This window comes from Xanthomonas hydrangeae (assembly GCF_032697525.1).
GTDB classification, from domain to species: Bacteria; Pseudomonadota; Gammaproteobacteria; order Xanthomonadales; family Xanthomonadaceae; genus Xanthomonas; species Xanthomonas hydrangeae.
On the sequence record NZ_CP103836.1, the window covers coordinates 2177501 to 2235171 of the forward strand.

The following is a 57671-nucleotide window of genomic DNA, read 5'->3' on the forward strand; positions in this document are numbered from 1 at the left end:
CTCAAGATGAGACTTCCCGGGGCACAAGCCCCCTAAAGGAACCATATAGACTATGTGGTTGATAGGTCAGGTGTGTAAGTACAGCAATGTATTGAGCTAACTGATACTAATGATCCGTGCGGCTTGACCATATAACCTCAAGTTGCCTTGGTCCCAACGAACGTTGGTAGATCATCAAATGCAAGCTACGTCACAAGTTAACTATGCGAGACGAGCGCCGTAGGTGCTTCCACACGCAAACGCTTGCACAGCAATGTGCACACGTTTGAGGAAGCTCCAACTGGCGACGCTCCAACCGTCTCCCTGGTGAAATTAGCGCTGTGGAACCACCCGATCCCATCCCGAACTCGGAAGTGAAACGCAGCTGCGCCGATGGTAGTGTGGCTCAAGCCATGCGAGAGTAGGTCATCGCCAGGGTCTTTACCCGAAACCCTCAGTCCAACTGGACTGGGGGTTTCTTTTTGTCCAAAACTTGGCGCGATACTCCGAGGCCGAGGCCGGCAACCGAAAGTTGACAGGAAGGCGACAGAGAAATCTGCAAATGCCGCTCTGATTCCCGCTGCGTTTGAACACCCGCGAAGCGGTGCTGGACGAGACTGCAGCACGCACACACGGACGTCCAAGCGCAGATCTGGCTCAGACGAGATTTGGTTTATGTGGCTCCGCCACCATATCCATCACGTCGGTAACATCGCCGGCCTCGCCTACTGGATATCTGCATGCCTGAGCTTCCCGAAGTCGAAACCACCTTGCGCGGCCTGGCCCCGCATCTGGTTGACCAACGGATTCATGGCGTCATCCTGCGACGACCGGATTTGCGCTGGCCGATTCCCGAGCAGATCGAGCGGCTGCTTCCTGGCGCCACCATTACCAACGTGCGGCGTCGCGCCAAGTATCTGTTGATCGATACCGATGCTGGCGGCAGTGCGCTGCTGCATCTTGGAATGTCCGGAAGTCTGCGCGTGTTGCCTGGCGATACATTGCCGCGTGCGCACGATCATGTGGATATCAGTTTGGAAAATGGGCGCGTGCTGCGCTTCAACGATCCGCGCCGATTCGGCTGCCTGTTGTGGCAATCCGATACGCAGGTTCACGAATTGCTTGCTGCACTTGGTCCCGAACCATTATCGGATGCATTTACTGGCGATTATCTGCATGCACTGGCGCGTGGCCGTCGGGCTGCGGTGAAAACCTTTCTGATGGATCAAGCGGTCGTCGTCGGCGTGGGAAATATTTACGCTGCCGAAAGCCTGCATCGCGCGGGAATCAGCCCCTTGCGAGAGGCTGGAAAAGTATCTTTGGACCGCTACCGGCGCTTGGCTACAGCGGTCAAAGACATTCTGGGATATGCGATCCAGCGCGGAGGTACGACGTTGCGTGATTTCATTAGCCCGGACGGTGCGCCTGGTTACTTCGAGCAGGAACTCACGGTGTATGGGCGTGAGGGTGAGGCCTGCAAGCAATGTGGAGGCGTGTTGAAACACGCCACCATCGGACAACGCGCGACGGTGTGGTGCGGAAGTTGCCAACGTTGACAGCGGGCTAGGGTCACACGCGCTGATCGAAACAACGGTATCCAGTTCTGGATCAGCGACGGCGTCTGGCGCGCAGCCTCGAGGTAAATGCGAAGGGCGTGCTCAGAACCGCAATCACCGATGGCTCGCTGGTGCGTCGCTCTGCATCGCGCCACAATCGTTGCGTCCCGCGATTGGAGTTGCACATGTCTGCCTTATTGCGTCGCTTCGTGCCGCTCATTGCTGTTGGTGCATTTACGCTGCAGCCTGCAGCAAGTGTGTATGCCGAGGAGCTTGCGTCCAGCCCCAAGGCCGCGATCGAGCGCATCCAGTTGCGTAACGAGGTTATCGAGCTCAGCGCCACGCCTGCGCTCGGTGGGCGAGTGCTGTCCTTCAATCTGCGTGGACACCCCAACGTGTTGAAGACGGGCATCGCCGTAGACCAGCAACCTGCGCCGGAGGTCTCTGCCACTGCAGGCGATATCCCATATCTGGGCCACGATGTCTGGGTAGGGCCGCAGAGTCAGTGGTGGCTGCATCAACAGGTCAACCCCGCACGTAAAGCCGCAGCTGCAGTGTGGCCGCCGGATCCGTATCTGTCGTTGGCAACCACACACACGGTTACACGCAGTGGCGATCAGCTGATCCTGGAAGGCATACCCAGTCCGGTCACCGGTGTGCAGCTACGCAAGCGCGTTGGCCTCTCGCCAACCCGGGCCGATACCGTGAAGGTGGAGGCCACTGCACGCAATATCCGCAAACAGCCTATCGCTTGGGATCTGTGGTTCAACACGCGGGTTGCAGCCAGTACGCGCGTCTTCGTCCCTGTGGCCAACGTGGCTGATATCCGCATTCAACCGCCGACGGAGGCTGGCACGACTGCGCCGGCGTATCGCCATCACGAGGGCGTCTTCGTGCTGAGTGCCGATACACGGCAGGACGGGCTGACCCAGCGCGGCAAGCTGTTGCTGCAGCCTTCGGCTGGCTGGATGGCGGGTTTTGCAGGTGGTCAGGTGCTGGTGATCCGCTTTACGCATCAGCCACTGGCGGCGATTCACCCTGAACAAGGGCAGGTGGAGTTGTATCTGGATGCGCCACCACAGCACCCCGAGCAAGGACTGTTGGAAATGGAAGTGCATGCGCCGTATCGGCAGCTTGCCCCCGGCGCTCAGATGCAGGCGCAGGAGCAGTGGACCTTGCTGCGTTATGGCGGCCCTGACGAACGGCAGGCACAGCGACAGTTCCTGTGCAGCAAGGCGAAAGAGCTGGGGCTGAGAAACGCGTGCGCGTCTTCGTCAGCGGCGCCCTGAGCGTCGCATTCACGTGCACGCCGGGCTGTGGCTATGATGTCGCCATTCCCTGATCAGATCGATGCGCATGCAACGACGCCACTTCCTGAAAAATGCCGCTGCCGCTTTGGCCGCGCTCGGTTTGCCGGCGTTGCCGCAATGGGCGTTAGCCGCCAAGGCGGTGGGACTGCGTCGGTTGGGGCAGCCGCAGCCGTTCGACTATGCCTGGCTGAAGGGTCAGGCGCGTGAGCTGGCCAAGGCGCCGTACAAAAGCCACAAGCAGGTGCTGCCGGGGCCGCTGGAGGCGTTGAACTGGGATCAGTATCAATCGATCCGCTATCGGCAGGACCACGCGTTGTGGGCCGATGGCAATGGCAAGTTTCAGGCGAAGTTCTTCCACCTGGGGCTGTACTTCCACACCCCGGTGCACATCTACGACATCGTCGATGGCAAGGCGCAGCAGCTGGCCTATGACCCGGCTGCGTTCGATTACGGCAGCAGCGGGCTGGGCGGCAAGCAGTTGCCTAAAGACCTGGGGTTTGCAGGATTTCGTCTGAACACGCGCAAGGACACCGACCGCGATTTTTCGGCGTTCCTGGGGGCGAGTTATTTCCGTGCGGTGGGCAAGGAAGGTCAGTACGGACAGTCGGCGCGCGGCTTGGCGATCGATACCGGAACGGGCGGGCCGGAGGAGTTTCCGGATTTCATCGCCTATTACCTGGAGCAGCCGGCGGACGATTCGGACACTGTGGTGGTGTACGGGTTGTTGGACTCGCCTAGCGTTGCCGGTGCGTATCGGTTTGCCATCACCAATGGCGAGGTGCTGGTGATGGAGATCGACAGCGCGCTGTATCCGCGCAAGGCCATCGAGCGGCTCGGCATCGGCCCGTGCACCAGCATGTACCAGGTGGGCGAAAACGACAGCCGGATGGATTGGGATTGGCGCCCGGAGATCCACGACACCGACGGGTTGGCGATGTGGACCGGCGGCGGCGAATGGATCTGGCGGCCGTTGTGCAACCCGCCGCAGCTGCGCTTCAACATGTTCGTCGACGAGAACCCGCGCGGGTTCGGGCTGCTGCAGCGCGACCGCAATTTCGACCATTACCAGGACGATGGCGTGTTCTACGAGAAGCGCCCGTGCCTGTGGGTGGAGCCGAAGAGTGGTTGGGGCAAGGGCTCGGTGCAACTGGTCGAGATTCCGACCGTGGACGAGACCTTCGACAACATCGTGGCGTTCTGGAATCCACAGGACAAGCCGCAGCCGGGGCAGGAGTTGCTGATGGGGTACCGGCTGTACTGGGGCGCGCATCCGCCGGCCAGCTCGCCGCTGGCGCATTGCGTGGCCACGCGCACCGGGCTGGGCGGCATCGTCGGGCAGAAGCGCAGCCATTTTTCCTGGCGGTTTGCGGTGGATTTCGCGGGCGGCGACTTGGCTGCATTGGTCAAGGATCCCAAGGCCAAGGTCGAGGCGATCATCCAGGTGTCGCGCGGAACTACCGAGATCGTATCGGCGCGTCCGCTGCATGAACTCAAAGGCTATCGGGCGATGTTCGACCTGGTGCCGCCGGATGACAGCACCCAGCAGATCGATATCCGTCTGTTCCTGCGCGCCAACGGCAAGCCGCTGACCGAAACCTGGCTGTACCAGTGGACGCCGCCACCGGCGAGCGAGCGCAAGATCTACTAGCGCAAAGCCATGCAGTGCCAAGCTTCGTCGCGCGACCGGTCTGGCGCGATGGTCAGGCACGTGTAAACAGCACACTGTGATGATGGTCGGCCGATGTCGAGTATCGATTGCGGCTGCGTGACAGCCGCACAGTCGCTGATGCGTCACCCAATCGCCCCGGCTCAGGCCGGGGTCGAGCTATCGACCAGTTGCATGCGTGCACGCGGACGCACGCAGGCCAGCTCTACACGGAAACAGGTGCCGTTCTTGCCGCTGGTGATGCGCAGTTCGCCTTGATGGGCCTGGGCGATCTGGGCGGCCATATGCAGGCCCAGATCGACCTCGGGCAACGCGCGTCCGCCCGTGTGCACGTGCGTGGAGGCCTGCAGCACGTCGAGCCGGCGCGGATCGATGCCGTCCAGATTGCAGACCTCAATGCGCAGGCGGCCCTGCTCAGTGACCGCGACCGCCTTGATCAGCGAACTCTGTTGTCCCTGCACCACGGCGTTGATCATCAGGCTGCCGAACATCTGCGCCAGGCGCACCGCATCGCCATGCACCGGCTCGTCGATGGCCACATGCGTGGACAGCACCTGGTTCGGGTAGGCGGCGCGGGTTTCGTCGACGACCTGCGACAAGGCATCGAGCAGATCGCTGCCGTTGCCGTAGTCCAGCTGCAGCCAGTCGCGTTCGATGCCGCGTGCGAAATCGGAAGCGAAGTCGATCAGTTCTTCCATGCGCCGCAGGCTGCGCTGCATCGAGCGGATCGCGCCCCCCTGGCGCTGGTTGAGCGGGTCGATCGCCAGCATGTCCACCACCGCATGCATGGACTGCAGCGGGTTGCGCAGGTCGTGGCCGAGAATGCCGATGAACTCTTCGCGTAGGCGCGCCGAGGCGCCGACACGGCCCAGCTCGTTGCGCGCCCGCTGCGACTCCTGCGCGCTTTCTTCGGCACGCTGCTCGGCCTGAATCTGCGCTGCCAGCAGTTGCGCCAGCAGCTCGACCTTTTCCACCATCGGTGCGTCCATGACGCGCGGTAACGGGTCCAGCGCGCACAAGGTGCCGAACACGCTGCCGTCGTCGAACTTGATCGGCACCGAGACATAGCTTTCGAAGCCGTACAGCCGCGGCGTGGGGTGATCGCGGAAGACCGGGTGCTCGGAGGCGTGGCCGAACCACAACGCGTTGCCCTGGGTGCGCACGCTGTCGCAGAAGGTGGTGACCAGCGGCAGCTCGTCGCCGGGCGCCAGGCCGAACGACAGCTCGTCGCGCACCTGGCAGGTGATCCAGCGCGTATCGGTCACGCGCGCTACGGCGGCGAACCCCATGCCGGTCAGGCGGGTGAGAATGGTCAGCACATCGGGGACCGACGATAGCCGGCCAACACGCGCGATATCTGCGCGTAACTCGGGAGGAAGCGGACCCATGAATTGCCTCCCGACAAATGGATGGTCGCCAGTTTACAGGACTGCGGTTGCGCCTGGTTGCATGCGGATCGCTGCAACGACGCGGCAACGATACGCTTGTTGCTGCGTGGCGGAAATACAGCGGCGAGTGAATGCCTGCAGGGGTTTAGCGACGCATCACAAGTGCATACCGGGTAAGCGCGTTAACGGCATTTCGGCTGAATTCTTCAGCCAGTTACTACGGTGGTTTAGCTGCCCGATGGCGGGCAAGTATCCGGCGCGGCAATGCCGCCCCATCCAGGAAATGGCGTATCGCGATCCGCATATCAAGACCATCGGGCGGGATCGGGTAACGGCCGCCGCATATAGATGCATTTTGCGCGTACCCGATGCTTCGTCGGGTGCGCAACGGTTCGGCATGACGATGCCATTCTCATTGCGCGACATGTCGATGGCCGGTCTCGCAGAAGATCTGCATTGTCCGCTGCTGATGACATTCTCGGCATCGCGCTGCACTTCAGTCAGGGCGACGCCGTGGAGCGCTACGAGCCCGCCGGCGGCAGCGGTAACGCGATCTGCAGCGGGTCGATGCGGCCTTCGCCACGCATGATCTTCTTGAACTCGGCGCGGCTGACCGACACGTAGCGCTCGTTGCCGCCGATCTCCACCTGCGGGCCGTCCTGCACCGCATGCCCTTGCGCGTCCACGCGCACGGTCATGGTGGCCTTGCTGCCGCTGTGGCAGATGGTCTTGATCTCCTCCAGCTCGTCGGCCCAGGCCAGCAGGAACTGGCTGCCCTCGAACAGCTCGCCGCGGAAGTCGGTGCGTAACCCGTAACAGAGCACTGGCACGCGCAGCCGGTCGACCACCTCGCTCAACTGCCAGACCTGCGCGCGGCCGAGAAACTGCGCCTCGTCCACCAGAACGCAGTGCAGGGCACCTTGGGCGGCGATGTCGCGCTCGATCAGCTGCTGCAGTTCGGTGTCGCGATCGAACGCGCGCCCGTCTGCACGCAAGCCGATCCGCGATGCGACCACGCCGCTGCCGGCGCGGTGGTCGAGTTTGGGCGTCAGGATCAGCGTGCGCATGCCGCGTTCGCGGTAGTTGTGCGCCGACTGCAGCAAGGTGGTGGTCTTGCCGGCATTCATCGCCGAATAGTAGAAATAGAGCTTGGCCATCGGGCGATTTTACCGGGCCGGGCGGCTGCATGCAGCGCACCACGGGTAAGCGGTGCCGCCGGCTACCGGACCGCGGCGGGTGCTGCTGCCGCGCTATCGAACCCGTCCATCCGGGGCACAATGACAGCGCAGCAGCCGAGCTGAATCCGGCGCGCCGGCCAGCCGCAGGCGGCGCCGGTACAATGGCCTGCTCTGTTGGAAGCCTCTATGCACGGTCTCAATCCCCCGCAAAGCGCCGCAGTGCTGCACTGCGAAGGTCCCTTGTTGGTGCTGGCCGGTGCCGGCAGCGGCAAGACGCGCGTGATCGTGGAAAAGATCGCGCATCTGATCGCCACCGGCCGCTATCCGGCCAAGCGCATCGCCGCGATCACCTTCACCAACAAGTCGGCCAAGGAAATGCGCGAACGTGTGGCCAAGCGTATCCGTGGCGACGGCGCCGATGGGTTGACCATCTGCACCTTCCACGCGCTGGGGCTGAAGTTCCTGCAGATCGAGCATGCCGTTGCCGGTTTGAAGCGCGGCTTTTCGATCTTCGATTCCGACGATGCCGCCGCCCAGATCAAGGACCTGATGCACGGCGCCAAGCCCGATGCGATCGAGGACGCCAAGAACCTGATCTCGCGCGCCAAAAACGCCGGCATGTCGCCCGAACAGGCGATGGCTGCGGCGCGCAGCAATCGCGAAAAGGAAGCCGCCAGCCTGTACGAGCGCTACCAGGCGCGGCTGACCACCTTCAACGCGGTGGACTTCGACGATCTGATCCGCCTGCCGGTGCAGATTCTGGAGGGCAACGAAGAGATCGTGATGGGCTGGCGTGAGCGCATCGGCTATCTGCTGGTGGACGAGTGCCAGGACACCAACGATGCGCAATACCGGCTGCTGAAGATGCTGGCCGGGCCGCGCGGCAACTTCACCTGCGTGGGCGACGACGACCAGAGCATCTATGCCTGGCGCGGCGCCAATCCGGAAAACCTGCAGCAGATGGGGCGCGATTATCCGGCCCTGGAAATCATCAAGCTGGAACAGAATTACCGCTGCTCCAACCGCGTGTTGCGTGCGGCCAATGCCTTGATCGCGCACAACCCGCACGAGCACTTGAAGACCCTGTGGAGCGACCAGGCCGACGGCGAGCGCATCCGCGTGTGGGAATGCCGCGACAGCGAGCACGAGGCGGAAAAGGTCGCCGCCGAGATCTCGTTCCTGGGCACCGCCAAGCAGGTGCCGTGGAGCGATTTCTGCATTCTGTTCCGCGGCAATTTTCAATCGCGGCCGCTGGAAAAGGCGCTGCAGCTGCTGCGCGTGCCGTATCACCTGACCGGTGGCACCGCGTTTTTGGAGCGGCAGGAAGTCAAGGACGTGTTGTCGTGGTTGCGGTTGATCGTCAACCCCGAAGACGACGCCGCGTTCTTGCGCGCGGTGCAGTCGCCCAAGCGCGAAGTCGGTGCGACCTCGCTGGCGCGATTGGCCGAGCTTGCCAGTGCCAAGTCGGTGCCGATGTCGCGCGCAGCCGAGTCGATGGGCGCGCTGCAGCACTTGCCGCCGCGTGCGGCCAACGGCCTGAGCGCGTTTACCGACATCCTGCGCGATATGCGCGAGCATTCGGCCACGATGCCTGCGGGCGAGTTGGTACGCACCTTGGCCGAAAAATCCGGCCTGCTCAACGACCTGCGCAACCAGTCCAAGGACGAAACCGGCTTCCAGCGCCGCAAGCGCAATCTGGACGAATTGGCCGAGTGGTTCGAAGGCGGCCCACGTGGCGCAAGCGCCAGCGATCTGGCCGCGCAGCTGGCGTTGTTGTCGCGCAACGACAAGGACGATGGCGGCAACCAGGTGCGCATGATGACCATGCATGCGTCCAAGGGCCTGGAATTCCGCTATGTCTTCATCGTCGGCTGCGAGGACGGCGTGCTGCCGCACGAAGTGAGCCTGGAAGAAGGCAATCTGCAGGAAGAGCGTCGTCTGCTGTACGTGGGCATCACCCGCGCCAAGGAGCAGCTGTGGATGAGCCACAGCAAATTGACGCGCAAGTTCGGCGAGCATGTGCGGCTCAAGCCGAGCCGGTTCTTCGATGAGATCCCGGCCGAAGAACTGCAGCGCGACGGCGCCGACCCGGTTGCCGATGCCGAGCGCAAGAAAGAGCGCGCCAGCGCGGGCCTGGCGGCGATCCAGGCGTTGTTCGACTAAGAGAGAAAAAACGACGCGACTGCGCTCACCGTCAGGCAGGTGGTGTCGGTGTTCGATGCCACGTGATCGCCCGAGGTGACGGCCCCGCACACACTGCCTGGTCGTGGCGGATGCTCTGGCAACCGTTCCAGATGCGTGCTCTTGCCTGCGTCGCATGTCGGCAGGCTTGCCACTCACGCATCTGCGCGGCAGTCTGGTTTTCCCTGATGCCGGAGTGCGCCGTGACCGTCGTGATCGAAACCCCTCGTTTGCGCCTGCGCACGCTCGAGCCCGAGCGCGATGCCGACGCGATGTTGGTCTTGGTCAACGACCCCGGTTTCATCGCCGGCATCAATGATCGCGGCGTGCGGACGCGCGAGCAGGCGCGCGATCATCTGCGCGAGTGGGCGCAGGCGCACCAGGAACAATACGGCTTTGCGCATTGGGCGGTGGAAACGCGCGCCGAGGGCGCGTTTGCAGGCACGTTGGGCTTGTTGTGCCGCGAGACCTTACCGGTGCCGCATATCGGCTTTGCACTGCTACCCGAGCATCGCGGCAAGGGCTACGTAATCGAAGCCGGGCGTGCGGTGCTGGACCATGCGCGCGATGTGCTGGGGTTGTCGCAGCTGTGCGCGATCGTGTCGCCGGACAATGCCGATTCGATCCGCGCGCTGGAAAAACTCGGATTGCAGCGGCAAGGCCTGCGGGTGCTGAGCCAGGGGGCCGATCCGGTGCTGTATTACACGATCGATCTTGCGCCCGCCGGCATGGACAGCTGAGCGTGCCTCCGGCACCCTGCCGGCTTATCTCACGGCCAAAAGTGGCTAACAAAACCTGGCGAGTGTTCGTCAGCTCGGCGCGGACAGCGCGGAGCAACCGCAGTGTACGAGGGGTACATAAGGGACCGAACACCGATGACACCTGCCTGATGGTGAGCGCGGTAGTTTTGTTCGTCACCCCAACAAGGACACCCGCATGCCGTTGCTGGTCAACGCCTATTCCACCCTGCGCGACCCCGTGTGGCCGGATTTTCTTCCGCGCGCCGCCGTGCAGCACCGCGACCATACCGATCCGGAACTGGCGACGCATCTGCATGGCTTTGTCGGCTACGTGAATCAGGCCGGCGACGGCCAGATGACCCAGCCGCGCTATCACCTGATGCGGCATGTGCAGCGGGTGCGTCAGCACTTCACCTTCGAGGTCGACGACGCGGCTTTCGGGGAATTGGCGCAGTGGGCCGAGCAAGCCAACGCGGTATGTTTTCTGGCCGACGGCAGCGTGCGCGACCCGCACGGGCGGGTGCTGATCAGCCAGGGCGAGCCGGCGATCGACAATGAGGCGCAGGTGCCGTATCCGCCGGATGCGCTGCAGCGACGTGCGCAGCAACTGGCCCGGCTGACCGCGCAAGGCATCCGCGTGCCGCCCAGTCTGCCGCCGGTGCCCGGCGAGGCCGAAGCGCGGGTGCGCGATGCCGCAGCGGTGACGCAGCGCATGCTGGCGTTGTTTGCGGTGGCGTTGCGTGCGGAGATGCTGGCCGCCGGCGATACGCCACCGTCGCTGGAAGACATGGACGCCCGCCTGCCCGGCGTGGCGGCGGCACTGTCGCCACAAGAGCGCGCCTTTTTTGCCCAACCCGCACCGGAGCCGCAGCAACTCGCCAACTTCGGCTGGCGCTACGAGAGCCTGGCCGTGCTGCAGTGGGCCCTGGGGCTGGCCGACGCGCTGCCGGAGCCGACCGACCTGTGCGATGTGCCCCTGGCTGCCCAGCGCGCGCTGGAGCACGCCGAAGCCGCGACGCGGCCGTCGCTGACGCTACGGCCGGTGCCTGAACTGCTGGATGCGCTGGACCGGCACTTGCGCCTGCATTGGGCAGTGCGCCAGGCCGGCCAGGGCCAGCAACCGCCACCGGCCGGCATCGTGCCGGGCGTGGTCTACGAGCGTCACTACACTCTCAACTGGCTGCTGCACTTCGAAGACGCCGACTGGGACGAGGTGGATACGCCGACGTGAGCGGGGCGGGGCGCAACCTGCGCCATCACCGCTCGGCAAGGGCGTCGTCTGGCGATCTGGCCGGTCGTTGCGTGATTTGCGCTCCGCGTGGGCGGCGAAGTGAAGCGGGCATCTCCAGGAGCAGACCGTGGGCCTAGGCGCCAGCCGCCTCCAGGCGCGCCTGCACCGCTGCCAGCGCATCCTGCAATTCGGCGATAGTGGCTTCCAGGGTTTGCACGCGTGCTTCCAGCTCGCTGCTGTCGGCGCTGCTGCGTGGGCTTGGCGCGGCGCGCGCTGCCGCAGCCTGCAATGCCTCCACATCCAGCTCGCCACTGAGCAGATGCGCATAACGCTCTTCGCGCTGGCCGCTGGCGCGCGGCAGTTGCACGGCCAGGCCGCGCTGGATCAGCCGGTCCAGATGGTGGCGCACGTCGTCGGCATCGTTGAAGCGCGTCAGCCGCTCGCTGCGCGCGAACAGCTCGCCCAGCGTCTGCGGGCCGCGCAGCAGCAACAGACCGATCAGGGCGACCTGCTGGCGGGTCAGATCCAGCACGCTGCCCAGCCGGTGCTCGTAGCGCTCGGCGCGCGAGGAGAACTGCTGGCGTACCAGCCCCAGGGTTTCGAGTTGACGCAGGGCGTGATGCACCACGCCGGTCTGCAGGTTCAGTACCGGCTCGCGCGCGGTCTTTTGATTGGCGGCCACCTGCGCGGCGTTGACCGTGAGCGGATACGCATCCGGCGTGGTCGCCTCTTTTTCGATCAGGCAGCCGAGCACGCGGGCCTGGGCGGTATCGAGAACGGGCGGGGAAGGTGCATCTGTCATGGGGGCGACTCCGGGGCAATCAGCGCACAAGGATATGCCGATCCTGCGTTGGCGTTCTTCCGGTGCGGCGATCACGCAGCGTGGCTTACGACATCGACGTCTGCATGGCGCAGGCCTGCGTTGTGCGGCGACCATGAGCCTGAGCAGGGCCGGGCTGGCGCAAGCATGTATCCGCCGCAGTGGTGTTCAAACCCATTCGGCCAGCTGGCCATACGCCCCGTGTCGCAGCGGCAGCCATCCGTGCGCCTCAGCCGTTGCCGACGGCATAGCCATCAGCCAGAGCGGGCGGGGCGGCGCGAACCCGCTAAAATCGCGGTCTTCATTGCCGCTCCTGTCCTGGTGGATGCCATGCGCCCCTCGTTTTACGCACCGTTGTCCTTGCTCGCCTGCGCCGCGCTGGCATTGAGCGCCTGCAAGCCCAGCGACAAGGAGCTTGCCCAACGCGCGCAGGATGCCGCCGTGCCGGCCAATGCCGCCGCCAGCGCCGCCGCAGACAAGACCGCCGCGCAGCCTGCTTCCACCACCGCGCCGGCCGGCGACGACAACCTCAACGCGGTGTTGTGGATGCAGCGCTCGGAGGAATACCGCGCAGTGGCCGAGCAGACCTACCGTGCCGCTGCCGACAAGCTGGACGCTGCGCTGAAGCAGCCCAACTGGGACGCGCTGGTGCCCGAAGAACGCGGCAATGCCGCCACCGGGCTGAAGCCGGCGGTGGTGCTAGACGTGGACGAGACGGTGCTGGACAACTCGCCCTACCAGGCGCGCCTGCTGCGCGACGGCAAGGAATACGACGAGCTGAGCTGGGACCAGTGGGTGGCCGAGAAGAAGGCCACCGCGATCCCGGGCGTGGTGGATTTCGCCAAGGCCGCCAACGCCCGCGGCATCACCCTGATCTACATCTCCAACCGCGCGGTGCACCTCAAGGACGCCACGCTGGCCAACCTGCGCAGCGTCGGGTTGCCGGTGGCCGACGACAGCGTGTTTCTCGGGTTAGGCACGGTGGTGCAGGGCTGCGAGCAGAACGGCAGCGAGAAGAACTGCCGTCGCCAGCTGGCCGGCCAGACCTACCGCGTGCTGATGCAGTTCGGCGACCAGCTGGGCGACTTCGTGCAGGTCACTGCCAATACCGGCCAGGCGCGGGGCGCATTGCTGCAGCAGTACCACGACTGGTTCGGCGAGCGCTGGTGGATGCTGCCCAACCCCAGCTACGGCGGTTGGGAGCCGGCGCAGTTCAACAACGACTTCAGCCAGCCCTGGCAGCAGCGCCACGATGCCAAGCGCGCCGCGCTGGAGGTGGCCCGATGAGCCGCGCACCGCTTCCGCTGGCCGCGCACGAGCGGCTGATCTTCGCGCTGGATGTGCCCGGGCATGACGAGGCGATCGCCTGGGTGGACCGGTTGGGCGAGTCGGTGTCCTTCTACAAGATCGGCATGGAGCTGCTGGCCTCCGGCGAGTATTTCCAGGTGCTCGACGCCCTGGCCAGGCGCGACAAGCGCGTGTTCGTCGACCTGAAGTTCTTCGACATCCCCGCCACCGTCGCCGGCACCATCCGCCGCCTGTCGCAGTGGCCGGTGAGCTATTGCACCGTGCACGGCTGGCACGCCGGCATGCTGCAAGCTGCTGCTGAGGCCAACCAAGGCGACATGCGCCTGCTGGCGGTGACGGTGCTGACCTCGATGGGTCGGCCTGACCTGGCCGCGATGGGCATCGACCGCGAACCGGTGGAGGTGGTGGTGGAACGCGCGCTGGCCGCCCAGGCCGCCGGCATCGACGGGGTGATCGCCTCCGGCCAGGAAGCCGGCCCGATCCGCAGCGCGACCGGTGCCGGGTTTTCGATCGTCTGCCCCGGCATCCGCCCCGGCGGCCCGGTCGGCGACGACCAGCAACGCACCGTGGGCGTGGCGCAGGCATTCAACGATGGCGCCGATGCCATCGTGGTCGGCCGCCCGATTCGCTTGGCCGCCGATCCGGCCGCTGCGGCGGCTGCGATCCAGGCCGAGATTCAAGCGGCGGTGGCGCAGCGCTGACGGAGCCTCCGGCGCGCGCCGGCCATGTCTACGCAAGCAAAATCAACAAGTTAAAGCGATAAAATTAAAGTGTTGCTTTAACGTTAAAGCCTGCGTACGATGCCCCTCGTCCGATGTCAGTCGGAAGCTGTGCCACTCATTGTCCACCGGGCTTGTCCCGGTTTTCGAAGGGATCGGGCCTTGTGCCCGGTCCTTTTTTTTTTGCCTGCCGATCGGTGCGTGCAGCGACTGCGTCGGCGGTGCCGTCGCTCAACGCGGCGCCGCTGCCTTGCAGTAGCGATCGATGAACTGCTGGTGGGTCGGCATGACGTCCACGCAGTGGCCGATGGTCTGCGCCACGCTGGCCAGGAAGCGTTCGGCGTCGTGATCAGGCACCTGGTCCACCAGCGGGTGGTAGCCCCGCGGCAGGATGCCCTGGCCGACCATCACCTGCACCCAGCTGATCTCGGCGAACATCTCCTCGGCATTGCGATAGAAGCGCCCGCTGTCGCGGAACAGGTCCAGCGTGGTCTGCAGCTCCGGGGTGATCGGCATCGTGCGGCAGTGCCGCCAGAACGCGCTGTCGTCGCGCTCGGTGGCGTGGTAGTGCAGTACCAGGAAATCGCGGATGCGGTCGAACTCGAACGCCAGCCGGTCGTTGTAGCGCTGCACCAGCACCGGGCTGATGCCCTCGCGCGGAAACAACTCCAGCAGCCGGGAAATGCCGGCCTGGATCAGATGGATGCTGGTCGATTCCAGCGGTTCCAGGAAGCCGCTGGCCAGGCCTAATGCCACCACGTTGCGGTTCCAGAACTGCTTGCGCCGGCCGGTGGTGAAGCGCAGCGGGCGCGGGTCGGCTAGCGGCTTGCCCTCCAGGTTGGCGAGTAGCGTGGCGGCGGCTTCGTCGTCGCTGATGTGCGCGCTGGAATACACATAGCCGTTGCCGGTGCGGTGCTGCAGCGGGATGCGCCACTGCCAGCCGGCCGCGCGCGCGGTGGAGCGCGTATACGGCGTGGGCGGGCCGACGTTTTCGCTCGGCACCGCCAGGGCGCGGTCGCAGGGCAGCCAATGGGTGAAGTCGTGGTAGCCGGTGTGCAGCGCTTCTTCGATCAACAGCCCGCGGAAGCCGGAGCAGTCGATGAACAGGTCGCCGCTGACCACTTGTCCGGAGGCCAGCTGCAGCGATTGCACGTGGCCGCTGTCCGCATGCAGCTGCACCTGCTCGACCAGGCCTTCGATACGCGTGACACCGCGCTGTTCCGAATAACTGCGCAAGAAGCGCGCGTAGTGCGAGGCATCGAAGTGATACGCGTAGGCGATATTGGCCAGCGGCGAATTGGCCGGCACATCGCCGGCCGAGGTCATGAACTTGCCGCGCACGGCGGCCACGGTATTGAGCGTGTACGCACCTAGCGGTTGCGCCTTGCCGCGCAGATGTTGCTTGATCCAGTACTGATGGAACGGCAGCAGCCCGAGCGGGTGCCCGATCTGCGTGCCGAAGCCGTGGATGTACGAGGTGCCGGGGCGTTGCCAGTCGACGAACTCGATGCCGAGCTTGAAACTGCCCTGGGTCTGTCGCACGAACTCGGCCTCGTCGATGCCGAGCAGATTGTTGAAGGCCTTGATGTGCGGCACGGTGGCCTCGCCGACGCCGACGGTGCCGAGCTGTTCGGATTCGATCAGCTGTACGTTGAAGCCGGGGCCAAGCACGCGCGCGAAGGCGGCGGCCGCCATCCAGCCGGCGGTACCACCGCCGACGATGACGATGTTGCGAAGCGGAGCGGGGATCATGGAGGTCCGGTCCTCAAAAGAAATAAAGCCACTGACAAAACGTCTGCGCGCACTACCTGGTGGTTGCAACCGGTGCGACATGCAGCACCATTTGCATGCGTTGACGCATCCACCTGACGACTGCTCATTACGTTGTGTCAGCCGCTCCAGAAGCTGACAGGCGAACGGGGCCAATCGGCCCCGTTCGAATCACGCGCATCCAAGCGTATGCGCGTGCAGGTTACGTTGGATCAGAACTTTGCGCCCACCTCGAAGATCACGCTGCGTGGCACGTAGCTGATCTCGCCGTTGTTGACGACGGTGATATCCGGGTCAAGCCGTCCGTTGCTGCCGAAGCTGTTGTATTCGTATTGGGTGAAGTTCTTGAAGTCGAACGCGTTGAGCACGTTTACCCGTGCGGTCAGCTTGAAGTCGCCAGCCACGGTGAAGTCCTTGGTGGCCTGCAGATCGACGGTGCGATAACCCCAGATCTTGCCACCCAGCAGGAACTTGCCGTTGCCCGGCGGGACGACGCCGACCTGCTGGCAGGTGCCGCCATCGGGATCGGTGAAGCCGTAGCAGGCAATCGTGTTGATCGGCTCGGGCGTAGCCAGCACCAGTTTGGCGCCGAAGGTGACGCCCCACGGACCATCCAGCGAGCCGGAAGCCACGAAGCGATGCGCAGAGGCAGCATCGGACTTCACGAACGGATAGTCGCGGATGGTGGCCTTGTCGAACGCAAACGGCTCGTCGATGTTGCGGTTCTGGCGCGCGCTGGTGTGGGTATAGGCCAGGTTCAAGCCCCAACCCGATTCCTTGGTGTAGGGCTTTTCGGCCGACAGCAATACCTGGCTGCTGCGCTGCTCCAGACCGTTGTCGCCGATGATCGTATTGCGATAGCCGGGCACCGGCTCGCCCCACGGCACGCCACCGTTGGCATCGAAATACGCGCCGTTCGGATAGCGGTTGACCAGGCTCATCACCAGGCCGTCGTAAGACAGGATGCGCTGGAAGGTGACATCGGTCAGCCAGTCGCCGACCTGGTTGCTGATGCCGATGCTGTACTGGTCGCTGTACGGGGTCTTGAGCTTGTTCTTGAACATGAAAAGCTCGGAGCTGTCGTTGGTGCCATCGATCGTATTGAGCTGATCGATACCGTTGAGAAACGCCGGATTCCATGGGGCGCAGACACGGTCGGTGCGGAAGCAGCCCTGGCCGCTGGCGGCATCGCTGAAGTACACCACCACCGGCGACAGCGCGGCCTTGACCGATTCCAGCGCCAGCTGCTCGAACAGATTGCGGTCGTAGGAACGGCCGGCACCGCCGTGGATCACCGCCGCCTCATCGCCGAACAGGTCGTACGAGAAACCCAGACGCGGCGCCCAGGCGTCCTTGAAGTTCTTGCGGTTGTTGCCGGTGCTGATGTACTCGGCCACGTTGACGCCGCTGGGCAGCAGGCGGTTGGCCCACGGCTGACCGGGGTTGGCCGGGTCGTCGGAATACAGCGCATCCACGAACGGCTGCGAGGTCACGAAGTCGGTATAGGCCGGGGTGTCTTCGTAGTCGTAGCGTACGCCGATGTTGATCATCAGCTTGTCGGTGGCGGCCCAGTCGTCCTGCAGATAGATGCCGTACTGCTTGGATGGCGATTCGACCACCGGCAGCTGGCCGGGATTGTCGAACGCACGGATATAGCGCACCTGGAACGGCACCGGCGCCACGCCGTTCTGGCCGACTTCGTAGCTGAATTGCGGATTGAGCGAGCTGGATTCGCGCGAGGTCAGCTTGATGTCGCGGTAGGTCACGCCGGTCTTGATGGTGTGCTCGCCGTGCCACTCCAGCGCATTGAAGGTCAGGTCGTTCTGGAACGACCAGCCTTTTTGGCTGCGCAGTTTGAAGTCTTCGCCGCTGGCGGCGCCGGTATTGAGAAACACCCACTGGCGCGGGTCGGCCTGGGTGCGATCGATGTAGGTGTAGATCGAACCATTGCCCACGCCGCGCGGCGTCGGCAGATTGCGCGAATCCTCGGTGGTGAGGATGGCTTCGTTGAACCAGCCATCGGCACTGTGCTGCCAACGCAGGCTGGTGCGCTTGTCCTTGTTGACCTTGTCCACTGCGCGGTCGGGCGCGTTCTGGCCGCCCACGTTGCTGACCTGGGTTTCGTCGCGGTACTGCGTGGCCAATTCGATGCGATCGTTGTCGGTCGGTTCGAAGTCGATCTTGCCGAAGTACAGGTCCTCGCTAAACGGCATGTTCGACGCGCCGTATTGATCGCGCAGGTTCGACGGCAACAGCCCGATGAAGGGTGTTGCTTCGGCACTGGGCTGCACGCTCTTGGGCGCGACGTTGTCCTTGCCTTCGTAAGCGAAAAAGAAATGCATGCGGTCCTGGATCAGCGGTCCGCCGATCGCAAACCCGTATTCCTTGGTCTGCGAATCGACCTTGCCGTCGGCTTCGTCCGGGCGCTCCTTACGCAGGTCCTGATTGGTGAAGCGGTAGAACGCCTCGCCGTGGAACTCGTTGGTGCCGGACTTGGTTGCCGCAGTGATGGCCGCGCCGCTGATCTGGCCGTACTCGGCCTTGTAGTTGGAGGTAATGACCTTGTATTCGCCGATCGCCAACTGCGGGAACGGATTGCCCTGGGTCTCGTCCTGGCCGGCAATGCCGCCGCCGGAGACGTAGCTCTTCTGGCTCACGCCATCGATGTACAGATTGCTGGAGCTGGCGTTGGACGCACCGCCGCGCAACTTGGTGTTGCCGTCCTGGTCGATGGTGAACACCATGCCCGGCACGGTGTCGGCAAATTCCAGGAAGTTGCGCGTGGCCTGCGGCAGCTGCTGGATCTGTCGCAACGACACGGTGTTGCCTACTTCCGACGTCTTGACGTCGCGAATCATCGGCGCGCTGACCGTCACCGTGTCCAGCGTGGTCGCATCGCCGGCAGGCGCTGCCGCCGCCTCCGTGCCGAGATCGACGGTGGCGCTGGAGGCCACCGACAGGGTCACCGTGCGGCTGGCACCGTTGGATTCAACCTTGTAGGTGCCCGGCTGCAAACCGACGATGGTGTAGTTGCCGTTCGCATTGACCGGTGCGCGTCGCACCGAGCCGGTGGCGAGGTTGGTGACGACGACCTCGCTGCCGCTTTGCGCGGACGCGACCTGGCCGCGCAACGTGGCGTTGCTGGACTGGGCCATGGCCGGGGTGGTGGCGAACAACGAGGCAGCCAGGGCGCAGCACAACAGGCTACGTGCGGGCAGGGTGGAGACGGTGCGGTGAGTCTTCATGACTTTCCCCCTCCCAGGGGTAAAGCGCGAACCAGTGAAGTGACTGGCGCGTCAGGTTGGTGCTTGGTGTGGACGGAACGGGTACAGCGGCAACAGACAGCAGAGACTGCAAACACAACAAAAAACGATCGCGAAGGAAGCGTGTTGCCTACAGCATCGCTCGCATCAAGCAACGCGCTGCGTGGACACACTGCCGATAAGCAAACTGCATGAAACCTGCAGGCGGCCCCTCCCCAGTGCAATGGGGCCGTGCAGTGATCGACGACGGGTTTGGCAACCAACGGCATCCGGCGCCGAGGCACCGGGCGCCGTCCAGCCAGCCGTTACCAGATGATGCGGGCGCTCATGAACAAGGTACGGGGCGGGGTGGACATCGCCCCGTACTGGTTGATGCTGACGCGCGGGTCGTAAATGCCGGCACTGCCCCAGTCGATGCTGTACTGATCGTAGTTGCGGAAGTTCAGCGCATTGATCAGATCGCCGCGCACCTGCACGGTCACCGCATCGGTGATGTGCATGTCCTTGGACAACGACAGATCCAGCTGGCGGGTGCCGAAGATGTCGCCGCCGGCGATGAACTTGCCACCGGGCGCATCCACCGAGACCACGCGGATATTGTCCGAATTCGGGCCACCGTACTGGTCGTAGGAGATCGCCTCGTTGCGCGGCGGCACCGTGGCCAGGGTCAGCTTGGCCGAGCCGCTGATGCCCCAGAACAGGTCGTAGATGCCGGTGAGCACCAGGCGGTGACGCGGCACCGCATTGAGGTCCAGGAACGGGTAGTCGGCGATGGTGGCCGCATCGAAACCGTAGCGATCGTCGTTGCCGCGATTGCCGCGTGCACGCGAGAAGGTATACGCCGCAGTCAGGCCCCAGCCGCTTTCCTGCGTGTAGGCCTTGTCCGCCGACAGCAGCAGCTGGCCGGTCTTGGTCTCCACCCCGTTGTTGCCGATGATCAGGTTGCCGAAGCCCCTGGGCGTCTGTCCGAATGCCTGGCCGCCGTTCTGGAAGAAATCGCCGTTGGCATAGCGGTTGCCCAGGGTGAAGATGAAACCGTCCTTGCTGTGGATATACGACACCGTCGCCGAGGTGTTCCAGTCGCCCAGCTGGGTACGCAGACCCAGCGAATACTGGTCCGCATACGGGGTTTTCAGATCGTTGTTGAGCAGATTGATCTCGCCGTTGCGCACGCGCGCGTCGACCAGGTTGCCCAGGCTGTCCGGGTTGCTCAAGAAGGCCGGATTGAAGTTGGTGCAGGTGCCGGGCGCAGGCGTGCAACCGGTGGATTCGGCAAAGCGGATCGTGTACTGCGCCAGCGCGGATTTGATCTGCTCCAGGCCCATCACGTCGAACAGGTTGCGGTCGTAGCTGCGGCCGGCACCACCGAACAGCACCAGCGACTCATCGCCACGGAAATCGTAGGAAAAGCCCAGGCGCGGCGCGAAGTTGTTGTTGTCCTGTTTGCGATTGCGGCCGTTGCTGATGTAGTCGTTGATGTTCACTCCGCCCTTGGCGAGCTGCTCGGCGTAGGTGGCACTCACCGCCGGATCGGTGCCGGCGCCGTTCAAGGCCGCCACCACTTCCGGCGGGGTCACGTTGTCCAGGTACGAGGGAATCTTTTCGCCATCCCAGCGCACGCCGAGGTTCAACTGCAGCTTGTCATTGACGTCCCAATCGTCCTGGAGGTACAGGCCCAGCTGCTTGCTGGTGGTGGTCACCGACGGCGCGGCACCGGCGAACGGCAGATTGAAGCGCACCTGGTAGGGCGTGGCCGCAGTGCCGACACCATCGCCCACTGCGTAGTAGAACGACGGGTTGGCCGCAGAGTTTTCGCTCTGGGTCAGCTCCACTTCCTTGTACTTCACGCCCATCTTGATGACGTGGTTGCCGTGCCACTCGAGGTTGTTGAAGGTCAGATCGTTCTGGAAGCTGGGACCTTTCTGGCCCTTGCGCTGGATCGCCAGCCCGCTGGTGGCGCCGTCGTTGAGCAGCACGTCGTCTTCGGCGATGCCGCGCGTGTACACGGTCTGGCTGCCCAGGGTGTAGGCGGTGGGATTGAACAGCACGTCTTCATAGGACACGCGCGCTTCGTTGACGTAGCGCTCGCCGTAATGCTGCCAGCGCAGGTCGAAGCGTTTTTCGGTATTGAGATTGATCTTGGAGGCGATCGCGGTGGTCTGGCCGCCGACGCTGTCGCGGCTTTCTTCGTCGCGATACTTGCCGGTGAGCTCCAAACGATCGTTCTCGCCGATATCCCAGTCGATCTTGCCGAAGTACAGGTCTTCGTTGAACGGACGCGTCACCGAGCCGAGCCGGCTCTGCACGCCGGCCGGCAGGTCATCGGCGAAGGTGCTGAAACGATCCGGTACGGCCACCGGATCGGCCGAGACCTCGAAGCCCTTGCCTTCGTAGCTGAAGAAGAAATGCGCCTTGTCCTGCACGATCGGCCCGCTCAGCGCAAAACCGTATTCGTCCTGGTGGGTCTTGCGCTTGTTGCCGTCGGCATTGGGTGCGCCGGCGCGCTCATCGGCCTGGCGCGCGCGGAAATCGGTATTGCTGGTGCGCCCGAAGATCTCGCCGTGGAATTCGTTGCCGCCGGACTTGGTCGAGGCCACGATCGCCGCCGAACCCACCTGGTCGAACTCGGCCTTGTAGTTGGAGGTGATGACCTTGTACTCGCCGATCGCCAGCTGCGGGAACGGATTGCCCGCGCTCTGCTCCTGGCCGGACACGCCGCCGAACAGGTAGCTCTTCTGGCCAACGCCGTCGATGTAGACGTTCACCGCCGAGCTGCCCTGCGCGCCGCCGCGGATCTGGCTGTTGCCGTTGGAGTTGGTCTCGAACTGCATGCCCGGCACGGTGTCGGCGAACTCCAGGAAGTTGCGCGTCAGCTGCGGCACGGTGCTGATCTGCTTCAGCGACACGTTGGTGCCCACTTCGGAGGTCTTGACCTCCTGCAGCGTGGTGGCGGTGACCTGCACCGCGTCCAGCGTCGTCGCATCGCCGGCAGGTGCGGCTGCGGCCGCGCCGCCCAGGTTCAAGGTGACCGACGAGGCCACCGACAAGGTCACGGTCTGCTCGCTGCCGGGGCCGGCGTCCACCTTGTAGGTGCCCGGAGGCAGGCCGACCAGCGCGTAGCTACCGTCGGCGCCGGTGGGCACGCGTCGGACGGCGCCGTTGGCGACATTGGTCGCGGTCACGGTGGTGCCGGCCTGTGCCGCGGCGACCTGGCCGCGCAACGTCGCGTTGCTGGACTGGGCCATGGCTGGCGTGCTGGCCAGCAACGAGGCGGCCAGGGCGCAGCACAACAGGCTGCGCGCCGGCAGGGTGGAGACAGTGCGGTAATGCTTCATGACTTTCCCCCTCCCAGGGGTAAAGCGCGAACCAGCGGAGTGGCTGGCGCGTCGGTATTACGTAAGGCGGGACAGCTGGCAACAACTGCGGGACTGCAAGCAACACAAGCTCAGCAAAGCGCGGTGGCGCGTCTCAGGTAGGAGGCGCAGCACGCGGCGCGCTGGAAGCGCGCACGATCAATTCGGGAACCATCTCGGAAAACGCCGGCGGGGCGGCATCGGCGGGCGGGGCGGGCGCATCGACCAGCTGCTGACCCAGCAACAGTTGCAATGCACGCGCGCCCAGCCCGGCGATATCCACCCGCATGGTGGTCAGCGCCGGCAGCACGTAGCGCGCCATCGGCACGTCGTCGAAGCCGGCCAGCGCGATGTCCTGCGGCACCTTCAGCCCGGCATGGCCGAGCGCGAACAGGCAGCCCAGCGCCATCATGTCGTTGGCCGCGAATACCGCATCCGGGCGCGTGTCCTGCGCCAGCGTCTGGCCGGCGCGGTAGCCGGACTCTTCATCGAAGTTGCCCGGCAGCACCCACGGCTGCGCCTGCGCATCCAGCGCCAGCTCGTCGCGGTAGCCGCGCAGACGCTCATGCGCGTCGAAGTTGTCGGCCGGCCCGGCGATGAAGGCGATGCGGCGATGGCCGCTGTCGCGCAGATGCCGCGTCATCAACCGCGCACCGCCGTAGTTGTCCACGTTGAGCACCGGGCGCTGGCTGGCCGTGCCGGCGCAGTTGAGCAGCACTGCCGGCAGGCCGCCGGGCAGGGCGTCTTCGTGCACGCCGGAGTCGCCCAGTGAGGGCGACATCACCACCACCCCGTCCACGCGCCCGGGCAGGCGTTCCAGCGCCTTGCGCTGCGCCTGCGGGTCGCCGTGCGAGCTGGACACCAGCAGGTGATAGCCCTGCTCGCGCGCTACCTGGTCGATGCCGCGGATCAATTCGGAAAAGAATTCGCCATGCAGGTCCGGCAACACCACCCCGATGGTGTGGGTGCGACGGCTGCTCAAGCTGCGCGCGGCGTGATGCGGGATGTAGTGCAGCGCACGGGCGACCTGCAACACGCGTTCGCGCACCGACTCGGCCACGTGCTGATGCCCGTTCATGGTGCGCGAGACCGTGGCCACCGACACCTGCGCTTCGCGCGCGACATCCTTGATGGTGACGCTACCGCCTTCGGACCTTGGTCGACTCATGCTCTCGCACTCCCCAAAACAACGCGCCTGGCGCCGCGCGCCGGGTCAGGGCGCATGGTCCGCTGGCGCAGAACATTCGTGCCACACATGCACATGGATGACATCGGCCCCGACCGATGGCGATCTCAGAACGAGATGGCGCGCACGCTAGCAGGAACTGCAAGCGCTTACATGATGCGCTGCAGCATTGCAGCAAACGCAGGCGGCACAAGGGCTCGCAGCAAATGCCTGGACAAGTTTGTCCGGATAAGACAACAGCGGTCAATGTCGGACACTGGACGACAACATGCCTGGAACTACGAAAATCTAACGTTTTCCACCGTACCCGAGCGCACGGTTGTCGCGCGCCTTGCCGCCAACCCATTCAGACAGCAAGATGCGCCGATCGATCAGGGGAACATCGTGCGCATGTCGCCATCCACCGTCCGCGCCGGCCGGTTCCAGTCCATCGCGTGGGTGCTGCTGGCGGCGCTATGCGCCAGCAGCTGCCAGCGCAGCGACCCTGCCGCTGCCTTGCCCGGCGCCACCGCCGAGCCGGCCGCGGCGATGCAGTCGATGACCATGCCATTGCGGCGCAACGATCTGGTTGCCTATGCGCGGATCCGGGTCACGCCTGCCCAGTACACCCAGCTGGAAGCGGCCTGGCGCAGCGGTGCCAGCCGCTGGCCGCTGACCGAGCTGCCGCTGCCCAACGAGGTGGGCAACCTGCTCGGCACGCTGTCGGCGCCCGGTGCCGAACGCCAGCTGCAACAGGCCTTCGATGCGCAACTGGCCGGGCAGGCGCAGGGCATCCGCCAGGCCGCGCAGTCGCTGGGCCAGTTCGGCGTGCAATACCTGCGCAGCCGCAACGACTACCAACCCGAGCAGCGCGCGCATTACGTGCAACTGGTCGATGCGCTGAGCGCCTGGGCCGCCACCGCGCCGCTGGCCGATCGCGCGCGCGCCAGGGCCAGCATCACCGACCTGGTGACCGCCGCCCGTGCCACCGGCATCGGCTCGGATGCCGATCTGCAGCGGCTGGGGATGGAGGAGAGCCTGCGCCGGCTCGGGCCGTTCTGGGCCGCGGCCAAGCAGGTGCTGGCGCGTTACGGCCTGTCGCTGGACAGCAGCCTGGATGCGCTGCGCACCGGCCTGATCAAGCAGGACGGCGACCGCGCCCAGGTGCGGTTGCGCTATCCGCTGGCCGCGCACGACATCGACCTGAGCATCGCCCTGATCAAGCGCGATGGCCACTGGTACCAGCAGCAGACCCAGGACGAGGTCCAGGCGCTGCTCGACGCCGCGACGCCGGCCGCGCCCGTACCCGATGCCGCGGCAACGCCTGACACCCCGGCGGCCGCGTCCGCCACGCCCGCCGCCACCGGGCAGCGCCCGGCTGGGCGATAATGACCGTGATGCCAGAACAGAATCCCCTGCCGTTCCCGGACGGCCAGCCCGCCCCGCCCAGCGCTGCCGCCGCCGATCTCGGCGCCACGGCCGCCGCATTGCCGACCGCCACACCGGTTCCGCCGGAGGTTGCGCCGTCGATCGCGCCTGCCGTCGCCGTTGCCCGCAGCGCCAAACGCCCGTGGTGGGCGCGCCTGCTCGGCCGCCTGGCCGACCCCTGGCTGAGTCTGACCATCGAACCGGACCAACCGAGCCGCTACGACGACGGCACGCCGGTGGTCTACGTGCTGGAGGACTACGGCCTGTCCAGCGCGCTGATCCTGGACAAGGCCTGCCGCGAGGCCGGGCTGCCCTCGCCGCTGGTGCCGCTGCCGGGCGACCCGCTGCAGCGCAAGCGCGCCTACCTGGCGCTGTCGCGGCGCAGCAGCAGCAACTCGCTGATCCCCGAGCAGCGCGGCGGCAAGACCCACTCCGATTCGCTGGCCAAGCTGTTGCAGGCGCACCGCGTACGCGCCGACCTGGACGTGCACCTGGTGCCGGTGTCGATCTTCGTCGGCCGCGCGCCGGACAAGCAGAGCGGCTGGTTTGCGGTGCTGTTCTCGGAAAACTGGGCGCTGGTCGGCCGCTTCCGGCGCCTGCTGGCGGTGCTGCTCAACGGCCGCACCACCATCGTGCGCTTCGCCCCGCCGATCTCGCTGCGCCAGACCATGGCCGAAGGCCTGCCGCCCGAGCGCACCCTGCGCAAGCTGCAGCGCGTGTTGCGCACCCACTTCCGGCGCATCCGCGAGGCGGTGATCGGGCCGGACCTGTCCACCCGCCGCCTGCTGGTGGACCAGGTGCTGGCCGCCGACTCGGTGCGCGAGGCCATCGCCACCCAGGCCCGGCGCGACAGCAGCAAGCCGGTCGATGCCTGGCGCAAGGCGCATGCCTATGCGTGGGAAATCGCCGCCGACTATTCCAGCCCGGTGGTGCGCTCGGCCAGCTTCCTGCTCACCCACGTGTGGAACCGCATCTACGCCGGCGTGCTGGTGCACCACCTGGACAAGCTCAAGCAGGCCGCGCCCGGGCATGAAGTGGTCTACGTGCCCAGCCACCGCAGCCACATGGACTACCTGCTGCTGAGCTACCTGCTGTACGAACGCGGCATCGTGCCGCCGCACATCGTGGCCGGCATCAACCTCAACCTGCCGGTGGCGGGCACGCTGCTGCGCAAGGGCGGCGCGTTCTTCATCCGCCGCTCGATCAAGGGCAATGCGCTGTATTCGGCAGTGCTGAGCGAATACGTCGCTCAACTGGTGGCCGGCGGTTACTCGATCGAATACTTCGTCGAAGGCGGGCGCTCGCGCACCGGCCGTCTGCTGCAGCCCAAGGGCGGCATGATCGCGATGACGCTGCGCGCCTACCTGCGCCAGCCGCGCAAGCCGGTGCTGTTCCAGCCGGTCTACATCGGCTACGAAAAGCTGATGGAAGGCAACAGCTATCTGGACGAGCTCACTGGCCGGCCCAAGGAAAAGGAATCCATCTGGGGCCTGCTGTGGTCGATCCCCAAGGTGCTCAAGCAGAACTACGGCCAGGTGGTGGTGAACTTCGGCGAGCCGATCGCGCTCAACGACGTGCTGGCCAAGCACGCCCCGGAGTGGGATGGCCAACCGCTGCCCGACGACGAAAAACCCACCTGGCTGGCACCGGCGGTGGACACGCTGTCCACGCAGATCCAGACGCGCATCAACTGTGCCGCAGACGTCAACCCGATCAACCTGCTGGCGCTGGCGCTGCTGTCCACGCCCAAGCACGCGATGGGCGAGGCCGACCTGATCGCGCAGATCGAGTTGTGCAAGAAGCTGCTGGCGGAGATGCCGTATTCGGACCGCGTCACCGTCACCCCGCACACTCCGGCGCGCATCATCACCCATGCCGAAGAGATCAACGTGCTCACGCGCGTGTCGCATCCGCTGGGCGATGTGCTGAGCGTCAGCGGCGACACCGCGGTGTTGCTGAGCTACTTCCGCAACAACGTGCTGCACCTGTTCACTGCGTCCTCGTGGGTGGCCTGCTGCTTCCAGAACAACCGCCGCATGAGCCGTGCCGGTCTGCTGCGGCTGGGTCGCACCGTGTACCCGTTCCTGCAGGCGGAGTTGTTCCTGCCGTGGAGCGAGGACCGCTTTGCCGAGCGCATCGAACAGACCATCGACATGTTCGTGCGCGAGGGCCTGCTGCTCAACGTCGCCGATGACGATGGTGGCGTGTTGACCCGCAACACCGGGCAGACCGATGAAGTGTTCCGCCTGCGCGCGATCGGCCATTCGCTGCAGCAGGCCTTCGAGCGCTATTACATCGCCATCTCGGTGCTGGTGAAGAACGGCCCCGGCGTACTAGGCGCCGGCGAACTGGAAAGCCTGTGCCAGCAGGCCGCGCAGCGCCTGAGCCTGTTGTATGCCCCGGCCGCCCCGGAGTTCTTCGACAAGACCCTGTTCCGCAGCTTCATCCAGAAACTGCGCGAGCTGCGCCTGGTGTGGCCGGACGAGAACAGCAAGCTGCTGTTCGACGAGCGCCTGGACGCCTGGGCCAAGGACGCCAAGTTCATCCTCGGCCGCGAACTGCGCCACACCATCGAGCGGGTCAGCCCCGAAGCGGTCAAGCCGGGTGTCGTGCTGCCACCGGCCGAGTAAGGCGGCGGTGCAACCGCCATCGTCTCCCTGCAGTACGTGAGGGTGAGCCAATGGCAGGTAAGCGCCGACGCCCTGACGCTTCCCTTCTCCCACCGGGAGAAGGTGCCCGAAGGGCGGATGAGGGGCGGTCAGCGCCCGAATCATCCAGCGCTGCAGCAGATCAAACCAACGACGCGTGCACTCCACCAACACGCAGAACTTCACACAACAGTTCCGTCCGTTTCATCCGTCTCTTGCAGCCCTGCCGATAGCATCGCGTCACCTTTCAGCACGATCGGGCGCGTTGTACGACAGGCGTGCCCGGCAGGAGATTTCTCATGCGCGCAGCCATCCATACCCGATTCGGCGACCCCGCCCAGGTACTCGAACTCGGCGAACGGCCCACGCCGCAGCCCGGCAAGGGCCAGGTCCGCATCGCGATGCGTCGCTCGCCCATCCACAACCACGACCTGTGGACGGTGCGCGGCAATTACGGCTACAAGCCCGAGCTTCCCGCGATCGGCGGCAGCGAAGCGGCTGGCGTGATCGACGCACTCGGCGAAGGCGTTGAAGGCCTGCAGACCGGCCAACGCGTCGTCGCCGCCGGGGTGCACGAAAGCTGGGCTGAGTACTTCCTGGCCGATGCCGCCGGCGTGGTGCCGCTGCCCGATGCGCTGGACGACGACCGCGGCTGCCAACTGATCGCCATGCCGCTGAGCGCGCTGATGCTGATCGAGTTCCTGCAGGTCGATAAAGGCGACTGGATCGTGCAGAACACCGCCAATGGCGCGGTCGGCAAGACCGTGGCCATGCTCGCCGCCGCGCGCGGCATCAACGTGATCAACCTGGTGCGCCGCGATGCCGGCGTGGACGAGCTGAAAGCGCTGGGCATCGGCAACGCAATCTCCACCGCGCAGGAAGGCTGGCAGGACACCGCCCGCGCGCTGGCCGGCGACGCACCCATCGTGCGCGCCATCGACTCGGTCGCCGGCAGCGCGGCCGGCGAGTTGATGGCGCTGCTGGCCGAAGGCGGCGAGCTGGTCTCGTTCGGCTCGATGACCGGCGAGTCGTTGCAGATTTCCAGCGGCGATGTGATCTTCAAGCAGGCCAGCGTGCGCGGCTTCTGGGGCAGCAAGGTCATGGCCGCCACCAAGCCGGAAGACAAGCGCCGCATGATCGGCGAACTGCTCAAGGCCGCCGTCGATGGCAGCCTGGCCTTGCCGGTGGAAGCGGTGTTCGATCTGCAAGATGCCGCCAAGGCCGCCGCAGCAAGTGCCGAACCGGGACGCAGTGGCAAGGTCCTGCTACGCGCGGGCTAGGGCAAGGGCGCGACTCGCTAGCAGGCCGCATTTAGCCCCAAAACACAGAGGCAAAGCCCCTCTCCCCCCGGGAGAGGGGTTGGGGTGAGGGTAAGGCCCAAGCGACCAACCCGACGAGCCTCAGCTAAAGCCCGCGGTGGCCATCAGACAAACGCTGCCTGCATCACTCAGTGACCCAACTGCCTATCCCCGCGCTGCCGATACCAACAATCGCAAAGCAAACCCAAGCGGCCGCACGCACCAACCTCACGCCGGCTCGTCAGGCACCAGCTCCATTTCCAGCCGCGTAATGCAGTCCTTGAGATGCAGCTTGCGTTTCTTCAAGCGCTTCATCTGCAGCTCGTCGTCCATGTTCGCGGGCACGCGCTGAATCTCCTCGTCCAACGCGCGGTGGGCGCGTCGTAACTCGGCGATCTGCTCGGCAATCTCGGCGGGTGAGAGGGTTTCCACGGCTCCGAGCATACACAAACCCGTCCCGGCCGCGTCACCCGCCGTGCTTGCCATGCTGCCCGAGGCTGCGACAATGCCGGCGCGCCGTTGGGGAAAACGGCGGCGCGCCCGATCCCATCATTGCCGCGCGGCCACGGCCGTCGAGAAAGGAGTCTTTACGATGCGTTTGCGTTCTTCCCTGCTGGCCCTGAGCCTGCTCACCGCGTCCACCCTGGCCAGCGCGGCCGACGTCGCCAAGTACGACGGCTTTCTGTGCTGCAACCTGCGCACCGACGGCAGCTGGATCAGCGACAGCAACTACGCCGAAGACGGCAAGCGCGTGCTCCCCGTCGGCACTCCGGTCAGCGTCACCGGTTTCGGCCGCAACCGCATCAACCTCAAGATCGCCGGCGAAAAGCAATCCATCGGTAACGACTACAGCCGCGACCTGGACAACACCGCCTTCGCCGCCCGCTACGTCGTCACCGCCGACCCCAAGCTCAAGCTCGCCACCTTCCCGCCCAAGATTCGCCAGGCCATCAACGATGGCAAACTCACCGGCGGCATGACCCGCGAACAGGTGCTGATGGCGGTCGGCTACCCGATCAGCAGCGAGAACCCGAATCTGGAAGCTTCGCTGTGGCGTTACTGGCGCGACAGCTTCTCCGAGTATCAGGTGCAGTTCGGTCCCAGCGGCAAGCTGGTCAAGGTCACTGCCGACCCGCAGTTGATGAATCTGGTTTGGGTGCCGTAACAATCACTGGCGGAGCGGATAGATGCCTCCGCCTCTTGGCTTTTGCTGAGACGGTCAAATTATCAAGTTAATCCGCTCTTTTTTAGCTCCATCGTTGGGTGGCTATAAAGCTCAGGTCTCATGAATTTATTTGGTCTTGCGGTATGTAATGAAATGCGTGCTTGAAAATATTTTACGATCCTGGCCGGAAGTGCTTTCATCATGGCAGGTCCGCTCAAACAGCGAGATTTTCTTGATTAGTAATAAAATAATTTTTTCAGCTATTATTTTTTGCTGTCTGTCTGGTTGCGCAACTGGATCGGTGAGGATGATAGGCGTAGCTAACAACTATAAGAGCGGCAGCTGCGAAGTGACGATCTATCAAACAAAGAGTCAGGCCATAGAGGGTGGGCTGAAAAGAGAAGTGTGCGTTGTCGAAGGAAGTAGTGCATTTAGCTTCAACCACAGCATCGAAGGCGCCATCAAGAACAACATCAAGAAGGTCTGCCAGTGTGGGGTCAGTCGCGCCTACGTTGAATCAGGCCACACCGAATCTCAGATGGGCGTCAAGGGCGTGTCTTATATAAATTTGATTGGTTTCGAATAATCGAAGGCGAGGCTGCAGTTGCGGGCTGGGCACCTTGGGGTGCCAGCCCCCCGATCTTGCCGCCGTTACTGCGTCAAGTTAGGTCCTAGAAAAATCATCGGGCGTCAGCGTCTGGTTCAAGACGTTTTCCAGTTGCTCGGCCAACAGCTCGAAGCAGAATGTCATTGCATCCAGGCTCACATGGGACTCACTGACATGACTGGCGATCGTGGCGCGTGGCCGTGCTAATGCTGCCAGAAAGCGCAAATGATCGCGCGTTTGCAGTAACCGAAGCTGCGCGTTTTCCGGCAGCAGGTAATACCCGAACAGAGACTGCTCCATGCTCACTCCTCCGGAACAGGCTCCCGCCGCACGATGCGGCGGGATGCCGGGAGGTTAGCAACCGCAGACAGACGGCGGGCTTATTTCCCTTGCGGGTGTTGTATTCGCCGCCCTCCCGGCGTGGAGACGCCGAGCATGTGCCTGAACATCAGGCACAAAAAACCACCGCTTGACGGGGGTGGCACCGCTATCTGTGGAGTTGCTACGCTCCGTGAAGGAGTGTGCTACTGATGCATGGAGGAGTCAAGGTGCAGGCCTGGAGTCTTCGCGCCCTTTCGGTTATCAATGCCGTGTCGCAGAGATGTAGGTATTAACATGCAGACATTTCAGCTCAGGGGAATACTTAGGCGACTCGAATGCGCCTGCTGATGAAGCGGGAAATGGTGTGATCGCCAGAAATATAGTGAGCTCGAAGGGCATTCTGACACCATTTGATTTCATGCACGCAGTTAATGACAGGCCCCACACAAGCCGGGCGCTAGGATTCCTCCTCGGTAAATTGGTCAAAAAAAATGAAGCTTCCCATGCAACGAAATCCGGATCTGTATCCTAACGACGATAACGGCGACACCCTTTGGCACATCGCCCAGCAAGGGGTGGATCTTTCGACGCCGCGAGAGATCGCGTTCTCCGTGGTCTTCCCCACGAAGGAGTCGGCATTGGCGTTTTCGGTGACGCTGCTGCGCTTCGAGCAAAAGGTGCGTTGCTGCCATTACCCGGAAAACACGGCGTTTCCGATGGACGTGACGGTGTATCCGACCATGGTCCCGTCGCACAAGGCGATTTCGGCGTTCGAGGAAGAGTTGGCAACGGAGGCCAAGCCGTTGGGAGGTTTGAATGACGGATGGGAGTTTTCTGTGGATGAAAAGAACGTCTAACGCAGGCGGTGTGCGAGAGCCTGCGATGCAGATACTGCATCGCTGATGCTCGTCGCACTTTTTACCGCATCGGCCCTTTTTACCGCATCAGCGCTGCGACTGCGGTACGCGGCGCAGCTGTGACACGTCGTAGCCCATTGCGGCGATACGTTGAACAGCCTGCTGATAGTCGGCATCGGACACCTGCGGAGTACGCGCCATATACCAGACGTAGTCGCGCTTGCTGCGTGCCACGATGGTCTGCGCATAGTCTGCATCCCGCCAGGCGATCACGTACTCGGCCTTGAACGGCCAGAAGAATTGCATGCTCCACAGCGCGCCATTGCCCTCCCTTGCCACCTCGCCGATCGGATGCATGGACTTGAGCGGCGCCTCGAAACTTCCCTTGCGGAATGTAAAGGTGGTCTGGATGCGGCCATCCGGCCGCAGTGCATAGCGCTCCACGGCATCGTAGGCCTTGCGCTCGGGCCGGGTAGGAATGTGCGCGATGACGTACCAATCGCCCATGAAGCGTGGCACGTCAACGGTGTCCGCGCGGGGCAGGGCAGCGCGTGAATCGCTTGCGCTTGCATTCCCGTAGACCGCGAGCGTCACTAACAACAGCATCGAACGATGTCGCATGGCAACCTCCATCAAAAGAGCACATGCATAGACCTACGTAGCTGCAATGCACTTGGATGCAGCCCCATGCGATGCAGTTCCGGCCCAGGCGCAAGCTGGCCATCTGTGCCAGTGACATGACGGTGCCGTGCGAGAAGTCGTGGCAGCGTTTGGTCATCGTCTGTCCAGCTCTAGCGAACTGAGGCCGATCTTGTGCCTGCCTACGTACGGGTGTGATAGCGTCCCGCCCCTCTATGAACACGGGTGATTGTCCATGCAGCAGTCGCTGACGCTGGCAAACTATCTGCAAACGCACTTCGTCAACAAGCCAACGTTCGCATCGCTTGCCGGCATCACGGTCGATCGGCTCGATGCGCTTCTGGAAGCGGATGCCATACCAAAACCGACGTATACGTGCGACGGACATTCCATCCGTTCGGCGGCGTTTGGAGTCACACACATCGACGAGCGCCTTGTGGGCGACTACTTCCGTCCCGAATGCAGGAAATGGGTGGACATCGCCGACCGAGCCGCAAAGGGGGACGCGCGTGATGCCGTGCTTGCGGCATTGGGTCGGGAATTGGAGACAGGGTTGCGCGCGCACATCGAGGACACGGATGCCATCGAAAAAAAGATCCAGGGGTTCATCCCCTATTTTCTTGATGGGACCTTTGGCCTGTGCGTGGCAGATCCGTCCCTCGGCGTGGAGATCGCCAGGAAGGAAATGCTCCAGGAACGGCTGACATCGCTGACCGAGGCCGGCAGTAATCCCGCGCCGGAGGAGATTGGCAGGGACGCACTCTTGCAGCTCATCGATGCCTACGCAGACTCGGCAATGCCGTTCTCCCCGGTCGAGTATGCGCGTAGCAGCAGAAAGCGCCTTGTGAACGATCTGCGTCCCGTGGTGGCCATGCGCGAGGCGTGAGGCGTGCGCGATGGAGACAAGACCTGAGTGGCTGGCTGCACAAAGCATGCAATGCAGTATCGACGCGCCACAGGACGCTCCCCGGAGGATCGCCCGTCAGCGGCAACGAGCGGGCCATGGCTCACTTGCGTTGGCGCCAGCCAATGACTAGCGTCTGCAACTGACCGCACAGCGGCGACCATTTACCAAGGCGACACCGCTCCCTCCCCATACGGATAAATCGTCGCGATCCTTCCATCCGCGTCGTGCTCCAGCGGTGCCATCTTGATGCTGCGCAGATGCGTCTGCCCGCCTGATAAAACAGCGTCGTGATAGAACAGATACCACTGTCCCTCGAAGGCGCAGATGGAGTGGTGGGTGGTCCAGCCGACCACCGGTGCGAGCAGCACGCCTTGATAAGTGAACGGGCCGTACGGCGTGTCGCTGGTGGCGTAGCAGATCAGGTGGGTGTCGCCGGTGGAATACGACAGGTAATAGCGGCCGGCGTGGTGGTGGACCCAGGGGCCTTCGAAGAAGCGGCGGGCATGGTCGCCGGCGCGTAGCGGGGTGCCGTGTTCGTCGAGGATGACGATCTCGTGGGTGGGTTCGGCCAATTGGGTCATGTCCTCGTGCAGGCGGGCCACGCGCGGGCCGAGTGCGGGCGCGTCGTCGGCGGGTTCCTGATGGGTCTGCGCGTAGACGTTGTCGCGGTAGTGCTGCAGCTGGCCGCCCCAGATGCCGCCGAAGTACAGGTAATGCGCGCCGTCGTCGTTTGCGAAGACGGCCGGGTCGATCGAATAGGTGCCGGCGATGGGCTCGGGTTCGGCGACGAACGGGCCGTGCGGGCCATCGCCGACCGCCACGCCGATCTGGAAGATGCCGTCGGCACGCTTCGCGGGAAAATACAGGTAGGTCTTGCCGTCGCGCTGCGCGGCATCCGGCGCCCACATCTGCCGCTGCGCCCAGGGTACGTCGCGTACGTGCAGCACTTGTCCCAGGTCTTCCACCGGCGCGTTCGGGTGCGCCATGCGCAGCACGTGGTAGTCGGCCATGTCGAAATGCGAGCCGTCGTCGCTGAAGGCAACGCCGGCATCGATGTCGTGCGAGGGATACAGGTACAACGCGCCGTCGAACACGTGTGCGGAAGGATCGGCGGTGTAGAGATGGGTGACCAGCGGTGCGGAAATGGCGGTGCGCGCCAGCGCCTGCAGTGCAGCGGTGTGCAGTTCATCGGACATGCGCGTACCTGTGCATGAAGTGGTGGGGAGGGCGTCAGTGAGTGGCGGGCGTTGCGGTCTGTCGGCGGGCACCCAGCTCGTGTTCGATGCGGGTTTCCAGCGTCTTGTCGATCTCGTACAGCGCCAGCAGTGCGGTGCCGAGCAGAAACGGAATGGACGCATACACGCTGATGGCCAGGCGAATGCCGCTCGTCACTGCATCGCTTTGCAGCGGTAGCGTGGCGTCGTAGCCATAGAGCGCCAGGATGCCGGCGACCAGTGCGCCGCCGACGCTCAGGCCGATCTTCAGGCCGCACAACATCGCCGAGAAAATGATCGCGGTGGCGCGGCGGTGGTTCTTCCACTCGGAGTAGTCGGCCACGTCGGCGATCATCGCCCACAACAGCGGGATGGTGATGCCGTAGAAGAAGCCGTGCAGCACGTAGGAGGCGAACACCCAGCCGATCGCAGTCGGCGGGTAGACGTAGAACGCCAGCAGAAACACGGTAGAGATCAGCAGCGCGCCACCGAACACGTTGCGCTTGCCGTAGCGATCGGCCAGGCGCTTGGAAAAACCGATACCCACGATCATCGCCAGAATGCCGCCGGCACTGAACACGCTGAAGGCCGAGGTCGGCGCGTCCTGCGGCCATTGCAGTGCGCTCATGCCGGCGCCGGTGAGTACGCTATTGATTGCAGCGATGAAGCGGTTGAAGCCCGCATTATCGAGGAACAGCGTCAATGCATCCGCGTCTAGGTAGTACTTGAAGTAGTAGATGTACATCCCGCCCTTCATGGCGAGATTGATGAAGACCAGGATGGTCAACGCCAGCATCACCAGCCAGGGTTTGTTGCGGACCAGATCGCCCAGGTCCTGGCGCACGCTGGTGCGTTGTTCGCTGATCGGCAGCACCCGCTCGCGGGTGGTGAAGAAGGTGATCAGAAAGCACAGCGTGCCGACGGCGGCAAACAGCGCCATGGTGTTGCGAAAGCCCTGCGCCTTGTCGCCATTGCCCAGGATCAATACCAGCGGCAGCAGCAGCACCTGGATCACGAACTGCGCAAGTGTCACCGCCAGAAAGCGATATGCGGACAGGCTGTTGCGCTGCTCCATGCTGCCGGTGAGCACGCCGCTCAATGCCGAGTACGGCAGGTTGTTGGCCACGTACACCAGCATCAGCAGCGTGTAGGTGGCGAAGGCGTAGGCGATCTTGCCCTGTTCGCCGAGGGCGGGCGTGTTGAACGCGGCCAGCGACAACGCACCGAACGGCACTGCCGTCCACAGGATCCACGGGCGGAACTTGCCCCAGCGCGTGCGGGTGCGGTCGGCCAGGATGCCGATGATGGGCGTGAACACGAACGCGCCAAGCATGCCCACCACGAAGATCAACGTGGCGGCCACACCCGCCGGGATGCGGAACACATCGGTGTAGAAGAACGCCAGGAAGGTGACCAGCGTCTGGAAGATCAGGTTGGCCGCCAGGTCGCCCAGGCTGTAGCCGATCTTTTCGCATAGGGAGAGCTGTTGTGACTGATCGTTCATGAGGCGGGGCGGGCTCGAGGAGTGCTGCGGGAAACGCCGCGGCGCGCGCCATGCCGCCGACCGCGATCGGTCCGGATCGCGCCGGCAGGCATGGCGCCTGAAGTGTCCGGCAAAACCGCGCGCGCCGTCGCCAGGGCAGCGGCAGCGGCATGCGGTGCGCGGGCCATGCAACAAGACCACGCGCGACCCACGGGTCGGCCACACCCGCCCGGCCTCTGTGCTGTCGTGTCGATGACCACGCTCAGAACGTGCCGCGGATGCCGAGCATGACCGTGCGGCCGGGCTCGTACAGATCGTAGGTGGCGTTGGGCCAGGCGTAGGTGGTGCGCAGCGGCTCGTCGGTGATGTTGGTGACGTTTAGGGTGAGTTGCGGCTTGGACGGCAGCGATTCCAGCGTGTAGCTGGCCGACAGATCCAGCTGCCCACGTGCGTCGGCGTTGAGGCGCGCATACGGGATGCCGTTCTGGTTGGCGCCGGAGATCACCATGTCGTCGTTCCAGGTGTAGGACAGACGCACCGAGGCGGCGTCCTTTTCCCAGTACACGGTGCCGTTCCACAGGTTCGGTGCAACACCGACCGCCACTGCCGGAATGCCTTCGCCTTCCGAGGATTGGGTAACGTGCGTGTAGTTCACGCTGAAGCCCATGCCGTCGACCAGCTTGTCCAGCGGCTGCACCCAGATCGCCTCGGTGCCGCGGATGTTGAGCACGCCGTCGGCGTTGACCTGGGTCTGCACATCCACGGTGGCCGCATTCGGCCCGCCGCGCTGGTCCAGGCCGGCCTGCTGGATCGGCAGCAGGCTCTCGTACGGCACGCCCAGGTCGTTGAAGGGAATGCGCCGCACACCGTTGACGGTGAAGCCGCTGATGCGCTTGTTGAACAGCGTCAGGCCCACATAGCCTTCGCCGCCGGTGTACCACTCGCCGCCGAAATCCACGTTGGTGGACAGATACGGCGCCAGGTTCGGATTGCCCTGGGTTGCGGTCTGCGCGGAGGGATCGCTGAAGTTGGTGTTGGGCAGCATCGCGCTGGGGTCGGGCCGGGTGAGCGTGCGCGAGCTGGACAGGCGCAGCACCACGTTGTCGGCCACATCCCAGGCGGCGTTGAACGAGGGCAGGGTTTCCTTGTAGTCCGAATCCAGCACCTGGATGCGGCGGATGCCGTTGATGGTGACCGGGCCGGTAATGGTCTGGTCGGTGGTCACGTAGCGCACGCCGGCATTGAAGCGCAGCGTGCGGTTCCACACCTCGGTTTCGGCGTTGGTTTCGATGTAGAAACCCCAGTTCTTTTCGCGGATGCCGCCGGCCGAGGCGCCGGTGTTGGCGGAGTTGGTTTCCGGGGCGGAATCGCGTAGCGCGTAGTAGTTGGTGTCGCCTAGGAAGCGGTTAAAATCGGCGGTGATGAAGCCATCCGGGCCGGGGCGCAGATAGCCGGCCAGGGCCGCATTCGGGATTGCCGAGCCGGGGCCGCCGTTGCAGACATTGCCGCCGCCACCGCGGCAGACCACCTGCTCCCAGGCGATGCTGTTGTCGAAACCGCGAATGGTGCGCTCGGCCTGGTCGTAGGCGGCGCCGATCTTGATGTTGCGCTTGTCTTCGCCGAACTGCAGGTCGGCACGTCCGCCACGTGTTTCTGTCACGCGTTTTTCGTTCTGGATATTGACCCGGCCGCCGTTCCAGCCCCAGCCCAGATTGGGGTCGTTGAGATCGAGCGGGCTGCTGATCGACGGGCGGTCGCCGCCTTCGTTGCGGTAGTCGACGGTGGTGAACGGCGAGGTGACCAGGATGCTGGGCGACTCACGATCCAGCCAGCTGCGCGTGGCATTGGCCTGCACGTTGAGCTTGATGTCCTGCTCGGCGCCGAACAACAGTTCCGCGCCCGGGTTGACGCTCCAGAACTTGACCTCTTCGCGGTACGGGCGCGCTTCCAGGAAGTACTGCGCATTGGCGAAGGTGGCGCTGGTGACCACGTTGTTCTGGTCCAGCTGCATGCCCAGCGGGATCATGTTGCCGTTGCGGCCGATCAGATTCATGCTGATGCGCTCGGTGGTGCGCTTGGCCTCGGAATACAGCGTATCCAGGTAGAAATGCATGCTGTCGGACGGGCGCCATTCCAGCGACATCACCGAGGCATCGCGGTCGCGATCGCCATTCATGTAGACGCTGCGGCCCAGGCGTGGAATCAGCGCGTCGCTGATCTGGTCGATGCTCAGGCCCGGGTTGCGCGCCAGCAGCCAGGCCGCATCGATGGTCTCGCCGGTGGTCAGGCCGCTGCCGGCGGTGGCCGGCACGCGGTCGGGAATGCGCCAGTTGCCGCCGCCATTGACGTTGCAGGCGGCCGGCTGATTGGTGGCTGGCGTGCCGGCAGGCGGGGTGAGCCCGCACTGGGTGTAGGTCAGGCCGGGGTTGGTCCAGCCCACGCTCTCGAAGCCGCGCACGCCCAGCTTGCTGCGCACCGAGGCCACGCCGAACAGTGCGCCGAAGGTGCCTTGCTCGTTGGTCCAGCTGCCCATGAAGGCGCCGCGCGGGGTGGTCTTTTCGCTGGTGCTGTTCCAGTCGGCCTGGGCCTGGTAGGTGAAATGCACGCCGGGGCGATCGAACGGGCGCGCGCTGCGCATGTCCACCACACCGGAGACGCCGCCTTCGAGCATGCTGGCGGTGGGCGTCTTGCTCACGGTGAGCTGGGTGAAGAATTCGGTGGGAAACAGGTTCAGATCGACTTCGCGGTTCTGGTTCTGCGCGTTCAGGCCGATCGAGGCGGTGGCGATGCTGGCACCGTTGAGCGTGGTCTTGGTGAAGCTGGTGCCCAGGCCGCGGATGGCGATGTTCAAGCCCTCGCCATTGACGTCGCGCGAGAGCTGCACGCCGGGAATGCGGTTGAGCGACTCGGCGATATTCATGTCAGGGAACTTGCCGATGTCCTCGGCAAACACGGTGTCGGCAAAGCCCACCGAGTCGCGCTTGGCATCGGTGGAGAACTGGATGCTGCGTCGGTAGCCGGAGACGGTGACGGTATCGAGCTGGGTCACTGCATCGCCGCTGGTCGTTGCGGCCGGCGGGGGTTGCGTGGTCGTTGCGTCGGCGGCATCGGTGGATTGAGCCAAGGCGGCTGTGCTGGCCATGCCCAGCAGGATGGACCCCAACGCGCAGGACAACGCGGTTCGTGCGTAGCTGTTCTTCACCGTAATCCCTTCCCTAACAGGTGAGCAGATGTCCCACGCATCGCCCCTGCGCAGGGAGTGCCGCTGCCGATACGTGGCGCGGCGATGGTGCGGTGGGGAAGAACGGGCGATCAGTGGCGCTGGATGTTAGCGCTACCAAATTCAGAACATCACGCTGCAGGGCAGCATAGATGACGGGGCATAGCGGCGAATATGGCAGTAGCGCTCATCGAGGCGGTCTTGAACGTTGGCGCCTACCTGGCGTGCTGCACTGCGCGATGGATTTTGCCAAGGAGCGTGGTAATGGTAGCGCTATCACCCGTGGCGCAAGGCCACCTTCGTGCAGGTGCAGTGGTCGATGAATCGAACCGATAAACGCAGCAGCGATGTGCCAAGCTGCCCGCGACATGCAGCAGCACGTTGCAGCCTTCGCTACGCGATTGCGCAGTGCGTACTGCCTGCGGCGCGGTTGCGGTAGTCGGGCACGTGAACCAACTGCCGCCAACTGCTGCATCAGCCGGCACGCCGACGCGCCTGGGCCGCATGCGTTGGCGCGTGTGCGCATTGCTGCTTGCGGCCACCACCATCAACTATGTCGACCGCCAGGTACTCGGCGTGCTGGCGCCGTTTCTGCAGACGCAGATCGGCTGGAACGAAATCCAGTACGGCTACATCGTCACCGCATTCCAGGCCGCCTACGCGCTGGGCTTGTTGTGCAGCGGTGCGGTGATCGACCGCTTCGGCACGCGCGTCGGCTACGCGCTGGCGATCGGCATCTGGAGCCTGGCGGCGATGGGGCATGCGCTGGCCACCAGCGTGGTGGGCTTTGCGATTGCGCGTTTTTTTCTGGGGCTGGGCGAGTCCGGCAACTTCCCCGCCGCGCTCAAGACGGTGGCGGAGTGGTTCCCGCGTCGCGAGCGCGCACTGGCCACCGGCATCTTCAATTCCGGCTCCAATATCGGCGCCATCGTCGCGCCGTTACTGGTGCCGGTGATCGCCACCGCCTGGGGCTGGCAGGCGGCATTTCTGTTCACCGGCGTACTCAGCGCAACGTGGCTGCTGGTGTGGTGGCTGAGCTATCACCCGCCCGAGCGGCAACCGGGTTTGTCGGCTGCGGAGTTGGCACATATCCGCAGCGATGCGCACGAGCCGGTGCAGCGGCGGCTGTCGTGGTTGCAGGTGCTGCGGCATCGGCAGGCCTGGGCCTTCGTGCTGGGCAAGTTCATCACCGACCCGATCTGGTGGTTCTTCCTGTTCTGGCTGCCCAAGTTCCTGCATGCCGAATACGGCTTGAGTCTGTTGCAACTGGGCGCGCCGTTGATCGTGATCTTCGTGCTTGCCGATATCGGCAGCATCGCCGGTGGCTGGGTCGCCGGGCGCTTCATTGCGCGCGGTTGGAGCGTCAACCGTGCGCGCAAGACCGCGATGCTGATCTGCGCCATCTCGGTGGTGCCGATCGTGTTCGCCGCACGCGCAGACAATCTATGGGTCGCGGTCGGTCTGATCGGCTTGGCCACCGCCGCGCATCAGGGCTGGTCGGCCAACCTGTTTACGCTACCGTCGGACATGTTTCCGCGCCATGCGGTCGCCACGGTGGTCGGTATCGGTGGCTTTGCCGGCGCGGTGGGTGGCATGCTGATCGCTACTTTCATCGGGTTCCTGTTGCAGGCCACCGGCAGCTACGTGCCGGTGTTCTTGATGGCGGGCTCGGCCTACCTGCTGGCGTTGACGGTCGTGCACACGCTGGCGCCACGCCTGGATCCAGCGCAGCTACCGGCCGACGCTGCCGTTGCGTCCTCCCCTTCGTCCTGAGGTGATCGCCATGCGTATGCGGGTCGTTTTCTCCAGTCTGTTGCTCGCAGCCAGCCTCGCAACATCTGCATCTGCTGCGCCATTGGCATCCGGCGCGTCCAAGTTCCTGGGCAGCGCCTACAGCCCGCAACAGGCGGCAGGGTTCGCGCAGTACTGGAACAAGCTCACCCCGGAAAACAGCGGCAAGTGGGGCAGCGTGGAAGCGGTGCGCGACCAGATGGACTGGAGCGGGCTGGATGCTGCCTACAGGCTGGCCAAGGCCAATGGCATGCCGTTCCAGATGCATGTCATGGTGTGGGGCAATCAGCAACCGGAGTGGATCAAGGCGTTGCCGCCGGCCGAGCAGCGCCGCGAGATCGAGCAGTGGTTTGCTGCGGTGGCGCAGCGGTATCCGCAGATCGATCTGCTGGAAGTGGTCAACGAACCACTCAACGACCCGCCCAGCAAAGACGACACCGGCGGCGGCAATTATCTGCAGGCGCTGGGCGGCAACGGCGCCAGCGGTTGGGAGTGGGTGCTGCAATCGTTTCGGCTCGCCCGCCAGCACTTTCCGCGTGCGCGGCTGATGATCAACGACTACAGCATCACCAACAACCCGCAGGCCACGCAGAAGTATCTGCAGATCGTGCAGCTGCTGCAGCGCGAGCAACTGATCGATGCCATTGGCATCCAGGAGCACGCCTTCGAAACCACCCCGAATGTGGCGATGTCGGTGCATCGCGCCAATCTCGATGCCTTGGCTGCAACCGGCTTGCCGATCTACATCACCGAGTTCGATCTGGACGGGCCCAGCGATGCGCAGCAGCTGGCCGACTACCAACGCGTGTTTCCGGTGTTCTGGGAGCACCCCGGCGTACGCGGTATCACGCTGTGGGGCTTTCGTCCCGGCCTGTGGCGCGACAAGGAAGCGGCGTACCTGATCCGTGCCTATGGCACCGAGCGGCCCGCTTTGACCTGGCTGCGCGAGTACGTTGCCAGCCATCCCGGCACGCCCGCGCCATGACGCGGGCGGCCGGCAGCTTTCGCTCTCCGTCTCTCAGGATGTCCTGATTCCATGTCCACGCCTTCGCTCCTGACCCTGCACGACGACCGCCTCTTTCCTGCCGACCCTGGCACGCGTGCGATTGCGCGCCGCCTGTATGGGCAGATCGCCGCGCTGCCGATCATCAGCCCGCACGGCCATACCGACCCGGCATGGTTCGCCACCGATGCGCCGTTTGCCAATGCTACCGAGCTGTTGCTGGTGCCGGACCACTATGTGTTCCGCATGCTCTACAGCCAGGGCATCGCACTGGATGCATTGGGGATTCCGCGTGCGGATGGATCGCGTGCAGCGGTAGATCCACGCGTGGCGTGGCGTGTGTTCGCCGAGCACTACACGCTGTTGCGCGGCACGCCATCTGCGTTGTGGCTCAATCACGTATTCCACGACGTGTTCGATCTGCGTTTCCGGCTGGATGCCAGAACCGCAGATCACTACTACGACCACATAACCGCGGCCTTGCAGACGCCGGCGTTTCGCCCACGTGCCTTGTTCGAGCGTTTCAATATCGAGGTGATCGCCACCACCGAATCGCCGCTGGACACGCTGCAGCACCACGCGGCCATTCGCGACAGCGGCTGGAAAGGGCGCGTGCTTACCGCGTACCGGCCGGACCCGGTGGTCGACCCCGAACACGAACAGTTCGCCGGCGCGCTGCAGCAGTTCGGCGCCCTTACCGGCGAAGATGTGCTGACCTGGCAGGGCTATCTGCGTGCGCACCGGCAGCGCCGCGCGTTCTTTGCCGCGCACGGTGCGACGTCGACCGACCACGGGCATCCCAGCGCCGCTACCGCCGATCTGTCGGCGGATGAGGCGCAGCGCTTGTTCGCGACTGTTGTGCGTGGTGCGGCGACACCCGCGCAGGCCGAACTGTTCCGCGCGCAAGTGCTGACCGAGATGGCGGCGATGAGCCTGGACGATGGCCTGGTGATGCAGCTGCATCCGGGTTGCTTCCGCAATCACAACCGGCAGCTGTTCCAGACCTTCGGGCGTGACAAGGGCGCCGATATTCCGATGCGTACCGACTACGTGCATGCGCTCAAGCCCTTGCTGGACCGATTCGGCAACGACCCGCGCCTGCGCCTGATCGTGTTCACGCTGGACGAGACCAGCTACAGCCGCGAACTTGCGCCATTGGCCGGGCATTACCCCTCGCTGCTGCTCGGGCCGGCGTGGTGGTTTCATGACGCGCCGGAGGGCATGTGGCGCTTCCGCGAGCAGACCCTGGCCAGCGCCGGCTTCTACAACACCGTGGGTTTCAACGACGATACGCGTGCGTTCCTGTCGATTCCGGCGCGGCACGATGTGGCGCGGCGCGTGGACAGCGCGTTTCTTGCCAAGCTGGTCGCCGAGCATCGGTTGGATGAAGATGAGGCGGTCGAGGTGGCGATCGATCTGGCGTATCGCTTGCCCAAGCGGGCCTACCACCTGTGAAGGCGGGCGAGGCAGCAGGCAGCAACGCCCACACGTGTGCACGAGGGGCGGACATGCCGTGCGTGCATAGATGGCAGAAGGGTGTTGCGCTATGACGCGCGCCGGCAGGCAGGCACCGCTGATGCACGATTTCGGGCACTGTGCACGCCTTGCACATGTCGCGATGCTCTGCATCTTCATCGTCATGCCCGCGCTGGCAGCACCACCGGCGCCTACCGAACTGCCACGCGAGCGTGTCTCGCTCAATGCGCAATGGCGCTTCCATCGCGGCGATCCCCCAGGCACTGGCGAAACCCTGGACTATGACGTCCGTCCGCACGTGCTGCGTAGTGAAGACGGCAAGGTTGCTGACGCGCAGCCCGAGCAGGCACAGCATGTCGATGCCGCCGCAGTGCGCGTGCTCAAGCCGTGGATCCTGCCCACGGCCAACAACCTGATTGCAGATCCCGCACAACGACACAAGCGCCCACCTGGCCATCCCGGCAGTACGCTGGCCTTCGTGCAGCCGCAGTTCGACGACAGCGGTTGGCAGCAACTGGATCTACCGCATGATTGGGCGATCGCCGGGCCATTCCTGGCCGATGGTCCCTACGGTGGCATGGGGCGCTTGCCGAGCTGGGGCGTGGGTTGGTATCGCAAGCGCCTGAACATTCCGGCCAGCGATCGCGGGCGCTCGCTGTTTCTCGATCTCGATGGTGCGATGGCGTATGCCACGGTCTGGCTCAACGGCAAGCTGGTCGGCGGTTGGCCGTATGGCTATAGCTCCTGGCGCGTCGACCTGACCCCGTATGTGGTGCCCGGTGGACGCAATCAACTGGCGATTCGTCTGGACAACCCGCCCGACTCGGCGCGCTGGTATCCGGGTGGCGGGCTGTATCGCAACGTATGGCTGACCAAGACCGCACCGCTGCATGTCGCGCAGTGGGGTACGCAGCTGACCACGCCGCAGGTGTCTGCCGAAACTGCGCAGGTGCAGCTGGCGATCACGCTGGAGAATGCTGCCCGCAGCGATGTGCACGCGCAAGTCAGCACCGCGATCTATGTGCTTGATGATGTGCATGGCACGCGCAGTGGTGAGCCTGTTGCACGCATTGCGCCTGTGCGGGTTGACGTGGCTGGCGGCGGCACGGCACGCGTGCAGGGCAGCACGCAGATCGACCACCCACGTCTCTGGGGCCCGCTGCCAACCCAGCGCCCGCATCGCTATGTCGCCGTGACCGAGGTCAGCCAGAACGGGCGCCTGGTGGATCGCTATGACACACCGTTCGGCATCCGGATCATCGTGTTCGATGCCGACAAGGGGCTTCTGGTCAACGGCGAACATGTGCCGATTCGCGGCGTGAACAATCATCACGATCTCGGCGCGCTGGGTGCCGCGTTCAATGTGCGCGCTGCTGAGCGACAGCTGCAGTTGCTGCAGCAGATGGGCGCCAACGCCATCCGCATGAGCCACAACCCGCCCGCGCCCGAGCTGTTGGAGTTGACCGACCGCATGGGCCTGCTGGTGGTGGATGAAGTGTTCGACAGCTGGGAAATGAAGAAGACCCCGCTGGATTTCCACCTGGTGTTCCCGCAGTGGCACGAAGCCGACTTGCGCGCGATGCTGCGGCGCGACCGCAATCATCCCTCGGTGATGCTGTGGAGCGTGGGCAACGAAGTCGGTGAGCAATACACCGGCGAGCAGGGCGCCGCGATCGCCCGCACGCTGCATGCCATCGTGCACGACGAAGACCCCACTCGCCCGGCTACTGTGGCGATGAACTACGCCTCGCCCGAGATGCCGCTGCCCGCTGCGCTGGATGTCATCAGCCTCAACTACCAGGGCGAAGGCATTCGCGACATGCCGGAGTTCGCAGGCACCGAGCGCATCCGCAAACAGCCGCAGTATCCGGCGTTCCATGGCAAGTTTCCGCACAAAGCGATTCTCAGTAGCGAGACCGCATCGGCCTTGAGCAGCCGTGGCGTATATCTGTTTCCGGTGACGCAGGATAACAGCGCACCGGTGCGCGATGGGCGCGGCGGCGACTCGGTCGCGCATCAGGTCAGCGCCTACGAACTGCATGCAGTGGACTTCGGTTCCAGCGCCGACAAGGTCTTCGCTGCGCAGGACCAGCATCCGTATGTGGCCGGCGAATTCGTCTGGACCGGCTTCGATTATCTGGGCGAACCCACGCCGTACTACAGCTCGCGCAGTTCCTACTCGGGCATCTTCGATCTGGCCGGTTTTCCCAAGGATCGCTACTGGCTGTATCAATCGCGTTGGCGCCCCGACCTGCCGATGGCGCATCTGCTGCCGCACTGGAGCTGGCCCGGTCGCGAGGGCCAGGTCACGCCGGTGCATGTATTCACCTCTGGCGACGAGGCCGAGCTGTTCGTCAATGGCGTGTCGCAGGGTCGCAAGCGCAAGAGCCCGCTGCACTACCGGCTGCGCTGGGACGATGTGCTGTATCAGCCCGGCGAGCTGCGCGTGCAGGCCTACAAGGCTGGCAAACCCTGGGCCAGCGACCGTGTGCAGACCGCCGGCATCGCCGCGCGCATGCAGGTGACGCCAGACCGCAGCAGCATCCGTGGCGACGGGCAGGATCTGAGTTTCGTCACCGTGCGCTTGCTCGATCGCGCCGGACGCCCTGCACCAACCGCCGGCGATCGTCTGCGTTTCCGCATCGAAGGACCGGGCGAGCTGGTTGCCACCGACAACGGCGATCCGACCGATCTGGAATCGTTCGTCTCGCCGCAACGCAACGCCTTCAACGGGCTGTGTCTGGCAATCGTGCGTGGCAAGGCCGGCGCGCGTGGCACGGTCACGGTCCACGTCGAATCCGATACCTTGCAGGCGGCCAGTGCGCAGGTGGTGGTGGAGTGATGGATCTGCTGCTTGGCAGTTGCGTGAGGCGTGCATGTGAGGTGTCGCGTTCGGATAGCGATGAGGTGCTCGCACCCAGCAGATGCGATCGATGCAACCGCGCTGCCGATAGTGCTAGCTCGGCTGCTGGATTCAAACGCAGCTGGCCACACGTAAGCTGCAATCGAGCATTGGCGCGCATTGCCAGTCACTGTCACCCGCGAAGAGCACAGAACCCGCATCCGATCAGGAAGTCCGTCATGCAAGAAAACAGGACGCGCGCATCAACATGCCTGGGCATCGCGTTCGCTGCCATCGGCACCATCGCCGCACTGCCAGCCTTCGCCGCCTGCGACACCCGCAGCACGTCGCTCCAGCGTGCCTATGCCGACGGCTTCCTGATCGGCACCGCCGTCAATGCGGACATCGTCTCCGGCAAGGATGCCGCCTCTTCCGCGCTGGTCGCCTGCCACTTCAACGCCATCACAGCCGAAAACGTGATGAAGGCTGAAGTGGTTGCGCCACGTCCGGGCGTGTTCGACTTTAGCGCTGCCGACGCCTTCGTCGCCTACGGCCGCAGCCGCGACATGTTCGTGATCGGCCACACCCTGGTCTGGCACAACCAGACGCCAGACTGGTTCTTCGTCGACGCGCAGGGCAAACCCAACACGGCGAACGCGCAGCTGGAGCGCATGCGCGCGCATATCGAACGCGTGGCAGGGCGCTACGTGGGCAAAGTGCAGGCCTGGGACGTGGTTAACGAGATCATCGACGAAGACGGCAGTTACCGCGCCACCAACTGGGTGCAGCGCGTGGGCGACGGCGATACCGTGGTGCGCAATGCCTTCACTTTCGCGCAGCGTTATGCACCCGATGCGCAGCTGTATTACAACGACTTCAACGCCTGGCGGCCGGCCAAGCGCGACGGTATCGTGCGCATGGTCAAGATGCTGCAGCAAGCCGGCATCCGCATCGATGGCGTCGGCATGCAAGGACACTGGGGGCTCGACTATCCCAGCGTGCGCGATATCGAAGACGCCATCGACGCCTACGCCGCGCTCGGCATCAAGGTCATGATCACCGAGCTGGATGTCGATGTGCTGCCGCTCACCAAGGAAGGCCAGGTCATCGGCACCGGGCTTGCGCACAAGCAGTTCCAGTTGCCGGAATTCAAGCGCTTTCTCGACCCCTATCGCGATGGCTTGCCGCCTGAGGTGCAGGCGCAACTGCGTGATCGCTATGCCGAACTGTTCGCGCTGTTCTGGCGCAAGCGCGACAAGCTCGCCCGCGTCAGCGTCTGGGGCGTTACCGACGGCATGTCGTGGAAGAACGATTACCCGGTGCCAGGCCGTACCAACTACCCGCTGCTATTCGATCGCGATCACCAGCCCAAGCCGGCAGTGGATGCGGTGTTGGCGGTGCCTGCGGCCGCTGGCGGGCGCTAGCATCGTTGCCAGCCTGCGCGGGAGACCTGCACACGCATGGTGGCATCATGGCCCGACTTCGATACCGGACTTCCCGATGCGCTTGCCGCCCTATCTGTTGTTGGCCGTTCCGTTGCTGGCGATCCTTGCCGCCTGCACCAAGAAAGACGCACCGCCGCCGCGCTTTCCTGTGATCGGGTAGCTGAAAACCTTCGATCGCAGCTTCAGCGATCTGATTGCAAGCGTATCGAAAAGCTCACCGAAGGGTTCACCTGGTCCGAGGGCCCCGCATGGGTGCGCAACGGCGGCTATCTATTGTTCACCGACGTGCCGGAAAACAAGCTCTATCGTTGGTCCGAAGATGCCGGCCTGTCGGTGTTTCTATCGCCCTCCGGCTATAGCGGCCCGGAGCAGGCGAGCTTGCGCGAGGCCGGCGCCAACGATCTGTACGCCGAACCGGGCGGCACTGTGTTGCTGGCCGATTCCGGCACGCGCATCGTCGCCAGGCTCGACCCGGCCACGCGCAAGAAGACACCGCTCGCCACCCAGTTCGAAGGCCACCGCTTCAACAGCCCCAACGATCTGGTCCGCCGCAGCGACGGCGTGGTGTTCTTCACCGACCCTCCGTACGGTCTCAAGGGCATGAACGATTCGCCGGTCAAGGAGCTGCGCTTCAACGGCGTCTATCGCCTGGATACCGATGGCAGCGTGCATCTGCTCGATGACAGCCTCAGCCTTCCCAACGGCATCGCGCTCTCGCCCGATGAGCGCACCTTGTACGTAGCCAACTCCGATCCGCAGCGCCCGATCTGGATGGCTTATGCGCTCGACGCAACCGGTGCGGTGACCGGCAAGCGCGTGTTCGCCGATGCCTCCGATCTGGTTGCCAAGGATGCCCCCGGCCTGCCCGACGGCATGGCGGTTTCCGCCAACGGCCACCTGTTCGCCACCGGCCCCGGCGGTGTCATCGTGTTCGCCCCCGACGGCCGCAGACTGGGCCGCATCGAAACCGGCGAGCCGATCTCCAACTGCGCCTTCGGCAACGACGGCCACACGCTGTACATGACCTCGCATGCGATGCTGACGCGCGTGCGGGTGAAGGCGCTGGGCTTGCAGTTTGCCCAGTAGCCTGCCGGGCGGCCAGACAGTTCTGCCACGGAGCGTTTCCGCCGACAGGGCCTCTCTTGGGCGTTATGCCCACCGCGAGATTCGTTCTGTAACGGATTGACCTTGAATTCCTCGGTCTAGAACCCTAGACTCGCAACCCAAGTGGACTGGGGGTTCCCGGTCGGCGTCATAGCCTCGGTGAGATCACCGGGGCTTTTCGCTTTCTGGCGGTGGGAAAATCTTCAGGCCCCAGCCTTCGTAGTTCATTCCCAGCTTGCGCCTGCCGTCCTTGCAGAAGAATTTGCGCTGCAGCACATCGAATGCTCGGTTAGCGTGATCCGGACGAAGGACCGATAGGCCAATGGGACGTGCAACCAGGTCGGCTAATTGCAGGCCAGAAGAATTGGCTTTCTTGTCCGCAAACACGAGGGTGAAAGGAAGTGGCCGGCTCCAGCGGTTTGCATCATCGCAGATACGCCTGAATTCAAGCTCCAGATCACGATCTTCCTTCTTGCCGCGACATTCGACCACCACGTGCGTTGGAACGGCGTCCTGCTTCTTTTCCTGCATCAGCTCAAAAAGCGTTTCCAGGCAAAATGCCAGCGCCAAGTGATAAGGGTTGTTCCCCATCTGGGCCCGTTCCTTGAGTCGCGTCTTGTCGATGACGCAGCTGATCAGGATGAAATTGTTTGCCTCGATGATGCTGGTCAGTTCATCCAGAAAGAGCATTTTTTCCGACCGATCATTGAAACGGAAGTGTCCTTTTTCCTTGCGGATTTCGTGCTCGTGAAGAATCACGACGTCATGTCCGAAATGCCGGAACTTGAACGACTCGATGGCAGGAACCACGTGCTGCGCGTAGTGCCCTTTGTGGAAAACACAGAAAGCCAGCACAAACACCGGATAGTTCGGGTCCACTGTCTCCAGACCATGGTCGCCACTCTCATCGACGTAAACGATGTAGTGACTGTATTGAGCGTTTTGAGTGGCCAACGGTGGGGGCGTCGCTACTCCGCCCTTTGCTTGCGCAAGAGGGAGCAAAAATTGCCCCTCTACGCCGGACACCACCGGACGTGTCTTGTCTGATCCGCGTTTCGGCATCACCACTCCCTGGTCTTATGCATTGAACAGCGAGTAAGCAGATTAGATGCTCATCTCCGGGCACACAATGTTCAAACCGCTCGCTGGCCGTCTGCCACGGCACAAGTGTTCCAGAGACTAGGGTTGGCGGCGGCCATCCAGTACCAACGCGTCATCCAACTCCGGCCCGCCACCCCGATTGGCGCTTCCCGCAACCAGATAGAGATCGCCGTCGACGGCGGCAGCCTGTGTGCCGTGACGCCCTTGTGGCAACGCAGGCAGCGTCTTCCAGGTGGCGGTGGCCGGGTCGTAGGCCTCCACTTCGTCGTGCGCCTTGACCTGGCGCGTACTCTCGCCGCCCATCACCAGCAGCTGGCCATCGCGTGCGATGGCTGCTGTGCCCGCGCGTGGGGTCGGTAACGCAGCCTGGGCGACAGTCCAGGTGCCGCGCTCGATGTCGTAGATATCGACCTCGCCGATTGTCTGCGCCAGGGTGTTGCCACTTTCATGCGCCGAGCGTCGTCCACCGGCCGCATACAACTTGCCATCGATCACCACCGCGTGAAAATGGTCGCGCGCGCGTGGTGCATCGGCCAGTTGCGTCCATTGCTGCGTTTTCGTGTCGAACGCATCCAGCCATGGCACATAGCCGCTCATGTGGCCGCGCGTATTGCCGCCGACCAGGTACAGCACGCCATCGTGTTCCACCGTTCCGGCAGCGCCGCGGCGGCGATCCTTCGGGATCTCCGCACCCACCTGCCAGCGATCGGTGGCAGGGTCGTAGATCAACAGGTGGGTCAGCGCGGCTTCTTCCGGATAGTCACCGGTCAGGCCGCCGACGAAGTAGAGTTTTCCGGACGACACCACCGCCTGCGCGTGGCTCACTGCCAGCGGCGGCGGGCTGCCTTTGGACCAGCGGTGCGTGTTGGTATCGAAGATGTCCAAGGGCCGATTATCGCGCCCACCGATCAGGTACAGACGGTCGCCGATGGCGACCAGGCTGTTCTCGTGACGCGCATGCGGTTTGCCTTTGCCAGAAACACTCTTCCACTGCGCATCAGATTGCGCCGCCGACACTCCAGGCGCATGTACCGCAGTCTGGGCAAACGCAGGCACGCATGCGGATGCAAGCAACAGAACAGCCACACGGAATGCGTTCGCTGACGGTGTCATGGAAGGTCGCTCTCTGAGTGCGAAGTGCAGTGAGTGTATCGGTATCGCGATGCGGCAGCCTGCGAGGCCGTGCAGGACTTCTCAAGCAAAAAAAGCTGGGCACACGCCATGGCGGACTCAAAAAACACGCGTACCCGATCGCTCGGCGATGGTATCGGCAGGCAGAGCATGGCATGCGCTTGAAGCAACCCACGCGTCGCGCTGAAAAGGAGCGTGCCGATGCATTCGAAAAATCAATGCAGCCAGCCGGCACGCAGCGACTGCTTTCACTGCAACACCATCGACAACAGCCACGTACAAAGACACACATACGCAAGCAGCCCAAGACTTGCGGCCAAGGTGGTGCGCATGATCGCCGACTCCTGCCCCACCAGCTTGACCGCAGCCGCGGCAATGGCGATCGATTGCGGCGAGACCAGTTTCGCCATCACGCCGCCGGCGGTATTGGCCGCCACCAGCAACGCGGCAGGCACGCCGATCTGCGCTGCCGTCACTGCCTGCAGGTGCGCAAACAAGGTATTGCTGTTGACCACCGAGCCGGTGATGAAGACACCCATCCAGCCGATCACCGGCGACAACAGCGGGAACACGCCGCCAGCCTGCGCCAGGGCCAGGCCGATGGACGAAGACGCGCCGGAATAGTTGGTGACATAGGCCACCGCCATCACCAGCGACACGGTGGCCAGCGACTTCCACATCTCTTTCGCAGACTGGGCCAACTCGCCGGCTGCCGAGCGCAGGTTCAAGCGCGGCGAGAGCAGCACCGTGAGCACCGCCGCGATCAGGATTGCGGTACCGGAAGCGTTGAGCCAACCAACGTTCCACACCGCAGGCAATGTACGCACGCTGGCGACCAGTGGCGGAACTTCCTGCACGCGTTGATCGAGCAGGCCGATGGGCAGATGCAGCACCGTGGCTGCAAGCGCGCCGTCTGCGGCAAACAGCGCCTTGAAGGCCGGCAAACTCCACACCAGGATCGCGCCGGTGAGGATGTAGAACGGCGACCATGCCAGCAGCACCTGCTTGAGCGTCCAGCGTTGGGTGGAGCAGGGCGGTGCCTGCGCCTCGCGGTAGATGCGCCTGGGGCGCCAGAACCGCATGAAGAGTGCCAGCCCGCCCATGCCGGCCAGCGGGCCGAGGATGTCCACCAGTTCCGGCCCCAGCAGGTACAAGGTCAACGTCTGCACGCCACTGAACACCACGCCGACAAACAGTAGCACCGGCCAGGTTTCGCGCACGCCACGCCAGCCATCGAGCATCGCCACCAGCCCCGCAGGCACGAACACTGCACAGACCTGCACCAGCGCGATCAGCATCAGCGACATCTCGTCCAGGCGCACGCCGCCCTGCTGCGCGCCGACCAGCACCGGGATGCCGATCGCACCGTAGGCGCCCGCCGCGCCGTTGGCCAGCAGGCACAACATCGCTGCCTTGAGCGGACGGAAGCCCAACTCCACCAGCAGTGCCGCGCAGATGGCAATCGGCACGCCGAAGCCTGCAGCGCCTTCCAGAAATCCGCCGAAGCAGAACGCGATCAGCAACACCTGGATGCGTTGGTCTTCGGACACCGTGGCGATGCTGCCGCGGATCACCTCGAACTTGCCGCTGCGGATCGCCAGCTTGTACAGCCACACCGCCATCAGCACGATGAAGCCGATCGGGAAGATGCCGTTGGCAATCCCCAGCAGCGCGGCGCCCACGATGCTTCCCATCGGCATGCCGAACACCAGCGACGACACCGCCACCGAGACCAGCACCGCCAGGGACGCAGCAGTCAGCCCCTTGAGCCGCAGTACCGTCAGCGCCAACAGAAAGAACACCACCGGCAAGGCAGCCAGCAAGGCCGAGAGGTTGGCGTTACCGAGCGGGTCGTAGAGTTGTTGCCACATGGTCGGGCCTGCGCGGGTGGTGAGCGGAAAAGGTGACGCTAAGGTGCCGGAACAAGATTCGCGCACGCAGTGCCCGCAGCGAAATCAGCGAGGTTGCGCAGGGTGATTTCGGAGATCTCCTGCAGCGCTTCGGCGGTGAAGAATCCCTGGTGCCCGGTCACCAAGACATTGGGGAAGGTCATCAGGCGTTGAAACACATCGTCGTCGATGATCTCGCCGGAGCGGTCCTGAAAGAACAGGGCGCTTTCCTGCTCGTAGACATCGATGGCCAGATGACCGAGCTGGCGGGACTTGAGCGCGCGGATCACCGCATCGGTATCCACCAGCCCGCCACGCGAGGTGTTGACCAGCATCGCGCCGGGCTTCATCGAGGTCAGCGCTGCGTCATCGATCAGGTGTTGCGTTGCCGGCGTCAGCGGGCAGTGCAGCGAGACGATATCCGCGCGTGCGAGCAGCGTCTCCAGTTCGACCCGCTGCCCGAGTGTCTCGAAGCCAGGCGTGGGATAGGGATCGTAGCCCAGCACATCGCAGCCCATCCCCTGGAAAATACGCGCAGTCGCCAGCCCGATCTTGCCCAGCCCGACCAGGCCCACCGTCTTGCCGTGCAAGGTGCGGCCGAGCAGGCCATTGAGCATGAAATTGCCCTCGCGCACGCGGTTGTAGGCACGGTGCGTCTGGCGGTTGAGCGTCATGACCAGTGCCAGGGTGTGCTCGGCCACTGCTTCGGGCGAGTAGGCCGGCACGCGTGCGACGAACAAATCCAGCGCCTTAGCGGTGACAAGGTCGATGTTGTTGAAGCCGGCGCAGCGCAGCAGTACCGCGCGCACGCCCATCGCGTGCAGCGCCTGCAGCACAGGTGCATCCAGTTGATCGTTGACGAATACGCAGACTGCTTCGCAGCCCTGCGCCAGCGTTGCGGTCTGCAGATCGAGCGATGCTTCGAAGTAAACGAACTCGGCTGTGGAGTCCTCTCTCAAGCGCAGTTTCGCTTCTTCGAGAAATCGCTTGTCGTAAGGGCGCGTGCTGAAGACAGCCATTTTCATGCAGAGAACTCCATAGGTGCGAGAACACGGTAGCTCACCAGCCGCCACGCGTCTTGCACCGCGTTTCGCCAACCAGTGCAGACACGGTTAGCTCAAGCGGCCGCATGAAGTCAGCCTGGGACTGAGCTTCGCCCCTGTATATCGAGTTCCAACACTAGGTGAATGCTCATCTGCGAACCGGCCTGGTAGCGGTGCCGCGCGGGCTATTGATCGGCGATCAATAGCCCGCGTTGGTCATGGAGCCGGACGCGTCCGCTTGCTCTCGCTACGGCAACGGTCGGAACAGTACTTCACCTCGTCCCACACGCGTTCCCACTTCTTGCGCCAACGGAACGGCCGCCCGCAGTGCATGCAGGGTTTTTCCGGCAACTCGTGTTTCTTGCGCATGGCCATGCGGGCTTCACACCTGACGGAACATGGACGGGAGCAAGGGTGAGCCAAGCATGTCATGTTGAGCGACGTGGCGTAGCTTCTTAGCTGCGCAGGTCTCAAGCCGCTCAAACATAACGCAGCTAACTTTCTGCCATTTGCGCCATCACAGACAGTTCCCCTTCTCCCTTGCACGGGAGAAGGGGCGCAACGCGCCGGATACGCGCGCGCGCTCAAAGCGCGTCACCTTCTGCGCGGTCTTACCGCAGCAATAGCGGGCGCCACGCGGCTGATCAACAACATGCCACGCCCCACCGTGACCCGCAGCGCATCGCCGACAGCAAAACCGCATTGCTCCAACCAACGCCCGGACAACCGCAGCTTGGGTACCGCGCAGCCAACCACATCTTCGGCGCGCCGCACGTTGTAGTGCTGGCGGCTCATGGTGACCTGGTCCGGGATGCGGAAGTACGGCTTGCGTAAGGGCGGTGTAGGCGCAAGCGATGGATCGATCGATGTCTCATCGGTAGTGCTGGTGAAGACCGAACTCTGCTTTGCAGTCTTGCGCACAACGGAGGCGCGTTTGGCGGGCGATGCAGAGCTTGCACGGGCTGTCGCTTTGGGACGTGTCATATCGAACTCCTTGTGCGATAGGAAGTCCGCCGCATCGCTGTCAATCGAGGTGGCGGACGGCATGCGGTTGACAGACCGGCCACAAGGTACCGGCAGACCTTTCGGTCTCCGCACACCGCCCGCCATAGAGCGGGCACGCTCCCCGCGCAGACATCGTGCAAAGAAAAAGCGCCGACATCGTGCAATGGGCGCTGGTGCGCCTTGTGGTTTCGGACTGTCAAATCCGGCTGCGGAATGTGCCGCAGCAAAGGGATCTTGCTACTCGCCGATGGACCGAGTCAATACATGACGACACGGCTTTCAACCGATCCCTTTGATGTGGCGTATCGTTACACCCAAAGACGACTTCGTTATCCCAATACGAGAAAGCGATGACTTCCAGTGCCGCAGCACCAGACCGTACGATTCCACTGCTACCAGGCCGCTCAATCGAACGCACGGTCGCCTTCTATCGACGGCTTGGCTTTGTCGGCGACGCGCATCCGCACGATGCGGGATACGCGATCCTGACGCGCGGTGACGTCGAACTGCACTTCTTCGCGCACCCGGACCTCGATCCTGCTGCCTGCTATGCGGGGTGTTACATCCGGGTTGGCGATGTCGATGCGGTCTATGCCGCCATGCGTGCCGCTGGACTTGCGGCACATGGCATTCCACGGCTGGATCCTGTCGGGGACAAGCCTTGGGGGATGCGGGAGTTCGCGATTGTCGATGAGAACGGCAACTTGATCCGGGTGGGTCAAGTGATCAAGACCTGACTCGATGGCAAGGCCTGGCAGGACGAAAGGGAGTCATGCGTAAGCAGGGCCACGGAGCTACTTACACGGCACCCGCTTGAAGGTGAAATCGATGGTGCGCGGCTGTCCTTCCACAGTGCCTTCGATGCGGGCTTGCATACGCCCCTTTGCCAGTTCTTGGTAGGACACCTGCTCCGGGAAATCGTGATTCGGTGCTTGGAAGGAGACGAAGTTCTGGCCAGATTTGGACAGTTTGAATGTCGTTTCGGCTTGTCCAGATGGCAACGCCACGAACTCCAGCTGCCCACTGCCACCCAGCTGCAAGCGCATGAACTCGAACTGCACCGTCTTTCCGCCCCGCACCGTACGACTCATGCCAAGCATGGTCCCGCCCGCAGGTGACATCCAGTGCTCTATCGATCCTTTTTCTTGATTCTCTGCGCGCCAGCATCCTGCAAGCCAGTCAACATCCTTGAGCGCATCACTTGAAGATGCTTGGGCAGTTTGGGCGAATGCGATTGCAGCGGCCAGCAAGAGGCTGTTTGAGTAGCGCATGTGTATGGATCCAGTGTGTGGAGCATCCGTTCTAACTCAGCTTCTACAGCAACCTTTGCACGTCTGCTGGACTTCCGGCATGCAGCGCGGCATATGCGTGCTGTAATGCCTCCACAAAGCGCGCATCGCCAGAGAGCGGAGCAAATACGGCGTCGAGAGTGAGAAACGCTGCCACGTCGTGGATGGCATCGCCGGTTGCGTCGCGCCCGATCTTGCTCAGCACCTCGCCCAACGGATCGCTCAAGGTCACGCCATTACGTGCCTGCCTGCGCACGAAGTGCAACCACGCTGCGACCGGCAGGCATAGCCGGTCGATCCGTCGCCCGGCAGCCAGTGCATCGCCGATGGCGGTGAGCAAACGTACGGGGATCTTCTGCGAGCCGTCCCAGGCGATCTGGGCGAGCAGGTGGCGGATGGCAGGGTTGCGGAAGCGGGCCAGGATGGCGTCGCAGTAGTGCTGCGGGTCGAAGCCTTGCATCGGTTGCAGGGTGGGGGCGATGTCCTCGCGCATCAGGGTTTCGACAAAGGCGGCCAGTTGCGGGTGACGCATGGCGTCTGCGACCGTTTCCAGATCGAGCAGGCTGCCGAGATAGGCGAGCGCGGAGTGTGGGCCGTTGAGCAGGCGCAGTTTGGCGCGTGCGTGGCCGGCGATATCGTCGCTGAGAATCACGCCTGCGCGTTCGAAGGCGGGGCGGCCGTTGCAGAAGCGGTCTTCGATCACCCACTGGGTGTAACGCTCGCGTTGAATCGGCCAGGCGTCGTGCAGACCGGTTTGCGCGTGGACCTGCGTACGCAGCGCGTCGTCGGTGGCGGGGGTGATGCTGTCGACCATCGAGCGCGGGAAGCTGACGTGCCGGTCGATCCAACCCGCAAGCGCGGGATCGTTCTGCTGTGCGAGCAGCAACACCGCGCGGCGTAGCAGGTTGCCGTTGTCTGGCAGGTTGTCGCAACTGAGGACGGTGAACGGCGCGGTGCCTTGCTGCCTGCGCTGCTGCAGGCCGGCGACGAGATAGCCGATGGCGCTACGCGGCGTGGCCGGGTGGGCGATGTCATGCGCGATGTCTGGGTGTGCGAGGTCGAGCGTGTCGCCTGCGAGGCAATAGCCTTTTTCGGTGATGGTGAGGGTGACCAGACGCACGGCGGGGTCGGCGATACG

42 protein-coding genes, 2 rRNA genes, 1 other RNA gene and 1 pseudogene (2 of these 46 running past the window's edge) are annotated in these 57671 nt (G+C 64.1%); 24 read left to right on the top strand and 22 right to left on the bottom strand.

Features of this window, described 5'->3' with window-relative positions; genetic code table 11:
- From NYR97_RS09025 to NYR97_RS09045, 5 genes are all read left to right on the top strand, one after another.
- Window positions 1–131 (top strand): 23S ribosomal RNA (locus NYR97_RS09025); it begins 2750 nt to the left of the window's first position.
- 171 nt (window positions 132–302) lie between these two features.
- Window positions 303–417: ribosomal RNA gene (rrf, locus tag NYR97_RS09030) — 5S ribosomal RNA — on the top strand.
- A gap of 302 nt (window positions 418–719) precedes the next feature.
- Window positions 720–1535 carry a bifunctional DNA-formamidopyrimidine glycosylase/DNA-(apurinic or apyrimidinic site) lyase gene (gene mutM, locus NYR97_RS09035; RefSeq protein WP_316697613.1) on the top strand — a complete coding sequence of 272 codons (816 nt, stop codon included), beginning with the start codon at window positions 720–722 and terminating at the stop codon, window positions 1533–1535.
- A 185-nt stretch (window positions 1536–1720) separates the two neighbouring features.
- A complete protein-coding gene (locus tag NYR97_RS09040; RefSeq protein WP_316697614.1) occupies window positions 1721–2824 on the top strand; it encodes a DUF4380 domain-containing protein in 1104 nt (367 codons plus the stop codon).
- 67 nt (window positions 2825–2891) lie between these two features.
- Complete coding sequence (locus NYR97_RS09045) at window positions 2892–4493, top strand: OpgD/OpgG family glucan biosynthesis protein (protein WP_316697615.1); 1602 nt, start codon at window positions 2892–2894, stop codon at window positions 4491–4493.
- A gap of 161 nt (window positions 4494–4654) precedes the next feature.
- On the opposite strand, the gene NYR97_RS09050 is transcribed toward NYR97_RS09045, so the two are convergent.
- Together NYR97_RS09050 and NYR97_RS09055 are read right to left on the bottom strand one after the other, a co-directional pair.
- Window positions 4655–5899 (bottom strand): GAF domain-containing sensor histidine kinase, encoded by a 1245-nt coding sequence (locus NYR97_RS09050; protein ID WP_205393003.1) that lies wholly within the window; start codon window positions 5897–5899, stop codon window positions 4655–4657.
- 521 nt (window positions 5900–6420) lie between these two features.
- Entirely contained in the window at window positions 6421–7056 is a 636-nt protein-coding gene (locus NYR97_RS09055; RefSeq protein ID WP_316697617.1) for a thymidine kinase, read from the bottom strand.
- A 207-nt stretch (window positions 7057–7263) separates the two neighbouring features.
- Between NYR97_RS09055 and NYR97_RS09060 the strand changes: the two genes are divergently transcribed.
- Both NYR97_RS09060 and NYR97_RS09065 read left to right on the top strand, forming a co-directional pair.
- Window positions 7264–9240 carry a UvrD-helicase domain-containing protein gene (locus NYR97_RS09060; protein ID WP_316697618.1) on the top strand — a complete coding sequence of 659 codons (1977 nt, stop codon included), beginning with the start codon at window positions 7264–7266 and terminating at the stop codon, window positions 9238–9240.
- Between the two features lie 206 nt (window positions 9241–9446).
- Entirely contained in the window at window positions 9447–9998 is a 552-nt protein-coding gene (locus NYR97_RS09065; protein WP_316697619.1) for a GNAT family N-acetyltransferase, read from the top strand.
- Window positions 9999–10041: 43 nt separating this feature from the next.
- Here NYR97_RS09065 and NYR97_RS09070 read toward each other — a convergent pair.
- Window positions 10042–10117: non-coding RNA, sX9 sRNA (locus NYR97_RS09070), on the bottom strand.
- A 77-nt stretch (window positions 10118–10194) separates the two neighbouring features.
- Here NYR97_RS09070 and NYR97_RS09075 point away from each other — a divergent pair.
- Window positions 10195–11229: a DUF4272 domain-containing protein gene (locus NYR97_RS09075; protein WP_316697620.1), complete on the top strand. Its 1035-nt coding sequence runs from the start codon at window positions 10195–10197 to the stop codon at window positions 11227–11229.
- A gap of 133 nt (window positions 11230–11362) precedes the next feature.
- Here NYR97_RS09075 and NYR97_RS09080 read toward each other — a convergent pair whose 3' ends face one another.
- On the bottom strand, window positions 11363–12031 hold the full coding sequence (locus NYR97_RS09080; protein WP_316697621.1) for a YceH family protein: 669 nt from the start codon (window positions 12029–12031) through the stop codon (window positions 11363–11365).
- A 339-nt stretch (window positions 12032–12370) separates the two neighbouring features.
- Here NYR97_RS09080 and NYR97_RS09085 point away from each other — a divergent pair, with 339 nt between their 5' ends.
- Both NYR97_RS09085 and pyrF read left to right on the top strand, forming a co-directional pair.
- Complete coding sequence (locus NYR97_RS09085) at window positions 12371–13336, top strand: 5'-nucleotidase, lipoprotein e(P4) family (RefSeq protein WP_316697622.1); 966 nt, start codon at window positions 12371–12373, stop codon at window positions 13334–13336.
- Window positions 13333–14058, top strand: coding sequence for an orotidine-5'-phosphate decarboxylase (gene pyrF, locus NYR97_RS09090; protein ID WP_316697623.1), 726 nt, complete (start codon window positions 13333–13335; stop codon window positions 14056–14058). Before NYR97_RS09085 ends, pyrF begins: the two co-directional genes overlap by 4 nt.
- Window positions 14059–14307: 249 nt before the next feature.
- Here pyrF and NYR97_RS09095 read toward each other — a convergent pair whose 3' ends face one another.
- The 4 genes from NYR97_RS09095 to NYR97_RS09110 form a co-directional block, all read right to left on the bottom strand.
- The gene (locus tag NYR97_RS09095) at window positions 14308–15828 is read right to left on the bottom strand and encodes a tryptophan halogenase family protein (protein ID WP_316697624.1); all 1521 of its coding nucleotides are present in this window, start codon (window positions 15826–15828) and stop codon (window positions 14308–14310) included.
- A gap of 230 nt (window positions 15829–16058) precedes the next feature.
- Window positions 16059–19091: a TonB-dependent receptor gene (locus NYR97_RS09100; protein WP_316697625.1), complete on the bottom strand. Its 3033-nt coding sequence runs from the start codon at window positions 19089–19091 to the stop codon at window positions 16059–16061.
- A 323-nt stretch (window positions 19092–19414) separates the two neighbouring features.
- A complete protein-coding gene (locus NYR97_RS09105) occupies window positions 19415–22444 on the bottom strand; it encodes a TonB-dependent receptor (RefSeq protein ID WP_316697626.1) in 3030 nt (1009 codons plus the stop codon).
- Between the two features lie 133 nt (window positions 22445–22577).
- A complete protein-coding gene (locus NYR97_RS09110) occupies window positions 22578–23630 on the bottom strand; it encodes a LacI family DNA-binding transcriptional regulator (RefSeq protein WP_115041004.1) in 1053 nt (350 codons plus the stop codon).
- Between the two features lie 408 nt (window positions 23631–24038).
- Between NYR97_RS09110 and NYR97_RS09115 the strand changes: the two genes are divergently transcribed.
- From NYR97_RS09115 to NYR97_RS09125, 3 genes are all read left to right on the top strand, one after another.
- Complete coding sequence (locus NYR97_RS09115) at window positions 24039–25016, top strand: hypothetical protein (protein ID WP_316697627.1); 978 nt, start codon at window positions 24039–24041, stop codon at window positions 25014–25016.
- Window positions 25016–27685 (top strand): glycerol-3-phosphate 1-O-acyltransferase PlsB, encoded by a 2670-nt coding sequence (gene plsB, locus NYR97_RS09120; RefSeq protein ID WP_316697628.1) that lies wholly within the window; start codon window positions 25016–25018, stop codon window positions 27683–27685. Before NYR97_RS09115 ends, plsB begins: the two co-directional genes overlap by 1 nt.
- A gap of 317 nt (window positions 27686–28002) precedes the next feature.
- Window positions 28003–28983: a zinc-binding dehydrogenase gene (locus NYR97_RS09125; RefSeq protein WP_316697629.1), complete on the top strand. Its 981-nt coding sequence runs from the start codon at window positions 28003–28005 to the stop codon at window positions 28981–28983.
- Between the two features lie 246 nt (window positions 28984–29229).
- Here NYR97_RS09125 and NYR97_RS09130 read toward each other — a convergent pair whose 3' ends face one another.
- Complete coding sequence (locus NYR97_RS09130; protein ID WP_023905744.1) at window positions 29230–29433, bottom strand: YdcH family protein; 204 nt, start codon at window positions 29431–29433, stop codon at window positions 29230–29232.
- 160 nt (window positions 29434–29593) lie between these two features.
- On the opposite strand from NYR97_RS09130, the gene NYR97_RS09135 reads away from it, so the two are divergent.
- Together NYR97_RS09135 and NYR97_RS09140 are read left to right on the top strand one after the other, a co-directional pair.
- A complete protein-coding gene (locus NYR97_RS09135) occupies window positions 29594–30166 on the top strand; it encodes a hypothetical protein (RefSeq protein WP_316697630.1) in 573 nt (190 codons plus the stop codon).
- Window positions 30167–30323: 157 nt separating this feature from the next.
- A complete protein-coding gene (locus tag NYR97_RS09140) occupies window positions 30324–30752 on the top strand; it encodes a hypothetical protein (protein ID WP_316697631.1) in 429 nt (142 codons plus the stop codon).
- A gap of 78 nt (window positions 30753–30830) precedes the next feature.
- On the opposite strand, the gene NYR97_RS09145 is transcribed toward NYR97_RS09140, so the two are convergent.
- A complete protein-coding gene (locus tag NYR97_RS09145) occupies window positions 30831–31073 on the bottom strand; it encodes an XAC0095 family protein (RefSeq protein WP_316697632.1) in 243 nt (80 codons plus the stop codon).
- A 524-nt stretch (window positions 31074–31597) separates the two neighbouring features.
- On the opposite strand from NYR97_RS09145, the gene NYR97_RS09150 reads away from it, so the two are divergent.
- Entirely contained in the window at window positions 31598–31951 is a 354-nt protein-coding gene (locus NYR97_RS09150; protein WP_316698123.1) for a ribonuclease E inhibitor RraB, read from the top strand.
- An 87-nt stretch (window positions 31952–32038) separates the two neighbouring features.
- Here NYR97_RS09150 and NYR97_RS09155 read toward each other — a convergent pair whose 3' ends face one another.
- Complete coding sequence (locus tag NYR97_RS09155) at window positions 32039–32572, bottom strand: lipocalin family protein (protein WP_316697633.1); 534 nt, start codon at window positions 32570–32572, stop codon at window positions 32039–32041.
- 253 nt (window positions 32573–32825) lie between these two features.
- Between NYR97_RS09155 and NYR97_RS09160 the strand changes: the two genes are divergently transcribed.
- Entirely contained in the window at window positions 32826–33476 is a 651-nt protein-coding gene (locus NYR97_RS09160; protein ID WP_316697634.1) for a DUF6058 family natural product biosynthesis protein, read from the top strand.
- A 182-nt stretch (window positions 33477–33658) separates the two neighbouring features.
- Here NYR97_RS09160 and NYR97_RS09165 read toward each other — a convergent pair whose 3' ends face one another.
- From NYR97_RS09165 to NYR97_RS09175, 3 genes are all read right to left on the bottom strand, one after another.
- Complete coding sequence (locus NYR97_RS09165) at window positions 33659–34693, bottom strand: glycoside hydrolase family 43 protein (protein WP_316697636.1); 1035 nt, start codon at window positions 34691–34693, stop codon at window positions 33659–33661.
- Window positions 34694–34727: 34 nt separating this feature from the next.
- Complete coding sequence (locus NYR97_RS09170; protein WP_316697637.1) at window positions 34728–36215, bottom strand: MFS transporter; 1488 nt, start codon at window positions 36213–36215, stop codon at window positions 34728–34730.
- Between the two features lie 241 nt (window positions 36216–36456).
- The gene (locus tag NYR97_RS09175) at window positions 36457–39396 is read right to left on the bottom strand and encodes a TonB-dependent receptor (protein WP_316697638.1); all 2940 of its coding nucleotides are present in this window, start codon (window positions 39394–39396) and stop codon (window positions 36457–36459) included.
- A gap of 522 nt (window positions 39397–39918) precedes the next feature.
- On the opposite strand from NYR97_RS09175, the gene NYR97_RS09180 reads away from it, so the two are divergent.
- The 6 genes and pseudogenes from NYR97_RS09180 (at window position 39919) to NYR97_RS09205 (ending at window position 49057) form a co-directional block, all read left to right on the top strand.
- Complete coding sequence (locus NYR97_RS09180) at window positions 39919–41187, top strand: MFS transporter (protein ID WP_316698124.1); 1269 nt, start codon at window positions 39919–39921, stop codon at window positions 41185–41187.
- 10 nt (window positions 41188–41197) lie between these two features.
- The gene (locus tag NYR97_RS09185) at window positions 41198–42190 is read left to right on the top strand and encodes an endo-1,4-beta-xylanase (protein ID WP_316697639.1); all 993 of its coding nucleotides are present in this window, start codon (window positions 41198–41200) and stop codon (window positions 42188–42190) included.
- 51 nt (window positions 42191–42241) lie between these two features.
- Window positions 42242–43663 carry a glucuronate isomerase gene (gene uxaC, locus NYR97_RS09190; protein WP_316697640.1) on the top strand — a complete coding sequence of 474 codons (1422 nt, stop codon included), beginning with the start codon at window positions 42242–42244 and terminating at the stop codon, window positions 43661–43663.
- A 184-nt stretch (window positions 43664–43847) separates the two neighbouring features.
- Complete coding sequence (galB, locus tag NYR97_RS09195) at window positions 43848–46526, top strand: beta-galactosidase GalB (RefSeq protein WP_425613051.1); 2679 nt, start codon at window positions 43848–43850, stop codon at window positions 46524–46526.
- Window positions 46527–46765: 239 nt separating this feature from the next.
- On the top strand, window positions 46766–47950 hold the full coding sequence (locus NYR97_RS09200; protein WP_316697641.1) for an endo-1,4-beta-xylanase: 1185 nt from the start codon (window positions 46766–46768) through the stop codon (window positions 47948–47950).
- 76 nt (window positions 47951–48026) lie between these two features.
- Window positions 48027–49057 (top strand): annotated as a pseudogene (locus NYR97_RS09205) (SMP-30/gluconolactonase/LRE family protein).
- Between the two features lie 183 nt (window positions 49058–49240).
- On the opposite strand, the gene NYR97_RS09210 reads toward NYR97_RS09205, so the two are convergent.
- The 6 genes from NYR97_RS09210 to NYR97_RS09235 all read right to left on the bottom strand — a co-directional run bounded on the left by NYR97_RS09210 (window position 49241) and on the right by NYR97_RS09235 (window position 55223).
- On the bottom strand, window positions 49241–50137 hold the full coding sequence (locus NYR97_RS09210; RefSeq protein WP_205392980.1) for a DUF3800 domain-containing protein: 897 nt from the start codon (window positions 50135–50137) through the stop codon (window positions 49241–49243).
- Window positions 50138–50254: 117 nt separating this feature from the next.
- Window positions 50255–51289: a Kelch repeat-containing protein gene (locus NYR97_RS09215; RefSeq protein ID WP_316697642.1), complete on the bottom strand. Its 1035-nt coding sequence runs from the start codon at window positions 51287–51289 to the stop codon at window positions 50255–50257.
- Between the two features lie 266 nt (window positions 51290–51555).
- Window positions 51556–53178 carry an L-lactate permease gene (locus NYR97_RS09220; protein ID WP_316697644.1) on the bottom strand — a complete coding sequence of 541 codons (1623 nt, stop codon included), beginning with the start codon at window positions 53176–53178 and terminating at the stop codon, window positions 51556–51558.
- Window positions 53179–53216: 38 nt separating this feature from the next.
- Window positions 53217–54221, bottom strand: coding sequence for a 2-hydroxyacid dehydrogenase (locus NYR97_RS09225; RefSeq protein WP_316697645.1), 1005 nt, complete (start codon window positions 54219–54221; stop codon window positions 53217–53219).
- A gap of 234 nt (window positions 54222–54455) precedes the next feature.
- Complete coding sequence (locus NYR97_RS09230) at window positions 54456–54614, bottom strand: DUF2256 domain-containing protein (protein WP_316697646.1); 159 nt, start codon at window positions 54612–54614, stop codon at window positions 54456–54458.
- Between the two features lie 219 nt (window positions 54615–54833).
- Entirely contained in the window at window positions 54834–55223 is a 390-nt protein-coding gene (locus tag NYR97_RS09235) for a SymE family type I addiction module toxin (RefSeq protein ID WP_316697647.1), read from the bottom strand.
- Between the two features lie 371 nt (window positions 55224–55594).
- Here NYR97_RS09235 and NYR97_RS09240 point away from each other — a divergent pair, with 371 nt between their 5' ends.
- A complete protein-coding gene (locus NYR97_RS09240; RefSeq protein ID WP_316697648.1) occupies window positions 55595–55981 on the top strand; it encodes a bleomycin resistance protein in 387 nt (128 codons plus the stop codon).
- Between the two features lie 57 nt (window positions 55982–56038).
- Here NYR97_RS09240 and NYR97_RS09245 read toward each other — a convergent pair whose 3' ends face one another.
- Both NYR97_RS09245 and NYR97_RS09250 read right to left on the bottom strand, forming a co-directional pair.
- On the bottom strand, window positions 56039–56515 hold the full coding sequence (locus tag NYR97_RS09245; RefSeq protein ID WP_205392974.1) for a DUF6265 family protein: 477 nt from the start codon (window positions 56513–56515) through the stop codon (window positions 56039–56041).
- A gap of 43 nt (window positions 56516–56558) precedes the next feature.
- Window positions 56559–57671 carry the 3' portion of a mannitol dehydrogenase family protein gene (locus NYR97_RS09250; RefSeq protein WP_316697649.1) on the bottom strand. It continues 342 nt past the right edge of the window, so the window shows 1113 of its 1455 coding nt (coding positions 343–1455); the start codon falls outside the window, past its right edge — the gene reads right to left on this strand; it ends in the stop codon at window positions 56559–56561.

Excerpts from the sequence above, each read along its gene's own strand:
- mutM (WP_316697613.1), top strand. The coding sequence starts at position 720 with ATGCCTGAGCTTCCCGAAGTCGAAACCACCTTGCGCGGCCTGGCCCCG.
- NYR97_RS09240 (WP_316697648.1), top strand. The coding sequence starts at position 55,595 with ATGACTTCCAGTGCCGCAGCACCAGACCGTACGATTCCACTGCTACCA.
- NYR97_RS09055 (WP_316697617.1), bottom strand. The coding sequence starts at position 7,056 with ATGGCCAAGCTCTATTTCTACTATTCGGCGATGAATGCCGGCAAGACC.
- NYR97_RS09160 (WP_316697634.1), top strand. The coding sequence starts at position 32,826 with ATGCAGCAGTCGCTGACGCTGGCAAACTATCTGCAAACGCACTTCGTC.
- pyrF (WP_316697623.1), top strand. The coding sequence starts at position 13,333 with ATGAGCCGCGCACCGCTTCCGCTGGCCGCGCACGAGCGGCTGATCTTC.
- NYR97_RS09065 (WP_316697619.1), top strand. The coding sequence starts at position 9,447 with ATGCCGGAGTGCGCCGTGACCGTCGTGATCGAAACCCCTCGTTTGCGC.
- NYR97_RS09170 (WP_316697637.1), bottom strand. The coding sequence starts at position 36,215 with ATGAACGATCAGTCACAACAGCTCTCCCTATGCGAAAAGATCGGCTAC.
- NYR97_RS09040 (WP_316697614.1), top strand. The coding sequence starts at position 1,721 with ATGTCTGCCTTATTGCGTCGCTTCGTGCCGCTCATTGCTGTTGGTGCA.
- uxaC (WP_316697640.1), top strand. The coding sequence starts at position 42,242 with ATGTCCACGCCTTCGCTCCTGACCCTGCACGACGACCGCCTCTTTCCT.
- NYR97_RS09185 (WP_316697639.1), top strand. The coding sequence starts at position 41,198 with ATGCGTATGCGGGTCGTTTTCTCCAGTCTGTTGCTCGCAGCCAGCCTC.
- NYR97_RS09155 (WP_316697633.1), bottom strand. The coding sequence starts at position 32,572 with ATGCGACATCGTTCGATGCTGTTGTTAGTGACGCTCGCGGTCTACGGG.
- NYR97_RS09045 (WP_316697615.1), top strand. The coding sequence starts at position 2,892 with ATGCAACGACGCCACTTCCTGAAAAATGCCGCTGCCGCTTTGGCCGCG.
- NYR97_RS09110 (WP_115041004.1), bottom strand. The coding sequence starts at position 23,630 with ATGAGTCGACCAAGGTCCGAAGGCGGTAGCGTCACCATCAAGGATGTC.
- plsB (WP_316697628.1), top strand. The coding sequence starts at position 25,016 with ATGACCGTGATGCCAGAACAGAATCCCCTGCCGTTCCCGGACGGCCAG.
- NYR97_RS09095 (WP_316697624.1), bottom strand. The coding sequence starts at position 15,828 with ATGATCCCCGCTCCGCTTCGCAACATCGTCATCGTCGGCGGTGGTACC.
- NYR97_RS09150 (WP_316698123.1), top strand. The coding sequence starts at position 31,598 with ATGCAACGAAATCCGGATCTGTATCCTAACGACGATAACGGCGACACC.
- NYR97_RS09245 (WP_205392974.1), bottom strand. The coding sequence starts at position 56,515 with ATGCGCTACTCAAACAGCCTCTTGCTGGCCGCTGCAATCGCATTCGCC.
- NYR97_RS09060 (WP_316697618.1), top strand. The coding sequence starts at position 7,264 with ATGCACGGTCTCAATCCCCCGCAAAGCGCCGCAGTGCTGCACTGCGAA.
- NYR97_RS09145 (WP_316697632.1), bottom strand. The coding sequence starts at position 31,073 with ATGGAGCAGTCTCTGTTCGGGTATTACCTGCTGCCGGAAAACGCGCAG.
- NYR97_RS09050 (WP_205393003.1), bottom strand. The coding sequence starts at position 5,899 with ATGGGTCCGCTTCCTCCCGAGTTACGCGCAGATATCGCGCGTGTTGGC.
- NYR97_RS09080 (WP_316697621.1), bottom strand. The coding sequence starts at position 12,031 with ATGACAGATGCACCTTCCCCGCCCGTTCTCGATACCGCCCAGGCCCGC.
- NYR97_RS09115 (WP_316697627.1), top strand. The coding sequence starts at position 24,039 with ATGTCGCCATCCACCGTCCGCGCCGGCCGGTTCCAGTCCATCGCGTGG.
- NYR97_RS09220 (WP_316697644.1), bottom strand. The coding sequence starts at position 53,178 with ATGTGGCAACAACTCTACGACCCGCTCGGTAACGCCAACCTCTCGGCC.
- NYR97_RS09075 (WP_316697620.1), top strand. The coding sequence starts at position 10,195 with ATGCCGTTGCTGGTCAACGCCTATTCCACCCTGCGCGACCCCGTGTGG.
- NYR97_RS09165 (WP_316697636.1), bottom strand. The coding sequence starts at position 34,693 with ATGTCCGATGAACTGCACACCGCTGCACTGCAGGCGCTGGCGCGCACC.
- NYR97_RS09225 (WP_316697645.1), bottom strand. The coding sequence starts at position 54,221 with ATGAAAATGGCTGTCTTCAGCACGCGCCCTTACGACAAGCGATTTCTC.
- NYR97_RS09200 (WP_316697641.1), top strand. The coding sequence starts at position 46,766 with ATGCAAGAAAACAGGACGCGCGCATCAACATGCCTGGGCATCGCGTTC.
- NYR97_RS09125 (WP_316697629.1), top strand. The coding sequence starts at position 28,003 with ATGCGCGCAGCCATCCATACCCGATTCGGCGACCCCGCCCAGGTACTC.
- NYR97_RS09105 (WP_316697626.1), bottom strand. The coding sequence starts at position 22,444 with ATGAAGCATTACCGCACTGTCTCCACCCTGCCGGCGCGCAGCCTGTTG.
- NYR97_RS09135 (WP_316697630.1), top strand. The coding sequence starts at position 29,594 with ATGCGTTTGCGTTCTTCCCTGCTGGCCCTGAGCCTGCTCACCGCGTCC.
- NYR97_RS09215 (WP_316697642.1), bottom strand. The coding sequence starts at position 51,289 with ATGACACCGTCAGCGAACGCATTCCGTGTGGCTGTTCTGTTGCTTGCA.
- NYR97_RS09235 (WP_316697647.1), bottom strand. The coding sequence starts at position 55,223 with ATGACACGTCCCAAAGCGACAGCCCGTGCAAGCTCTGCATCGCCCGCC.
- NYR97_RS09100 (WP_316697625.1), bottom strand. The coding sequence starts at position 19,091 with ATGAAGACTCACCGCACCGTCTCCACCCTGCCCGCACGTAGCCTGTTG.
- galB (WP_425613051.1), top strand. The coding sequence starts at position 43,848 with ATGCCCGCGCTGGCAGCACCACCGGCGCCTACCGAACTGCCACGCGAG.
- NYR97_RS09230 (WP_316697646.1), bottom strand. The coding sequence starts at position 54,614 with ATGGCCATGCGCAAGAAACACGAGTTGCCGGAAAAACCCTGCATGCAC.
- NYR97_RS09210 (WP_205392980.1), bottom strand. The coding sequence starts at position 50,137 with ATGCCGAAACGCGGATCAGACAAGACACGTCCGGTGGTGTCCGGCGTA.
- NYR97_RS09180 (WP_316698124.1), top strand. The coding sequence starts at position 39,919 with ATGCGTTGGCGCGTGTGCGCATTGCTGCTTGCGGCCACCACCATCAAC.